A 56,657-nucleotide genomic window follows, 5' to 3' on the forward strand; every position below is an offset into this window, starting at 1 on the left:
AGCAAGGCATACGCCGTTACATCCACTACTACAATCACGATCGCATCAAGCTCAAACTAAAAGGCCTGAGTCCGGTTCAGTACCGAACCCAGGCCTCGGGTGCCTAGCGCCTAAACTGTCCAACTTCTTGGGGTCAGTTCATGCGCGGCCCATGTATCTATTTGGCCTACGGCCGCTCCACTTGTGCGGAACTCGCCTCGAGGGTGGGCACCGAAGACTCTCCCGAACCTTGAGGCTCTCGTGGTCGAGCCAAAGCCGCCACGGCATCGCCGGCAAGCACGCCGACACAAGCGCGACGAAGGTGTTGGGCAACCGGATACCAGCAACCGCGTCCGCTTCGCACGGGTGTTCCGGGCGCGGCCGGGGCCGACCACGCATCCCGCATCGGCTCTCCTTGCACTCAACCGTATCGTCGTGAGAGACCTTGGCGTCCACCCTCGAGGCGAGTTCCGCACAAGTGGAGCGGCCGTAGGCCAATAGGAACATGGGCCGCGGTAGCGGCCTTTCCTTGTCGAACGCGGAGGACCTGTCTGAGCAGCGAGGGTGGGCGCCAAGGTCTCCCCGCGAGACGCCCAAGTGTACAAAGCGATGGCGAAGCCGAGCCCCGCGATGCCGAAGGCGAGCCCTAGACGAGGTGCAAGGTGCGAACGAATGCCCGGCCTGAAAGCCGAACGCCCGGACCCCGGTCATTCACGATGGACCTTTTTTATACTCGTTCCCCAGACTTCCGCGAAGAACCTTTTTTTGAGCCGCTTTTCGACAAGCCGGCGCGGCCTTTCCGTTGGAAAGTACACGGCTAACCGACTGAGGATGGAAACCATGCACGAGACAATTACGATCAAGACGGACGACGGCGATTTTGCCGCGTACGTGTCCTACCCCGAAGTAGCCAAGGCACCCTCCGTCGTCGTATTGCACGAAGTATTTGGCGTGAACGCCGACATTCGCCAGACCTGCGATGCCCTCGCCGCCCAGGGCTTTATCGCCGTGGCGCCGGACCTCTTCTGGCGTCAGCAGCCAGGCGTCGATCTCAGTGTCACGTCCGAGGCGCACTGGAAGGCCGGTCTGGCACTTTACATGGCCTACGACCGCGACCTCGGCGTTGCCGATGTACTCGCCACCATCGCCGCGGCCGGTAAACTCGAGCGCGCCACCGGCAAGGTAGCGGTCATGGGCTACTGCCTCGGCGGACTGATGACCTTCCTGACCGCGGCACGCGGCACCGTCGACGCCGCCGTGGCGTTTCACGGCGGCGACACCGAGAGCTACCTCGGCGAGTCCGACGCGATCACGGCGCCCTTCCTCATGCATCTTGCCGAGGAAGACGAGTACATACCGAAGACCGCACAGGCGGAAATCACGAAGTCCCTGGCCGGGAAGCCGAACGTCACGATCTACAGCTACCCCGGCTGCAATCACGCATTCTCGCGGCACGGTGGTGCGCACTACGATGCCGCCGCGGCGAAGACGGCCAACGAGCGCACCTGGGCCTTCCTCAAGGAACATCTGGCCTGATTCAAGGTGCGCGTTCTCGCCCGCGCGAGGCCGGCTTCAGCCCGGCCTCGATGGCCCAGCTGCGCCGAGGCGTCAGGCCAGCGTCGTCAGCTCGACCGGCAGCACCGTGTCGCCGCTGATGATCTGGGCCTGTCCGTCCTGCACCATGAACTGGATCTGCATCGTCCGCTGGGTGAGCGCGGCCAAGGCGTCGACGGTGGCCGGTGCGATGTCGATCACCGAAACGTTCTTGGTGCGGGCCACGGCGGCCGCGGTCTTCTTCCACCAGACTTCGGCGCTGCGTCCGCTGTACGTGTAGACGATGACGCGATTGGCGCGGCCCGCCGCCCGCCGAATGCGCTGCTCGTCCGGCTGGCCGACCTCGATCCATAGATCGACCTCGCCGGTCAGTTCCTTGCGCCATAGATCGGGCTCGTCTTCGGAGCTGATGCCTTTGCCGAAGAGCAGCGAATCGTCAGCGTTGAGGGCGAAGGCGAGCACGCGCACCATCATCCGCTCGTCGGTCTCCGACGGATGCTGGGCGATAGTGAGGGCGTGACCCTGGTAATAGTGCCGGTCCATGTCGGAGACCTGCAGGTCGGCCTTGAAGACCGTGGATTTGAGTGCCATGGCGCGATTCTACAGGAGAGCTCAGCCCTGACCGCGGATCGCCGCCAACAAGGCGTCGCGACCGAACGGCTTCTGCAGTTGCACGGCGATCCCCGCGGCGACCGCGGGCACCTCCGCGTAACCGCTGGCCAGGACCACACGCAGGCCAGGGCGAAGGGTGGCGAGCTCGCTCGCGAGCTCCGAGCCGGTCATGCCTGGCATGGCGTGGTCGGTGACCACGGCGATGAGCTCGTCGATCGTCTCCAGGCGCCGGAGCGCCTCGTTGGCCGACGCCGCACCACGGGCGTCGTAGCCCGCGTACGCGAGCATCTCCACCGCCGTGGACAGCACCAGCGGATCGTCGTCGACGACCAGCACGACCGGCAACGGTCCGTCGCTCACCGGTGTGTGATAGAGCGTCCGGCCATGCACGACAGGCGCGGTTTCAGGCACGACATCCGTGTGGGAGGGCGCGATGGGAAGATAGATCGAGACGGTCGTGCCGCCTGCCTTGCTGCTTTCCAGCTGCAGCGCGCCACCGGATTGTTGGGCGATGCCGTGCACCATGGAGAGGCCCAGCCCGGTACCCTTGCCCACGCCCTTGGTCGTGAAGAACGGTTCCGTCGCCCGCGTGAGCGTCGCCGCGTCCATGCCCGGGCCGGTATCGCTGATCGAAAGCCTGACATACCTGCCCGGTGGCAGCTGCAAGGTATGCCTTGCGCCGATCTCTTCCGCTGCGGCCTGGATAGTAATGAGACCGCCCTCCTCCATCGCATCGCGTGCGTTGACGCACAAGTTGAGGACGCAAAGCTCGAGCTGGTTGATGTCGCCCATCACATCGGGAAGAGCCAACGGAAAACGCACCTCGATGGCAATGGCCGGCCCCAGCGACGTGCGCAGCAGGTCCGACATGCCCGAGACCAGGGCGACGACGTTGACCGGCTCCAGATGCAACTGCTGGCGGCGCGCGAAGGCCAGCATGCGCTGCGTCAGGCTCACGCCCCGCCGCACGCCGGACAATGCATTGGACACCAACCGGTTCAGGCGCTCGGGCAATTCGGCATGGTCGCGCATCAGCTCGAGATTGCCCTGAACCGCCATCAGCAGGTTGTTGAAATCGTGGGCGACACCGCCAGTCAACTGGCCGACCGCTTCGAGCTTCTGCGACTGGAACAAAGCCTCGCGGGTTTCCTCCAGCGCGAGCGCGGACGCGCGACGCTCGGTAACGTCACGGGTCACCTTGGCAAAGCCGATGAGCGTGCCGGCATCGTCGGTAATGCGGTCGATCACCACGTGCGCCCAGAAACGGCTGCCGTCCTTGCGCACGCGCCAGCCTTCGGTCTCGATGCGGCCTTCGCGTGCCACCGCCTGGAGGTTGGTGGTCGGCTCGTTGCGGGCGACGTCGTCCTCGGTGAAAAAAGCCGAATAGTGGCGCCCGATGACTTCTTCGGGTGCATAGCCCTTGATACGCTCGGCGCCGGCGTTCCAGCTCGATACGTGTCCCTTGGGGTCGAGCATATAGATGGCGTAGTCGGCAACGCCCTGGACGAGCACGCGGAACTGTTCCTGGCTGCGCCTGAGTTCTTCATCGAGCCGCTTGCGCTCCGTGCGGTCGCGCATGACGACGCCGAAGCCCAGCGGCTTTTCGCCATCGCGCACGGGATCGATCAGGATCTGCGCCCAGAACCTGGAGCCATCCTTACGCACCAGCCAGCCGTCCAGCTCGCTGCGTCCTTCGCGTAGCGCAACATCGAGCAGCGAACCGGGCGCCCCGGCGTTGTTGTCTTCGCCGGAGAACAGCAGCGAGAACGGCGCCCCGATGGCGTCGCCAGCGGTGTAACCGGTGGCGTGAATGGCCCCGGCATTCCATGTGGCGACGGTCCCGTCGGCCTGGAGCCAGAAAATGGCGTAGTCGGAAATGCCTTCGACAAGCCGGCGGTAAGCGGAATCGTCCATGTAGGCGGGGTCGGTCGGGTTGTACATGCCGCCAAGGTACCGCCTACAGCCCGGCACCTCGTGAAGGCCTCTTCACACCCAGCCGGAACTCCCCCGATAGTCAGCTCCCCCAATAGCCCGAGCCCCCTGTATAGCCTGAGCCCCCTGTGTATGGCCTAAAGCCCCCTGCATAGCCTGAGCCCCCTATGTATGGCCTGAGCCCCCTGTATAGCCTAAGCCTCCTATGTATGGCCCGAGCCCCCTGTATAGCCTAAGCCCCCTGTGGGAGCCGCTTCAGCGGCGAAACCCCGGTTCCGCCACCCCCGCAGAGCGCTGCAAAACCGTGGAGGCTGCTGCAATCCCTAGGCGAACGGCAGCGCTATCGTCGATCTCCAAGCCGCAGGAGACACCGCGATGCCGGATGAACTGGATCAGGGAAGGCGGAGATTCATGGGTGCAACCGCGCTCGGGATCGCCCTTGCTCCGCTCGGCCTCGCGAACATCGCGGGTGCCGAACCAGTGAGTGCGCCAGCAGCCACCGACACCGCAGCCACCGACGCCGATGCGATAGCCGCGGGAGCGACGTCGTTTCGTTCGCTCAAGCAGATCAAGGCCGGAGTCCTCGACGTGGGCTACGCCGAAGACGGTCATCGCAAGGGACCGGTGGTGATCCTGCTGCATGGCTGGCCCTACGACATCTACAGTTTCGTGGACGTTGCGCCGATCCTCGCCGCGGCGGGGTACCGAGTGATCGTGCCTTATCTTCGCGGCTATGGCAGCACCCAGTTCCTCTCCGCTGAGACGCCACGTAATGGCCAGCAGGCAGCGATAGCCGCCGACATCCTCGCCTTGATGGATGCCCTCAAGATAAAGAAAGCCACCGTGGCCGGCTTCGACTGGGGCGCGCGCACGGCAAACATCATGGCCGCACTCTGGGCCGATCGCGTCAAGGCAATGGTCTCGGTGAGCGGCTACCTCATCGGCAGCCAGGCGGCCAACAAGAAACCCTTGCCACCGAAAGGCGAATGGCAATGGTGGTACCAGTTCTACTTCGCTACCGATCGGGGTCGCGACGGCTACGCCCAGCACACGCATGATTTCGCGCGCCTGATCTGGGAGCAGGCATCGCCACAATGGCACTTCGACGACGACACCTTCGAGCGCTCCGCGCCCGCGTTCAATAACGTCGACCATGTCGCGATAACCATCCACAACTATCGGTGGCGTCTCGGCCTTGTCCCTGGCGAGCCGAAATACGATGCCCAGGAAGCGACGCTGGCGACCTTCCCGACCATCGGCGTGCCCACGATAACCATGGAAGGCGACGCCAACGGCGCCCCGCATCCCGACCCCGCCAATTACGCGAAGATGTTCACCGGCAAGTACGAGCACCGGCTGATCACCGGCGGCATCGGCCACAACCTTCCGCAGGAAGCGCCACAGGCCTTCGCCAAGGCGATCATCGACGTCGACAAGCTCGGCTCAACGTAGATCGACTTCGTCGTCCAGCCGTTCGACGACGACTGCAAGCTTGTGGTCGCGTAGCGCGAACGCCGAGTGTCCCTGTTCCAGATCGCCGACCGCCACGCGATCGCGTGTGGCGGCCGCGTTTGCGTCGGCCTTGCGGACGGACAGATCGAAAACCACCGGTGCCAGGCCGGTGACGGTCACGTCCAGGCGGTCGTCGCTCTCGTCGTCTCGCCCATGGGAGCCGCCCTGCTGGGAGGTCGAGTAGACCAGACCCTGCGAGTCGACGACGACGACCTCGACCCGGTAAGGCCTGCCCGCGTAGGTTGCCGTGACCACGAACGTCTTGACGAAGGCCACGGTCTGCGCCGTGTACGGGACCGGGGGAATGAGTTCGTCGGCGATCGGCCTGGCAGCCGGCGTCGGTGCCGGGAGGTTGAGCGTCAGGCTCGCGGGCACGCCGGCATGGACCGACGCGACGGCCGCCGCCACATCGGGTGGACCACCGGCCCATGCCTCCACCGGCAGGAGCAAGACCACTATCGTGAGCATCGCGGCGCGCATGCCCGACCATTCCCGAGTCGACGTCACCACCATTAGGCGCCGCGATCCTCGCGCTTTCCATTCGTTCTTGTACGCACAACCGGCTAAAACCCTAGAATGGCGACCCGTTTCGCATTCTGCCGTACCCCGGTGTCAGGAGTTACCTTGTCGCACTATGCCGGTCCCCTGCTGACGTTGCCGTCCGCCCAGGCCTTGCTGGCCGCACGCGACGCTGGCGCCACGGTGTGGGTGGGATCGCTGGATCTGGGGCGCACCGAAGCGTCGGTCGCCTTGCAGGTCGACAACTGGCAGCACCAGGGGCGGACCTATCCCTATCCGGGCAAGCTCAAGGACCGCACGATCTACTACTGGGATGGCGACGATTTTTCGCCGGTGTCGCGCTTCTCGGGCTCCCTGATCAAACTCGTTCCCACCGAGTGGGGTGCGCCAACCTTCGAGATAGACGGCATCAAGATGCTGCCCACATCGAAGGAGTCGCCCGTCGACGACGCACGGCGCAAGGTCGCGCTCGTCGAACCCCGCGGCAAGGTCGTGCTCGACACCTGCGGCGGCCTGGGCTATTTCGCGGCGTGCTGCCTGGAGGCCGGCGTGGCACGCATCCTGTCGTTCGAGAAGAACGACGACGTGCTCTGGTTGCGCACGCTCAATCCGTGGTCGCCCGATCCCGCTGCGCCCTCGGGCGAGGGGCGTCTGCAGCTCGCCCATGGCGATGTATCGCAGGCGATCACGCAGATGGCCGACGCGTCGGTCGACGCGCTGCTCCACGATCCGCCGCGTTTCGGCATCGCCGGCGAACTCTACTCGCAGGCGTTCTACCACGAACTCGCGCGCGTTCTTCGCCGTGGCGGACGTCTGTTCCACTACACCGGCAGCCCGAACAAGCTCACCAGCGGTCGCGACGTACCACGCGAGGTGGCCAAACGGTTGGAGAAAGCAGGTTTCAAGGCCGAGCTCGCGTTGGACGGTGTACTGGCAACGCGCCGGTAGTACCACGAAGGCATTGGGTCAGGGCCGCAGGATCGCCTGGCGGGCCTCGACGAGCGTCGCGACGCGCTCCTTGTCGACCGTCGTGGCGGGCGTGAAGATGATCAATCCCAGCTCGGGTCGGCCGTCGACGGAAAACGCCGAATAGTCCAGCGTCACCTCACCCACCAGGGGATGGGCGAACTGCTTGCGGCCTTCGCCATAGCTCTGCAGGTCGTAGTCGTTCCAGATAGCCTCGAACTGGGGACTGAGGGCGATCAGCTCGTCGACGAAGCCCCTGACACGGTCGGTCGCGCCGAGGCGGGCGATGTCCGCGCGAAACGCCGCCACGGCGAAACGTGCGTGGTCCTCCCAATGACGCGTCTTGTCGCGTGCGCGGTCGCTGGCAAAAAGGAGCTTGAGCACGTTGCGCTGATCGGGCGGGAGCATTCCGTACTCGGTGAGCACGGCCGCCGCCGCGGCATTCCAGCCGATGATGTCCCACTGGGCGGTTTTCACGATCGCCGGGCTGGTCTCGAGGGAATCGAGCAGGTGCTGCAACTGTGGCGTGATCGTCTCGCCGGCCTTGTAGCTGACCTCGGGCGGCCGGTTCTGTGCCAGCAGGAACAGGTGTTCGCGTTCGACGGCGGTCAGCGCCAGGGCCGTGGCAAGACGATCGAGCACTTCGCTCGACGGCGCCCCACCGCGCCCCTGTTCGAGCCACGTATACCAGGTGGCGCTCACATTGGCGCGCAGGGCGACCTCTTCACGGCGCAGGCCGGGCGTGCGCCTGCGCGTGGTCGGCATGCCGAAGGCGGCCGGATCGAGCTTGGCCCGCCGATCCTTCAGGTAGTTGCCGAGCGGATTGCCTGCCGAAGTGCTCATGCCGGGATTATGGCACTCGCCCCGATCGACCGCCTCTCGCCTCAAAGCAGCATGCCGCCGGACACCTCGATGCGCTGTCCGTTGATCCAGCGGTTATCGTCCGACAGGAGCGACGCGATCATCGCGCCGAGATCGTCCGGCTGGCCCACCCGGCCCAAGGCCGTCATGCCGGCGATGCGCTGGGCAAGCTCGGGCGTGTCGCGCACCATGCCACCGCTGAAATCGGTGGCCACCGCGCCAGGGGCCACGGTATTCACGGCGATGCCGCGAGAACCGAGTTCAGCCGCCATGTAGCGGGTGAGCACCTCCACGGCGCCTTTCATCGCGCCATACGCCGAACTACCGGGCATGGAAACGCGCGCGAGGCCGGACGAGATATTGACGATGCGTCCGCCATCCGCGATCAGTGGCAGCAGCTTTTGCGTCAACAGGTACACGCCCTTGAAGTGAACGTTGTAGATGGCATCCAGCTCTTCCTCGGTGGTCTGGTCGAAGGGCTTGTGCAGGGACGTGCCGGCGTTGTTTACCAGGTAGTCGAAGCGATCGGCGCCCAGTTCGGCGACAGCGGCTCGCGCGCGCTCGACGAACGCGGCGAAGGATCCGGAGGCGCCGGTATCCAGGGGTAACGCGATCGCCCGGCGCCCCTGGGCCTGCACCGCGGCGATCACCTTGGCCGCTTCTGCCTGATTCTCGCGATAGGTGAAGATGCTATCGACGCCGCGTGCGGCCAGGTGGAGCACGGTGCTGCGACCGAGACCACGGCTGCCGCCGGTGACGAGGGCGATCTTCGCTACGGTTTTCGTTGCGTTTCCGTTACTCATGGGGTTGTCCTTCGGGAGTTGGGCCTGGACGAACGATAGGCCCGTCGCCGTCGGGACGGAATGCGCGAACCGGGCATGTTCTTGCCTGATCCTGCTTGCAGGCCTAGCATGTCGGCATGGCCGACGAACTGACGAAGACCCTGCTCCGCCACACCGACGGCCAGGCGTCGTACGGACCCTACCTGACCGACGTGCCGGGCCTCGTGCTGCTGCGCTCCGATCACGAAAGGCCGCCCTCCCACCTGATCTTCAAGCCCGCGCTGTGCATCGTCGTGCAGGGTGCCAAGTGGGCGGTGTTCGGCGATCGCCACATGGACTATCGCGCCGGCCAGGCACTCATCGTGAGCGTGGAGACCCCCGCTCTCGGCCGCGTGGCCGAAGCCAGTCCGACGGAGCCTTTCCTGGGCATCATCGTCGAGTTCGACCTCGCCATCATGCGTGAGGTCGCCGACGCGCTGCGCACGCCGGCACCGCGAGGCGAAGGCCCGGGCTTCGGCGTCTTCGTGACGGATTTCGATGGACCGCTGGCCGATTGCGCGTTGCGCCTCGTCCGTCTGCTGGATACGCCGAAGGCCATTCCCCTGCTGCATCCTTCGATCATGCGCGAGATCGCCTATTGGCTGCTCAGCGGACCCCACGGTGCCGACGTGGCGCGCATGGTGCTGGCCAATACGCATGTGCATCGCGTCATCGGCGCCATCCACCGCCTACGCGATCGCTTCGCCGAACCCATGCGCATCGACGATCTCGCCGCTTCCGCGCAGATGAGCGCCTCCGCCTTCCACCGGCAGTTCCGCCGCCTCACCGCGATGACGCCACTGCAATACCAGAAGCAGTTGCGTCTGCTCGAAGCCCGCCGGCTCATGGTCGGTGAAGCCGCCAGCGCCGAAACAGCCGCGTTCGCTGTGGGTTACGAGAGCGCCTCGCAATTCAGCCGCGAGTACTCCCGGATGTTCGGGTTACCCCCGCGGCGCGATGCGAAGTTGCTGCAGCAGGCCTGATCCTGGGCGGCTTCATAAGCACTCTCACGCCTGGGGCGCGGGCGCATGTACACGCTTCAGCGGAACGTCCTTGAGCCACCAGGCCAGCAGGAACCCGACGGCAATGACACTGGCAGCCACGTGGTAGACCGTGTGCAACGAAGTGCTGAAGGCATGCAAGTACCGGGCGTGGATCTCCGGCGGCAGCTTGGCCACCGCGTCCGGCCCGAACGATCGCGGCGACGCCGGCCCCGCCGCCATGAAGCTTGCCGTGCGTGACTGCAAGCCGCTGGTGAAGATCGTGCCGAACACGGAGACGCCGACCGAACCGCCAATCGAGCGGAACATGGTCACGCCCGAGGTCGCCACGCCCATCATTTTCGTGTCGACACTGTTCTGGGTGGCCAGGATCAGCACCTGCAACACCATGCCAAGGCCCAGGCCAAGCAGGCCAGCATAGGTGTAGATCAGGGCGATCGGACTGTCGTCGTCGACCGTGCCGAGCAACAGCAGTGCGATCGCGGCGATGAAGGTGCCCACGATCGGGAAGACGCGGTAGCGCCCGATCCGGCTGATCAGGCGTCCGCTGACGACGGAGCTGACGATCACGCCGCCCATGAGCGGCAGCAGCTGCATGCCCGCACCCGTCGGCGAAACACCTTTCACCACCTGCAGGTAGAGCGGGAGGAAGGTGGTCGAGCCGAACAGCGCCGCGCCGACGAAGAAGCCGATCAGGCAGCTGAGCAGGAAGGTGCGATGGCGAAACAGGCCCAGCGGAATGATCGGCTCGCTGGCCACGGTTTCCTCGTAGATGAAACCGGCAAGGCCGACCACGGCGAAGGCCAGGATGAACCACAGTTCGGCGGCGTCCCAAGGCAGCAGGGTGCCGCCTTCGGTGGTGAACAGGATGAGGCAGCTCAGTGACAGGGCGAGCCAGCCGGCACCCCAGTAATCGATCTTGTGCTTTACGTGGCGCACGTGCGGATGGAACACGGCGGCGATCACCAGCAGCGAGAGGATGCCCAGCGGCAGGTTGACGTAGAAGATCCAGCGCCAGGACAGATGATCGACCATGAAGCCGCCAATCAGCGGACCGATGACGGTCGCGAGGCCGTAGACACCGCCGAACAGTCCCTGGTACTTGCCGCGATCCGCCGGCGGAATCACATCGCCGATGGCGGCCATGGTGATCACGAGCAGCCCGCCACCGCCCAGACCCTGCAACGCGCGCATCAGGATCAGCTGGGTCATGTCCTGCGCCAGGCCGCAGAGTACCGAGCCGATGAGGAAGATCACGATGGCCGTCTGCAAGACGATCTTGCGGCCGAACAGGTCGCCGAACTTGCCATATAGCGGCACCACGACGGTCGAGGTGAGCAGGTACGAGGTCACCACCCAGGAGAGCTGGTTGAGCCCGCCGAGGTCGCCGACGATGGTTGGCAGGGCCGTCGAGACAATGGTCTGGTCGAGCGCCGCAAGCAGCATCACCAACATCAGGGCGGGAAACAGCAGGCGCAGCGAAGGCGGTGCGGGCGCTGTGACGGGCGGATGCGGCGTCGACGGGTGTACGGCATCGGGCGCGGTCGCCGATTGCTCAAGCGTTTCGGTGCTCACGAGGCTCGTACCTGCAAATTAATTAACTGGTGATTTAATATATGCCGGCAGGCAACCAGCGTCAATCCACCCGTCGCCGTGGTATCCATGCGCCATAGAGTCGAAGGTAAAGAATCGTGGTCGAATCAACTGTCCGCCGCGGCCGCCGCCCCGGCCGCCCTCCCGCCCAGCCCGACAGCCCGGACCAACGCCAGCGCCTGGTCGGCATTGCACTGGAGCTGTTCGCGCGCCAGGGCTACGCCGAGACGACCCTCGCCGCCATCGCCCGCGCCGCGGGCATGACGCCCGCCGCCGTGCATTACTACTTCAAGACCCGCGACGAACTGTTCGATGTGCTCTTCGACGAGCGCATCGCACCGATGCGCAAACACATCGAGGGCATCTTCCTGGAGAACGCGCACGATCCCGTCGCCGCCTTCACCACGCTGGCCCAGCGCTTCGTCGAACTGGCCGCGGAAAGTCCCTGGATCGGGCCGGTCTTCTTCGGCGAGATGCTGCGTGAGGACGACCTGTTCAAGCAGCACATCCACAAGCGTTTCAACGAGAGCCGGCAAGTCACCGTGCTGGATACGATGCGTCGTTGGCAGGCCGAGGGTTTGCTGGGCGCGGATCTGGATCCCGCTCTGATCATCGGATCCGTGCTGAGTCTCACGGTGCTGCCGATGACCGCCTCGCGCAAATGGCGCGGCGACCCCTTGCGCGAACACATCGGTCCCGAGCAGATCACCCGGCACGCGCTCGCCCTGCTCCGCCACGGCGTCGGGCCGGCCAAGGCGTAGAATGTGGGGTTTCCGTGCGGAGCGACCCTCTTGGCCTTTCCCTTTTCCCTGGTCGTTTTCGACCTCGACGGCACCCTGGTGGACAGCGCTGCCGATATCGCCGAATCGGTCAACCGCACGCTTCGCGACTGGAAGCTGCCGACGTACGACCTGGCGCAGATCACCGAATGGATCGGCGAAGGCTCGCGCAAGCTCATCACGTACGCGTTCCGTCATGCCGGCAGCGACGCGGACATCGACGAGGTCATGCCCGGTTTCCTCGAGCACTATGCCGAGACGGCACTCGATGCGGTTGCCTACGACGGTGTGGTCGAGACGTTGGCGGCCCTGCACGCGCAGGGCGTGAAGCTCGCCGTATGTACCAACAAGAACGAAGAGTTCGTTCGTCCGCTGCTCGAGGTGCGTGGCATGCTGCCGTACATCGACGGCATCGTCGGCGGCAACACCTTGCCGGAGCGCAAGCCCAGCGGCGTGCCGCTGCTGCACCTGGCCAACGCGGCCGGCGTGCCGCCGACGCAGACGCTCATGGTCGGCGATTCCGAGAGCGACGTGCTCGCCGCACGCGATGCCGGTCTCCCCTTCGTGATGGTCAGCTATGGGTACCGCAAGTCGCTGGACCTCGATGCCATCGGCGCGTTGGCGGTGATCGATCGCATGCCCGACCTGCTCGCTATTGGTAGCTCTCGATAGCCGCTTTGATCAGCGCGACATCGTCCTCGATGCCGTAGTCCGGCGGCGCGGAATAGCCGAAGCGCGTGATCACCAGTTGCGCCGACGGCACGATGTAGATGCGCTGGCCCATCGTGCCGCTGGCGAAGAAGCCGTCCTTGGGAAAGCCCCCATCGACGCGCCACCTCGCCGGCCGGCTCGGTCCGTCGTTGGTCCAGAATCCCGCTCCGTACGGCGCGCCGAGTGTCGAGGCACGCGACCAGCTCACCCAGCCGGGCGGTAGCAACCGCTGTCCATCTGGCGCGACACCGTCGTTGAGGTACAACAGGCCGAACCTGGCGTAGTCACGCGCGCTGGCGTAGACATAGGTCGAGCCGATGAAGCTGCCCTTGCCGTCGAATTCCATCGTGACCTCGTGCATGCCCAGGTGATCGAACAACCGACGCCGGGCGAAAGCGCGCATGCCGGCCGGACCACCGCCGACCAGTTCACCGACCTTGCGGTCCAGCAGGAGCGTGTCGGCCGAGGTGTACTCGAAGGTTTTTCCAGCGGCTTCCTTGGCCGGCTGCGCGGCGGCATAGCCGGCCATGTCGCCGTGCAGGAACTCCATCTGCGCGACAGGACTGAACGCCGACTCCGCCTCCTCCGCCGCCAGTCCGCTACGCATGCGCATCAGGTCTTCCACGGTGATGGACGCGCGCGGATCATCCGGCTGGCGCCACTCCGGTGGATCGAGGGGTCGCTCCACACGTAGCTTGCCATCGCTCACCAGCACGCCGAGCAAGGCATTGGTGACGGACTTGGCGACCGAGAAACTGATCAGCGGCGTGCGCACGCCGAACCCTTGGGCATACCGCTCCGCCACGACCTGGCCGTTCTTGACCACGACCACGGCCTTGACGTTCTTCGGCGCTTCGCCGGCGTGTTCGGCGAACACACGATCGAGCGCCGACGCCATCCCCGGCTTGTCCGTCGCGACAGGCTGCTCCGGCGCGGTCGAGCCAAAGGCACGCGACGAGTCGGCCAAGGTTGGCGGATCCGCCACCAGCGGCAGGTTGCCCGGCAGGTCGAGCCGGCAACCATAGCCGCGGGTGAAGGTCGCACTGGCCAGCGTTCTGAGCGAACTGGACACTTCCACGCGCTGCGCATCCTGCGCCACATGCACGTGGAGCAGATGACCGGCCACGTTGCCGATCATCGGCAGCACCAGCTCGTCGTAGGTGCGCGTGGGATCCTGGCCAGCGACGAAGGTCATCGAGCAAACGTGGTGCGCCGCCACCCCGGCGGCGACGCGAAGTGCCCGATCCGGGCGGCATACCACCCATGCGGAGGCCACGGCCACCACGACGATGCCTCCGGCGATCAATGTTTTCGTGCCCATGGTCGTCCCCTCTGCGTTTTACCCAGTCTGGGACTCGCCAGGGCGATCCGGGCCGGGGTTTGGGACGAACGTCGCCGGGCCGGGGACGAGCGGCGCACCCGCACCCGGGCGGTCGGCGTCCGCTACAGCTCCAGCGCGAGACCCGGCGGCAGCTGACCGAGGTAGCGCCGCGTCCAGGTCACCCGGGAGCCGTCGCGCAACAGCAGCCGTCGTTCGCCATCGGGCCACGCCTTCACCTCCCGGATCGCGTCGAGGCTGACCACGGTCGAGCGGTTGATGCGTACGAAGTGCGCAGGCGAGAGGCGCGCCTGCATCGCGTCGAGCGTACCGCGCAACCGGCGAGGCGTGCCGCCCACGTAGACGTCGATGTAATTGCGGTCCGACTCGATACGATCGATGCGGTCGACATGCACGAGTTCCGCGCTGTCGCCCGATGGCAAAAGGAGCCGTTCGACGTAATGCGCGGGCGGCGGCAACGCATCGAGCAGGCCATCCACCCGTACCGCCAGGGCCGACGAGGGCACCAGCGATTTGCGTAAACGCGTCGCCAGGCGATCGAAGCGTTGCGGCCCCACGGGCTTGAGCAGGTAGTCGAATGCATGCACTTCGAAGGCCCGCACCGCGTGGGCGTCATGCGCCGTCACGAATACGATCTCCGCCGGCAAGGGTTCGCCCAGGGCCTGCAGCACGCCGAAACCATCCATCCCCGGCATGTTGATATCGAGGAAGATGACGTCCGGGCGGAGCCGCTGGACCAGGCCGATGGCATCGATACCGTTCCCGGCTTCGCCGATCCACTCCAGACCATCGGCCGTAGCGAGATAACGGCGCAGCTTGGCGCGTGCGGGCGCCTCGTCATCGACGACGACCACACGCAGGCTCATGCCGCTGCCCAACGTCGCGCGGGGAGCCACACCGTGACGACGGAGCCGCCGCCCAGGGCGGCATCGCGACTCACACCCGCAGCCTCGCCATACAGGTGACGCAGGCGCGCATCCACGTTGCTGAAACCGATGCCGTGGCCGGGACGCGCCGTGCCACCGCCGAAATCGCGCACGCGCAGCATCAGCCTTCCCGCCTCGCGCCGTGCGGCGACGCAGACGCGCCTGTCGTCGCCGCTGCCACCATGGTCGATGGCGTTTTCCACCAGCGGCTGCAGGATCAGGAACGGCACGTGCAGATCGTCGAGGGTCGCATCGCCATCCAGCTGCACGTCGAGCCCGCTGCCGAAGCGTGCCCTCTGGATGTCCAGGTACAGGGAAAGCAGCTGCCACTCGTCGGCCAGCCGATGCTCCTGCGCGGTCGCCGAGAGCGTCGCACGTAACAGTTCCCCGATGCGCGAGAGCATCTCGTCGGCTACCTGCGGCCGCTCGTACATGAGTTCCGAAACGGCATTGAGCGTATTGAAGAGGAAGTGCGGGTTCAGCTGCAGGCGCAGGGCTTCCAGGCGCGCATCGGACAGTGCCGATTCCAGCTGTGCGGCGCGTAGTTCCCTGGCCTGCCCCTCACGGTAACGATCGAACAGCCACAGGCCCAGCGCGATCACCGCGTAGAAAAACAGCTGCGTGGGCATTTCCATGAGGTAACGCCAGCCCGTGGGAAGCGCCGCGAAACGCGCCAGGCCCGCGAGGGGAAACACCCACAGGCGCAGGCCCAGCATCAGACTGGTCTGGGCCAGGGAAAGCGCGAGGAAGAGCCCAAGATGCGCCAGAACACGCACCGGCGACGACGCGATCCGCGCGATACGGCGCAGGAGGAAGAAGAGCACGGGCAGGAAAACGCCGAAGCTCAAGGAACCGGTGAGTTCGTCGATCAGCTTCGGCGCAAACAACGATGGTTCGTGGTTGGCGATATCGATGAGATACCGGTTGGACGCCCTGAGCAAACCGATGGCCACCAGCAACGCGACCCATAGGATCGCGGCGTAGCCTTTCTTCCCTGTCTTCATGTCGAGGCCCCCGCCCCAGCCTTGCGTGCCGGCCCTTATACCAGAGCCGGCACGGCCGCAGGGATCAGGCGGTGCGCCGGGGGAGCACCCAGTCCGGACGGATGAAATGGCACGTGTACCCGTTCGGATACTTTTCCAGGTAGTCCTGGTGCTCGGGTTCGGCCTCCCAGAACGGGCCTGCCGGCGAGAGTTCGGTGACCGCCTTGCCCGGCCACAGGCCCGACGCGTCGACGTCCGCGATGGTGTCTTCGGCGATCGCCTTCTGCTCGTCGTCTAGGTAGAAGATGGCCGAGCGGTAACTCTCGCCGCGGTCGTTTCCTTGCCGATTCAGCGTAGTCGGATCGTGGATCTGGAAGAAGAACTCGAGAATCTTCCGGTAGCTGATCCTGGCCGGATCGAACTCGATCTCGATCGCCTCGGCATGGCTGCCGTGGTTGCGATAGGTGGCATTGGGCACGTCGCCGCCGGAATAACCCACGCGTGTGGCGATCACCCCGGGCTGCTTGCGGATCAGGTCCTGCATGCCCCAGAAACAACCGCCGGCGAGAATGGCGCGCGAGGTCATAGGACACCTCCGGTTTCGCTGTCGAACATGTGGATGTACTGGCCGTAGCCTTCCTTCTCGAGATCGGCAACCGGGACGAAACGCAGCGACGCCGAGTTGATGCAATAGCGCAAACCGCCCTGGTCGCGCGGACCGTCGGGAAACACGTGGCCCAGATGGCTATCGGCGTTCGCCGAGCGGACCTCGGTGCGGATCATGCCGTGGCTGATATCGCGCTTCTCCTCGACATGATCGGCCTCCAGAGGGCGCGTGAAGCTGGGCCAGCCGCAGCCGCTGTCGAACTTGTCGAAGGACGAGAACAGCGGTTCGCCCGAGACGATATCGACATAGATACCGGGCTCGTGGTTGTCGTTGAATGCGTTCTCGAACGGGCGCTCGGTGCCGCTCTGCTGGGTCACCCTGAACTGTTCGGGGGTCAGCTTGGCGAGGGCTTCGGGAGTCTTGCGGTAGTCGGACATGGGACCTCCAGAGGGATGAAGATCGGGGGCTGCACGGCCGGTGAAAGGCCTGCTCCACCGCTCGTCCCATAATGCGGTCGAACCCCGTGGAAACAATAGTAAGGATTTGCTCCCCTAGGGAATCCGCACCGAGAACCGCGCCCCGCCCCCCGGCGCGTCGAGCACCGCGATACTGCCCCCGTGACGGGCCACGATCTCCTGCACCAGGTGCAACCCCAGGCCCGTTCCCACGCTGCTCGGCCGCAGCCGATAAAACGGCGTGAATATCTTCGCCCGCTCCGCCTCGGGGATGCCGGGACCCTCGTCGCTGATTTCGAACACGCCATCGGGCATCACGGCGACATGAATGAGTCCCTTGCCACCGGCATGGGCGATGGCGTTCTGGATCAGGTTGGTCACCGCACGGGACAGCGAAAGCCGGTCGCCGATGACCACCACCGCGTGGTCGGGGGCATCCATGGCCAGCTCGTAGCCCGCGTCCAGCACCAGGGGTGCGACGTCGGCACTGACCTCGCGAACCAGGGTCACCAGGTCGAGCGGTTCGAAGGCGGTGACCTGCTTGCCCAGCCGCTGCAGATCGAGCAGCTGTTCGGCGATATTGGCCAGGCGAGCCAGGTCGGTGAGCAGGCGTGTCCGCGCTTCGCCGTGCGGCAAGGTATCGAGACGTGCTTCGAGGATGGCGATCGGCGCACGCAGTTCGTGCGCCGCATCCACCAGGAAGCGGTCGCGTGCGTCGTACCCTTCGCCGAGCCGCTCCAGCGCGAGATTGAACGCGCGCACCAGCGGCTGCAATTCGCGCGGCACCGCGCCGTCCTCCAGCTGGGCGCCGCGCTCGTCGATATTGATCCGCTGGGCCTGGTCGGCCACCTTGCCAACGCCGGCCATCGAGCGATGGATCAACCAGGGAACCGCGACGAGAGTCACCAGCACCAGAGGCAAGCCGATACGCGTGCCGACGTAGATCAGGATCTTGAGGAAGACCATACCGAGCCCGAGAACAGGGGCACCCCCGACGATGACGTGGATCCGGCCCTGCGGCGTCTTCTCGACGACGACGCGCATGGCGAGGTCGTACGGGGCGCTCGTGGTGTGTACTTCCGAGGATTCGAGCGTGGACAGCGAATCCACCAGTGTGCGATAGGCCGCCGGTACGTCGCCATGGATCAGGCGGTGCCCCTGCTCGTCCTCGACGCCGAACCAGATGTGCGGTGCTTCGTCGAGCACGGCGCGCATGTCGCCGTCCGTGTGCAGGCGCATGGCGCCATCGTCGACCGTCACCGCACGTGCGATGCCACGCGCCATATTCTCGTCGATGTAGGCGGTCTGCGTATTGAGGATGCTCCAGGTCAGGGCAGCGATGGTCGCGACGAGGATCACAACCTGCAGGGCGCTGAGCCGCACACCCAACTGAACGGTGAGCGATTTAGCGTGCCTGCCCATCGCGCACCTCCCGCAGCAGGTAACCGATGCCACGAATCACGTGGATCTCGACGCTCGCGTTCGCTTCGACCAGCGCGCGACGCAGCTTCGACACGTGGGCGTCCAGCGCGTTCGACTGGATGGCATCGTCGAAACCGTAGACCGCTTCCTGCAACACCTCGCGCTGCACCGTGCGCCCGTGCCGGTACGCCAGGGCTTCGAGCAACAGGAGTTGACGCCGCTGCAGGCGCAGGGGTTGCCCATCGACAATGGCCTCGCGGGCGGTGAAGTCGAAGCAGAGATTGCCCAAGGTGGCGACCGGCAGTGCGATCTGTGCCGGTCGCCGCGAAATGGCGCGGATCCGCGCTAGCAGCTCTTCGATCGCGAACGGTTTGACCAGGTAATCGTCCGCGCCCAGATCGAGGCCTTCGATGCGGTCGGAAAGCGAGCCCCGGGCGGTCAGCATGATCACCGGGAGGTCGGCATGCGTTGCCCGCGCGGTGGCCAGCAAGGTCGCGCCATCGCCATCGGGCAATTGCCTGTCGAGCAGGAGAAGATCGTGCAGCTTGCACTGCAAGGCCTCGGCGGCATGCGCGATGGTCGGCGAGACATCCACCAGCATGCCGTGGCGATGCAGCCCGGCCTGGAGCACGGCCGCCATCTCCGGCTCGTCTTCAACCAGCAGTATGCGCATGCGAACCCTCCCGAAGGGGCGCGATCCTAACACGTGCTAAACGCCTGTCCGGCGGGGCAATGTTGGGGCAATGTCCACTCCCCAGCATCCGGAGCCTATCGTCCCCACGAGTCTTCCCGCATGTCGGTATTCCGTTCGCGCTCCGCCCCTCTGCTCGCCCTGATCGCCGGCATCGGCCTGTCTGGCGCCGCTTCGGCGCAATCCGCGGAGCGCCCCGCGCCCGGCTGGAGCCTGGGTATCGGCGCCGCCTGGGCTCCCAGTCCCTATCGCAGCTACGACAACAAGGCCCTGCCCCTGCCCCTGGTGAACTACGAGGGCAAGTCGTTCTACTTCCGCGGCGCCTCGGCTGGCTACAAGCTGCTTTCCGGCCGGGCCGACGAGCTGTCGATCCTGGTTTCGCCATTCGCCAACCGGTTCCGCCACCAGGACACCGACGACGCCCGGCTGCGCCGGCTGTCCAACCGCGACATCTCCGGCATGGCCGGTGTGGCGTGGCGGCACACGGCCGAATGGGGCGTGCTGTCCGCCAGCGCGCAGAAGGAGTTCACCGGCCACGGCGGCGGCACCCTGCTCGATGCCGGTTATAGCTACCCATTGAAGAAAGGCGCCGTCACCTTCGTCCCGACGGTCGGTGTCGCACGCAGCAACGGCGCGCTCAACGACTACTACTACGGCATCAGCGGCCGCGAGGCAGCGCGCAGCGGCCTGGCGGCCTACCACGCCGACGGCGGCACCGCACCGTACGTGAACCTCATGGCGACCTATCGCCTGTCGCCGTCCTGGGTCACCTCCGGTGGCATGCGCTACACCATCCTGCCCGATGCCGTGAAGGACAGCCCGATGGTCGATACCGACCACACTCGCAGTTTCTTCGTCTCACTCAGTCACGTGTTCTGAACGATGAGCAAGCGGATCATGCGTCGGATAGCGGACCTGGCCTACGGGATCGAGCCCGACCGCCAGGCGGTCTGGGATTGGCTCCTGCTTACACCTATCCAGGAACTGGGTGGACGGACGCCGGTGGAAATCGCGCTCGCCGGGGAAGGCGAGCACGTGGTATCGCTGCTGGAATCGGTGGCGGCCGGCCAGCGCAACCTCTGATACGACGAACGTGCGGCTACTCGTGCATCATCGCCTGATGCACGGACATGGGCATCGGCATCATGTTGACGTTGGCGTTATGCATCACCCACAGCGAACCGGCGACCACCACGGCGATCAGGAAGGTCGTGCAGGCGAAGATCGCCGTGTTCGCGCGCTGGCTGCGCGCCGAGCCCAGGTGCAGGAAGTACACCAGTTGCACGAACAACTGGGCCACGCATAGCGCGACGATGAGCGTCAGGCGCGCTCCGGCCGGCACGACATTCGACATGACCGCGCCGAACGAAGCCAGGGTCAAGGCGACGGAAAGGATGAAGCCGGACACGTAGCTCCGCATGCTGCCGTGGGCCTGGGTAGCGTGACTCATGGGGTGAACTCGCGCAGGTAGACAAAGGTGAAAACGCAGATCCAGATCAGGTCGAGGAAGTGCCAGAACAGGCTCAGACAGGCGAGACGGCGACGGACGATGCCGTCCAGGCCGAAGCGCACTACCTGGTGAACCATGACGCCGAGCCAGACCAATCCGCAAAACACGTGCAGGCCATGCGTACCGACCAGTCCGAAGTACGCGGAGAGGAAGGCGCTGCGCGACGGACCCGCGCCGTCGCGGACCAGCTCGACGAACTCGTGCACTTCCATGACGACGAAGCCCAGACCGAGCAGGAACGTCACGGCGAGCCAGCCGACCAGCACACGACGGCGACCCGACGCGGCACCGAGCATGCCGGCGCCGAAGGTGAAGCTGCTCAGTAGCAGCAACAGGGTCTCGGTCAACACGAACGGCAGGCTGAAAAGCTCGCGCCCACCGGGTCCACCGGCCGTCGCACCGGCCAGCACCCCGAACGTCGCGAACAGCGTCGCGAAGATCAGGCAGTCGCTCATCAGGTAGATCCAGAAACCGAGCGTGGTCGTCGACTCGTCGTCGTGCTCGGCATCGCCGTCACCGGCGGTGGCAAGGGTGGTGCTCATGCTCAGGCGGCCTCTTCGTAGCGTGTGGCGGCGGTCGAATGGGTCTTGGGCAGCCGCGCGAAGCGTGCCCGCTCGATAGCGGCGACCTCGGCGGCCGGGACGTAGTAGTCGACATCGCGATCGTAGGTACGGACGATGAACGTCGCGACGATGCCGAGCAGCGAGACGATCGCCAGCCCCCAGATATGCCAGACCAGGGCGAAGCAGAGCGCAAGCGAGATCGCCGCGATAATGAACCCGGCACCCGTGTTCCGCGGCATGTGGATGGCCTCGTAGGTCTTCGGTTCGACGTACGCCGTACCGGCCTTCTTCGCGTCCCAGTGCGGCTCGAGCGAGGTGATCGTAGGAACATGGGCGAAGTTGTAGAACGGCGCCGGCGATGCCGTGGACCATTCGAGGCTGCGGCCGTCCCAGGGATCGCCGCTCAGATCGAGGTTGGCGTTGCGGTTACGGATGCTGACGACGAGCTGGATGCCGAGCGCGGCGATACCGCAGGCGATCACCAGGGCACCGACCAGAGCCACGACCAGCCACGGCTGCCAGGTGGGATCGTCATAGTGGTTCATGCGCCGCGTCATGCCGTCCAGGCCGAGCACGTACAGCGGCATGAAGGCCAGGTAGAAACCCACCAGCCAGCACCAGAACGACACCTTGCCCCAGAACTCGTCGAGCGTGAAACCGAACACCTTGGGAAACCAGAAGCCGATCGCGGCCAGGCAGCCGAACAGCACGCCACCGATGATCACGTTATGGAAATGCGCGACCAGGAAAAGACTGTTATGCAGTACGAAGTCGGCACCCGGAACGGCAAGCAACACGCCGGTCATGCCCCCGATGGCGAAGGTGACCATGAAGCCGATCGTCCACCAGACCGTCGAGTGGTAGCGGATACGGCCACGGAACATGGTGAACAGCCAGTTGAAAAGTTTCACGCCCGTGGGAATGGAGATGATCGAGGTCATGATGCCGAAGAAGGCGTTGACGTTCGCGCCCGACCCCATGGTGAAGAAGTGGTGCAGCCAGACGAAGAACGAGAGCACGCCGATGGACGAGGTGGCATAAACCATCGACTTGTAGCCGAACAGCGGCTTGCCGGAGAACGTCGATATGATCTCCGAGAACGCACCGAAGCACGGCAGGATGAGGATGTAGACCTCCGGATGACCCCACACCCAGATCAGGTTGATGTACATCATCGCGTTCCCACCAAGCTCGTTGGTGAAGAAGTGCATGTCCAGGTAGCGGTCGGCGGTGAGCAGCGCGAGCGTCGCGGTCAGGATGGGAAACACGGCGATGATGAGGATGTTGGTGATCAAGGCCGTCCATGTGAACACCGGCATGCGCATGAGTGTCATGCCCGGCGCGCGCATGCGCAGGATGGTCACCACCAGGTTGATACCGGTCAGCAAGGTACCCAGCCCTGATACCTGTAACGACCATATGTAGTAATCGACGCCCACCGTGGGGCTGTAGCCCAACTCGGACAGCGGCGGATACGCGACCCAACCGGTCGCGGCGAAGTCGCCGACGAACATGGACATCATCACCAGTACCGCGCCAACGGCCGACAGCCAGAAGCTCAGCGAGTTGACGAAGGGAAACGCCACGTCGCGTGCGCCGATCTGCAACGGCACCACGACGTTCATCAGCCCGAGGATCAGCGGCGTGGCGACGAAGAAGATCATGATCACGCCGTGGGCGGTGAAGATCTGGTCGTAATGATGCGGCGGAAGATAGCCCGTGGACCCGTTCGCGGCGATGGCCTGTTGTGCGCGCATCATCAGCGCATCGGCGAAGCCGCGCAGGAGCATGACCAGCGCCAGGACGATGTACATGACACCGATGCGCTTGTGGTCGACCGAGGTCAGCCATTCCCGCCAGAGGTAGGTCCACTTGCGATGATAGGTGATGGCCGCGAGCAGGGCCGCGCCACCGAGCAGGACGACGACCAGCGTCCCCATGATGATCGGCTCTTGGAGCGGGATCGCGGATAGATCGAGTTTACCGAACATGGGCTTCAGTCCTTCGCCGACGGCATGAGGGAAAACGCTTGACCACAGACATCGCCGCGCGGTGGCGCGGGCATGTATTGGTCGACCACGCGTTCGAACAACCCGGCGTCGACGCTGCCGAACTTGCGCGGCGGCTCGTGCTCGCTGGGCGCGGTCAGCGCGTGGTAGCCATCCATGGTCAGCGCTGGCGACGAACGGCGCGTGCGCCCGATCCAGTCGGCGAAATCCGCGTCGCTTACGGCGAACGTGTCGAAGCGCATGCCTGAGAACCCAGGGCCGCTGTACGCCGAGGATCGCCCTGCGAAGGTCCCCACATCATCGGCAACCAGGTGGAGTCGCGTTTCCATGCCGGCCATCGCATAGACCTGGCTGCCGAGGCGAGGAATGAAGAACGAGTTCATCAACGAGTCCGCCGTGAGATGGAACTCGATCGGCGTGCGCGCAGGAACGACGAGTTCGTTGACCGTGGCCACGCCGTAGTCGGGGTAGATGAACAGCCACTTCCAGTTCAGCGCCACCACGTCCACCTTCAGCGGTGGGCGCTGGGCGGCGAGCGCCTTGTAGGGGTCGAGGGCATGCGTGCTTTTCCAGATGAGCACGGCCAGCACGGCGACGATGACGCAGGGAATGGTCCATACGACGATCTCGATCCCGGTCGAATGCGACCACTCGGGCGCATACCTCGCCTTGGTGTTCGTCGCGCGGTAGCGCCAGAAGAAGTACAGGGTGAGCCCGATCACCGGGACGACCACGAGCAGCATCAGGCCGAGCGAAACCAGGATCAGGCGGCGCTCCTGGACGCCGATGTCACCCTTTGGGTCGAACAAGGCCAGACGACAGCCCTGCAGCAGGACGACGCCGCACAGGGCGGCGATGCGCCACGCGGGCCGGTGGAAGCGGTGGAACAGCGACGCAAACATGTATGCATCCATATAGGGATACGGCGCATACTATGCGTCGACAATATCCATACATCGGTGGCATTGTGACGCGGACAAGCTCCATACAAGGGCTCGACCGGGCGGGCGCGCTGGAGGAAGACGGGCCGCGCTACCTGCAGGTGGTCCGTTTCATGGAGCGGGCGATCACGGATGGACGGCTGCGACCGGGGGATCGCCTGCCCCCGCAAAGGCAACTGGCTCGAGCGCTCGGCGTCGACCTGACCACGGTGACCCGCGCCTACGCGGAGGCCCGCGAACGCAAGCTCCTGCACGCCAACGGGGCCATGGGCACCTTCGTCTCCGCGCCCCGCTTCGACACGGCGCAAGTGGTCGACCTGGGCATGAATATCCCACCGCCGCCGCTCGGCATCGACTTCACCGCCCTGCTCAAGCGTGGCGTGGATCAGGTACTGACCCACACCGACCCGCACCTGTTGATGAGTTATCACCCGGGAGGCGGCAGCGACGCCGATCGCGCCGCGGGCGCCGCGTGGCTCATGCCGATGCTTGGACGAGTGGACGGTGCGCGCATCGTGATCTGTCCGGGCGCACAGGCGGCGCTCGCCGCGCTGGTCCTCGCCCTCAGCCACGCCGGCGATACCGTGCTGTCCGAACCGGTGCTGTATCCCGGCATGATCGGTGCCGCCGCGCAACTCGACCGCCGGCTCGTCGCCGTGGCGAGTGACGACGATGGGATGCTTCCCGATGCCCTGGCCAGGGCAGCCGTGGAATACGGGGCGCGCGTGGTCTATCTCAACCCTACCCTGCGCAACCCGACCGCGACGAGCATGCCGACAGCGCGTCGCGAAGAGATTGTCGCGATAGCGCGCAAGCACGATCTTCGCATCGTCGAAGACGACCCCTACTGGGCCTTGTGCGACACGGCGCCGCCGCCTTTCGCCCGCCTCGCCCCGGAGCGCACCTACTACATCGCGACGCTGTCCAAAGCGCTCACCCCCGGCTTGCGCACGGCATACGTCGTGATGCCCGACACCGCCCTGCGCTCCGCCTTCGTTGGCAGCCTGCGCGCGGTGACGCTGCTGTCGATGCCAGTGATGACCTCACTGGCGACACAATGGATCCATGACGGCACCGCGGCGCGACTGCTCGATGGCGTGCGTATGGAGGCCCGCGAACGGCAAGCGATGGCGGCGCGGATTCTTCGTCCGGTCGACCTCGCCGCGCAGGCGGAACCCGTGGCGGCCGAAGGCATTCACCTCTGGCTTGGCTTGCCCGCACGCTGGACCGCACGCTCGCTGACGATGACCGCACGCATGGAAGGGCTCGCGGTCACGCCTTCGGATGCCTTCTCCACCGGTACGCCGAACGAACAGGCCATCCGCATTTCGCTGGGCGGTGTGAAGGATCGGGTGCGCTTGAAACAGGGGCTCGATCGGCTTGTGCAGTTGATGGAGGGCAGCGACCCTGCGGTGGATGCTGTCGTTATCTAGGCGCGAGCATCGCCGATGAATCGGCTCCCACACGGGGCCTGCACCATTGGCTGGACCGGCTCCCATACGGGGGCTGCACCATTGGCTGGACCGGCTCCCACACGGGGGCTGCATCATTGGCTGGATCGGCTCCCACACGGGGGCTGCACCATTGGCGCTGGCTTAGCCGGTTCAGGCGGCGATGTCTTCCACCCACGCATGCCCTGCTTGTTGCAACAGCTCGCGCGCGGAATCCGGACCCCAGGTACCCGCCTCGTAGCTGTCCGGGCCGTTGTCGTCCTCGCTCCAGCCCTCGAGGATCGGCGTCACCCACTGCCATGCGGCTTCGGTTTCGTCCTTGCGCACGAACAGCGCCGGACTGCCCTTGACGGCATCGAGCATCAGGCCTTCATACGAATCGCGGTAACGGATGCGTTCGGGCTGGCCCAGCTTCGACAGCGCGTCGACCTCGTCCAGACCAAAACTGTTGCCTGGATGCTTGACGAACAACGGCAGCGTGACGCTCTCGTTCGGCTGCACGCGAATCACCAGACGGCTGCCCGGTCGCGCTTCGCCGAACAGACCCGGCTCGCCTGCGCGGAACTGCACCACGACCTCGGTCACTTTTTCCGGCATGCGCTTGCCCGAGCGCAGATAGAACGGCACGCCCTGCCAGCGCTCGTTGTCGATCTCGGCCTTCAGGGCGACGAAGGTCTCCGTGTTGCTTTCGGTCTCGCCCGGCAGCTCGTCGCGATAAGCGGGAACGGCCTTGCCACCCGCGGTGCCCTGCACGTACTGGCCGCGGGCGACATGGGCGCGCAGGTTGTTGCGGTCGAGCGGCTTGAGCGACTTCAGCACACGCACCTTCTCGTCGCGCAGGGCGTCGGCGTCGAGCGAGCCCGGGCGCTCCATGGCGACCACGGTCAGCACCTGCAGCAGGTGGTTCTGGATCATGTCGCGCAGCGCGCCCGAGCCATCGTAGTAGCCGCCACGGCCTTCGAGACCGACCGTCTCCGCAGCGGTGATCTGCACGTAGTCGATGGACTCGCGGTCCCACATGCGCTCGAGCATCGGGTTGGCGAAGCGCAGCGCGATGATGTTCTGTACCGCTTCCTTGCCCAGGTAATGGTCGATACGGAAGATGCTGTTTTCCGGGAAGTAGCGACCGACGTCCTCGTTGACCTTGCGTGCCGTATCCAGATTGGTGCCGATCGGCTTTTCGAGCACGATGCGCGACGTCTCGCTACGCAGCCCCTTCTCCGAGACGTTACGGGCGATCTCGCCGTAGAGATCCGGTGCGGTAGCCAGATAGAACACGCGGACCCTGTCTTTCGCGGCGTTCGTCTCGAGAAGGCCCTTCAGGCCCTCCCAGTTACCGGACGACTCGGCACCGTTGAGGCTCACATAGTGAACCAGGCGAAGGAACCGGTTTACCGTCGCGTCGATCAGCTCGTCAGGGCGGACATGCTCGCCCAGCGCCTTGCGGGCGCGCTCCCGGTAGGTCTCATCGTCCAGCGGCGAACGTGCCGTGCCGACGATGCGCGAATCGGCGGTGATTTGTCCTTCGGCGAAACGCCGATACAGCGCGGGCAAGAGTTTGCGCATGGTCAGATCGCCGGTGGCGCCGAAGATCACGTAATCGAAGGATTCGACGGGTTCGAGCTGGATGGAAGCGGTCATGGCGAAAGATTTCCGGAGTAGCGGGAGGTGGGGCGGCGCGCTCGCCGTCACGGGACGGAAGAATGATGCGGTGCCGCAGCGCCCTTTCAAGTGCCTCGATCCAAATCAATCTTGCGCGAGCGGCATAAGTGTTATGACCGGCCGCGTATGACAGGTGGTGCCGGGCCGTCCCCATGCATGGGCGGAGCCATTCCATCAAACCACCAAGGAACATCGAACCATGAGCAAGCTGAAAGAGAAAGTCGCGGTCGTCACGGGCGCTTCCAAGGGCATCGGCGCGGCGATCGCCAAGTCGCTCGCCGCGGAAGGCGCCGCCGTCGTCGTCAACTACGCCTCCAGCAAGGCCGGTGCCGACAAGGTCGTCGCCGAGATCCAGGCGGCCGGCGGCAAGGCCGTCGCCGTGGGCGGCGACGTGTCGAAGCAGAAGGACGCCGAGGGTATCGTCAATGCCGCCATCGAGCACTTTGGCCGTCTGGACATCCTCGTGAACAACTCGGGCGTGTACGAGTTCGCCTCCATCGACACCACCACCGAGGAACTGTTCCACCGCACCTTCGGTGTCAATGTGCTCGGTCTCATCCAGGTGACCCAGGCTGCCTCCAAGCACCTCGGGGCCGGTGGCAGCATCATCAACATCGGTTCGGCCGTGACCCGTATCACGCCTGCCGAGAGCGCCGTCTATACGGGTACCAAGGGCGCCGTGGACGCCATCACCGGCGTGCTCGCCCGCGAGCTGGGCCCGCGTGGCATCCGCGTGAACTCGGTCAACCCGGGCATGGTGCAGACCGAGGGCACCGAAACCGCCGGCTTCATCGGCTCGGACTTCGAGACCTGGGCCGCCGGTCAGACGCCGCTCGGCCGCATCGGCCAGGTGGGCGACATCGCCCCGATCGTGACCTTCCTCGCCTCCGACGATGCCGGATGGGTGACCGGCGAGTTGATCCTCGCCTCCGGTGGCATGCGCTAAGAGGTATCGGGCTTTCAGTCCGCCGCATCCTGCAGCCCGTAGAGCTCAGGATGCAGGAACGGCGCCATCGCCAGCACCATCGCCTGCGTATACGCGCTCTCGCGCGTCGCGTGCCCGTTGGTGACCAGGCCGATGGCGCCACCCTGTTGCTTGATGTTGACCGTGCCGAACAGACGGTCCATCACGGGACCGAGTTCTTCGCCATCCAGCAGGGACTCGTACACCGCCGGCGGCAGCGGCAACCATGCGCTGCAGCCGACCGATACATAGCCCTGGCTGGCAATGGCCACATAACCGAACGTCCCCGGACCATCTTCGGTCACATCCACGCCGCCCTCGAGCGCGACGTAGAAGTCGGCATCGGCGTGCTGCCGGCAGAAGTTCATCCGGTTGATGGCGCCTTCGCGGGTCTGCGCCGCCGTCATCGGCTGCTCGGGCACGCCCGATGGCGCGTGCACCCCCTCGCATTCCACGAGCCTTCCGGGAAACAGCGGCGCCAGTGCGTTACGCACGGCGCCGATCTTGACGGGGTTGCGCGAGCCGACGAGTACGCGGATCGCTGCCGTGTCGTGAGCGGCCATCGGAGGAAACCTGGGGAGAACGGTAGCGATAATAGCAGCCGTTCCTTCCTGTTCAGAGCCGGAAGCCGCCGACGACCTCTTCCAGCCGATGCGTCTGCTCTTCCATCGCCTTGGCCGCCGCGGCAGCCTCTTCGACGAGTGCCGCGTTCTGCTGGGTCATGTCGTCCAGTTGGGTCACCGTGCGGCTGACCTGATCGATGCCGAGGCTCTGCTCCTGGCTGGCGGCCATGATCTCTTCCATGAAAGCGGCGACCCTGGCGACGTTACCGGTCAGCTCGCTCATGCTCGTCCCCGTACGCTTTACCAACTCCGCGCCGAGCGAGACATCCTCTGCCGATTCAGCGATCAGTGCCTTGATATCGCGTGCGGCCGACGCCGAGCTTTGCGCAAGGCTGCGCACTTCACCCGCCACGACCGCGAAGCCACGCCCCTGCTCGCCCGCACGCGCCGCTTCCACGGCGGCGTTCAGGGCGAGCAGGTTGGTCTGGAAGGCAATGCCGTCGATGACGCCGACGATGTCCGCGATCTTCGCCGAGGATTCGCTGATCGCACCCATGGTCGTGACCACCTGGGCCACCACGTCGCTACCGCGATGCGCCGCGGCAGCGGCATCGCGTGCCAGCGTGTTGGCCTGCTTGGCGTTCTCGGCATTCTGGCGAACGGTCGCGGTCAGCTCTTCCATCGAGGCCGCGGTCTCTTCCAGCGAGCTCGCCTGCTCTTCGGTACGCTGCGAAAGGTCCATGTTGCCGCTGGCGATCTGGGTCGCCGCGGACGAGATCGCGTTGGAGCTGGATTGCACACGGCGCATCATGTCCTGCAGGCGTGCGATGAACCGGTTGAAGCTCTCGACCACGGCGTTGTATTCGCTGCCACTACCCGGCGGCAGGCGACGCGCAAGATCGGCTTCGCCCGAATTGAGCTCCTCGATGTTTGCCTGCAACGTGCCCAGCTGCTTCATCAGCAGGCGGATACCGAACACCAGCGCGGCAAGCAGCAGGAACGCGAGTGGCAGCTGCACTTCGGCAAGCTTGCTCATGATCCGGCTGCTGTTCTGTGTGAGCAGGCGCGTCGGCAGGCTGGTGGCGAGCACCCAGGGCGTGCCGACGATCGGCCGCAGGAACAGCGACTGCGATTCGCCGTCCGCGTAGTCGCGCTCCACCTGCCCGGACTTGCCCAGTTCGGGCAGCGTGTCCTTCACCTGCGCGATCATCGGCGATGACGCCGCGAGATCGGCGACCTTCTTCAGCACGATGTCGTCCTTGATGTACGTGCTGTTGCTGACGATGGTTCCGTTCGGCTCGACGATCAGGATCTGGCCGTGCACCTTGCCTTCCATGTCGGCGACAAGGCGGTTGAAGAAGCCCAGCGTCACGTCCACCGTGGAAACGCCGAAGATCTCGTCACCCTTGTAGATGGCCATGGCGCAGTTCGTGCGGGGCTGCGCGCTGGCGGCGTCCTTGTATGCGTCCGCCCAGAGGCAATGGCCGCGTGGCGCGCTCAGGCCATTCTTGTACCAGCTCTGCTCCCAGTACTTGAGCGCATCCGGCTGGTTCCAATGCGTGTTGACGACGAGCTTGCCGGTGGCGGCATCGCGTGCGAAGAACGTGCTGTCGCGCTCTTTCGCCGCATCGCGCTTGAACGGCAGCGGCCAGATGCCGCCGCCGAATACATCCTGGTCGCCGTACTGATCGACCAGGCCCGGCTGCAGCCGGTCGATCGATGGGCTGTCCATCAGCGCCACCGTCTGCGTGATGCTGCGCTGCTGAGCTTCCACCTGATGCAGCTTGTTGGTAATCGCCAGACCGATCTCGTCCACCTCGCGACCGATCAGTTCGGCCTCGCTACGCCGGAGGTCGGGCGCGACATACAGCTGGATGACGACGAACGTCAGGACGACGAGCGCAAGAAAATACGCCAGGACGAAGGCGGTGTATCTGGTCTGGGTAGAGCGGAAAAGATTCACGAAGGCGACCGGATCGGGTATGTGGAAACCCCGTTACGGCGCGGTCCGCCATTTCTTTAGGACGCCGTGCACAGCTAAGGCAATAGCAAGGTTTAAGTAAGGTTGTGGAAAGGTCGCGGCAACGTTTCCACAAACCGGCTATCGCCATCCAGGCGGGTTACGCCCCGGCCAACACTCAGGCCAGCGCCTGGTCGACCATCGCCTGGGCCTCCTCGAGCACCTTGGCCAGGTGGTCCTTGCCACGGAAGCTCTCGCCGTAGACCTTGTAGATGTCCTCGGTGCCGGAGGGTCGCGCAGCGAACCAGGCCTGTTCGGACATGACCTTGATCCCGCCGATAGCCTGGCCGTTGGCCTGGTTCGCCACGCCGACGATCGGATCGCCCGCCAACGTCTTCGAGGTCACCTGCTCCGGCGCCAGCTTGGAGAGGCGCCCCTTCTGCGCGGGCGTGGCCGGCGCGTCGATGCGTGCGTTCGCGGGGTCGCCCAGCTTGTCGGTGACTTCGCGGTAGATCTGGCCCGGATCGCGACCGAGCTTTGCCGTCATCTCGCCGGCCAGCAAGGCGGCGGCCATGCCGTCCTTGTCCGTGGACCAGGCGGCGCCGTTGCGGGTCAGGAAGGACGCACCGGCGCTTTCTTCGCAGCCGAAGCCGAGGCTGCCGTCGAAGAGGCCCGACACGAAGTACTTGAAGCCGACGGGCACCTCGAGCAGCGGACGGCCGAGGTGCTTTGCGATGCGGTCGAGCAGCCCCGTGCTGACGGCGGTCTTGCCCACGGCGGCGTCATCGCGCCAACCCGGACGATGCTGGAACAGGTACCAGGCCGCGGTGGCGAGATAATGGTTGGCCGGCATGAGCCCGGCGCTGGGCGCGACCACGCCGTGGCGGTCATGGTCCGTGTCGCACGCGAACGCGACATCGAACTTGTCCTTCAGGCCGATCAGCCGTTGCATGGCGTACGAGGACGACGGATCCATGCGCACGCGGCCGTCCCAGTCCAGCGACATGAAGGAGAACGTCGGGTCGACGATGTCGCTGACGACGGTGAGGTTCAACCGGTACCGCTCGGCGATGGCGGCCCAGTAGTGCACACCGGCGCCGCCGAGCGGATCCACACCCATGCGCACCCCGCTCGAACGAATCACGTCGAGATCGAGGACATCGCCAAGGTCGTCCACGTAGCGCTGCAGGAAGTCGTATTCGCTGGTGGTCGCGGCCTTCAGCGCCTGCGCGAAGGTCAGACGCTTCACGTCGCGCAAGCCTCCTTCGATCAGCGCATTCGCACGGGCCGCGATCCACGACGTCGCATCGGTGTCGGCCGGGCCCCCATGCGGGGGGTTGTACTTGATCCCGCCGCTCTCCGGCGGATTGTGCGACGGCGTGATCACGATGCCGTCGGCCTTGCCACGATCGCGGTCCTGGTTGAACGCCAGGATGGCGTGCGACACGGCAGGCGTCGGCGTGAACTCGCCGCCCTTGGACACATGGGTCGTCACGCCGTTGGCGGCGAGCACTTCCAGGGTGCTCTCGAAGGCGGGCCCGGACAGCGCGTGGGTATCGATGCCGACGAAGAGCGGGCCGTCGACACCGGCCTGGGCACGGTACTCGCAGATGGCCTGCACCACGGCCCAGACATGCCACTCGTTGAACGAGCGATCGAACGACGAACCGCGGTGGCCGGAGGTACCGAACGCCACGCGTTGTTCGGGCACGGAAGGATCGGGTCGCAGGTCACGGTAAGCGGCCAGGAGCGCAGCGATATCGACTGGCTTGATTTCTGTCGCGGGCTTTCCCGCGAGCGGACTGATCTTGGCACTCACCGATGCTATCTCCTTGGGCGGTGCACGCGCGGCACCTCGACCCCACATTGTAGGCCCCGCCGACCGCCGGGGTTGTCAAGCGGGCGTGCAGGTCGCGGCGCCTCGCGGGCGGCAAGGATACGACGTGTTTTCAGAATTCTTCCATGTCCGGCACGGCTTCGAGCCGCTATCGTGACGGCGGTCCCGCGCCTGCGCGGCCTAGAGCCGCAGGCGGTCGATGTACTCGAAAATCTCCGCGTCGGTCTCGAGCCCGAGCTTTCGCATCGCGTTGGTTTTCTGCTGGCTGATGGTGGAAAGGCCCCGTCCGGTTTCCCGGGCGATGTCCGTGACGCTGTTTCCCGCAGCGAACAGGCGAAGGATCGTCAATTCGCGCGGCGACAGGTCCGCCAGGGTGCCCGACTTTCCCATCCGGGTACCCGGCGGCGCCCCGAGCAGCGCCCGTACCGAGGATCCGAGGTAGACATGATTCGACACGATTTCCACCAATGCCTCCGGAATCTCGCGCGCATCGCCGGACTTGCCGATCAACCCACGCGCGCCCCCTGCGAGGATCTCGCGGTAAAGCGCCGGATTCGCCAACGTCGTGATCACCATCACCGGCATGGCCGGAAAGCGCGCACGCACTTCGGCCAGCATGGCCAGGCCGTCGCGCCCGGGCGCGGGCATGCTGAAGTCGGTGATCAACGCGTCGCAGGCGACCTTGTCCAACAGCGCGAGCAGTTCGTCGGGCGATTGCGCTTCGCCCACGATCGTTGCGAGGCCGTCTTTGGCCAGCGCAAGGCTGAGGCCTTTCAGGACGACGGGATGATCGTCGGCCAGGATGACGCGGTAAACCATGAGTAATCCTTTCCCGATCTGCAGTCCACCCCGCGACACGCCGAGTCGGGACGACGCCAACGGGGCGCGAAGTTGAGCACATCGCGCCAGCCCACGCCAATCTGGCGACAACCATGCATACGTGCCTCGCGCCTGCTTTGCGCACTCTCGCGCCGGTTCCGCAGACACCGTCCGATCGACGACCTGCCGACGCTGCTCGTCCAGTTGGGCCGTCGTTACGTACCCCTGGCTCGCGCCTGCGAAACCGCGCTGGAGCTGGACGTGGACCCCGCCGTGGCAGCGGATCTCACGGGTGCCATGGATGAGCTGGGCGGGGTTCTCGGTTGCCTTCTCGAGCGCGCTATCGATGCGGCCGCGGGTGGTTATGCCGCCTTGCAGGTCGACCTCGTCGGCGAAACCCGCATTAGCCAGACGGTGCACCTCACAGTTGCCGATGACGGCGATGTCACGACGGCCGACGACCCGAAATTTCTCATTCCTGCCGCCACGATCGAGCGTCTCGGCGGTGGCTTCGAGGTGGAGTCCGACCCGGAAACAGGTACCCGGGTCATTGTCGAAATGACCTTCGCCATGCCGCGACGACTACCCAACGCCGACATCGACGCGCTGAGATCGACGCTTGGCGGCCGGGCTGCCCTGGCCGAAGTGATCGCTGCCCTCGACCTCGCGCTCAGTCGCGACCTCGCCGATCTCGACGAGCTTCTCGCGGGTAGCGACAGCCATCCTCTCCAGGCGTGGTTGCACCGCGTTGCCGGCGTGCTCGGCATGGCGGAAGCCAGCGGCCTGGCTCATGTCGGGCTGACGCTGGAACGGGAGCTCGCCCAAGGCCGCGGCGAGACCATCGACCGCGCGGTCCGTGAGTTCGGTGACGATGCGGCCGCCGTGCTGCGCTTGCTTCGCGACCACCACGACGACGATCGGCTATAGTTTCGGGGCCGTGAATACCCTGCCCGCCCTCGATGCCGACGACCCGCTTCGCGCGTTCATCCAGACGCATCCGCGCCTGTTCGTCATCACCGGCGCGGGCATCAGCACGGACTCGGGTATTCCCGACTATCGGGATGTCCAGGGAGCGTGGAAGCGTAGTCCGCCGATGACCCTGCAGGTGTTCATGAGCGGACCGCCTGCGCGCGCACGCTACTGGGCGCGTGGCATGATCGGCTGGCGGCACTTCGGCAGCGTGCAACCGAACGTGGCCCATCGCGCGCTCGCCGCCCTGGAACACGCGGGGCGCGTCGAGCTCTTGCTCACGCAGAACGTGGACGGCCTGCACGAAGCCGCTGGCAGCATCAACGTGGTCGACCTGCACGGTCGACTCGACCGCGTCCGCTGCATGCAATGCGGGGATATCACCCGGCGCGACGCCATGCAGGCACGCCTCGAAGCGGCGAATCCGGATTGGCTGAACCTTCATGCCGCGATCGCGCCCGATGGCGACGCCGATCTCGACGGCGTGGACTTTTCGCGTTTCGATATTCCGCCGTGCACGGTCTGCGGTGGCATTCTCAAGCCCGACGTCGTGTACTTCGGCGAGAACGTACCCCGCGCGAGGGTCGACACCGCCTGGGCTCATCTGGGCCGAGCGGACGCCATGCTCGTCGTCGGCTCGTCGTTGATGGTGTACTCGGGTTACCGATTCGTGCTCGAGGCATCCCGTCGCGGCCTGCCGATCGCGTCGGTCAATCTTGGCGTGACGCGTGCCGATGCCTTGCTGACGCTGAAGATCGAGCAATCCTGCGCCGAGGCGCTGGCACCCTACGCCTAACGCCGCGCGCGGAAGAACTGGCGCAGCATCGCGCTTGCGGCTTCCGCTTCCAGCCCGCCCCGCACCTCGACCCGGTGGTTGTGACGATCCGACACCAGCGTGTCGAACACACTGCCTGCCGCACCGGTTTTCGGATCCGCGGCGCCGTAGACCACCCGACCGACGCGTGCATGCACCATGGCCATCGCGCACATCGCACACGGCTCGAGCGTCACGTACAGCGTGGAGCCCGGAAACCGGTAGTTCGACACTGCCTGGCCGGCTGCCCGCAAGGCCTGGATTTCCGCGTGCGCCGTCGGGTCGTTGAGCGTGATGTTGCGGTTCCAGCCCTCGCCCACGACGACGCCGTCCATGACCAGCACCGCACCCACCGGGACTTCGCCTTCGGCATCGCGAGCGTGCTCGGCCAGCGCCAGTGCCCGTGCCATCCACGCACGGTCGGCGTCGGAAAAAGGCTCGGCCGGGACCGGCGGGATGTCGGGAATCGTGGACAAGGGAAGGATCCTGCTAAAGCGCGATTATCTCACGCCGAAAACAGCCGAGGGCATGGTCGTCGACGATACCGACCGCCTGCATCCACGCATAGGTGATGGTCGGGCCGACGAACTTGAAGCCGCGCTTTTTCAGGTCCTTCGAAATCGTGACCGAAAGCGGTGTCTGCGCGTGTACCGTACGCCCATCGCCACGCAGGACCTTGCCGTCCGTGAACGACCAGCAATACGCGTCGAAGGTCTCGCCACGTGCCTTCATCTCCTCATAGACGCGCGCGCCGTTGATCGTCGCCTCGATCTTCGCGCGCGAGCGGATGATGCCGGGGTCGTCGAGCAGGCGCAGGATGTCCTTCTCGCCGAACCGCGCGACCTTGGCCGGATCGAAGCCCTTGAAGGCCTTGCGGAACGTTTCGCGCTTGCGAAGAACGGTGATCCAGGCCAGGCCAGCCTGGAATCCTTCCAGCATCAACTGCTCCCACAGCATGCGCGAGTCGTGCAGCGGCACACCCCATTCGCTGTCGTGGTACTCGGTGTAAAGCGGGTCACTGCCTGCCCAGGCGCAGCGCTTCGGTTGCTTGCTCATCAAAGCCCCAGGTCCGAGAGTCCCGGATGATCGTCCGGGCGACGCCCCTGCGGCCAATGGAACTTGCGATCGGTTTCGGCGATGGGAAGGTCGTTGATGCACGCGTAGCGGTGGTGCATCTCGCCCTCGGCATTGAATTCCCAGTTCTCGTTACCGTAGGAACGAAACCAGTTGCCGCTGTCGTCGTGCCACTCATAAGCGAAGCGCACGGCGATGCGATCCCCGGTAAACGCCCACAGCTCCTTGATCAGGCGGTATTCCTGCTCCTTCTGCCATTTGCGGGTCAGGAAGGCGACGATGTCCTCGCGGCCGTCGACGAACTCGGCGCGGTTGCGCCAGCGGCTGTCGACCGTATAAGCGAGCGCCACCTTGGCGGGATTGCGACTGTTCCAGCCGTCCTCGGCCAGACGGACTTTCTGCACGGCGGATTCGTGGGTGAACGGGGGGACGGGCGCGGCCATGGGCAGACACTCCAGATCGAGGGAGCCGCCAGTGTACCCATCGGATACACCGGCGCCCTTGCCACTTCTTGCCGCGGCGAGTCCGATCGGACGCTTAGGAGAAATGTCCTTCGTCGTCCCGGACCCAACCCGCTTCCGCCCGGACGTGCTCGGGCACGGCGAACAGGTGCCGATAACGCGAAGGCTGCGACCGCAGGTACTGCTTGGGCGGATGGTGGATCTGGCCGCCCAGCTGGGCTGCCGCATGCCACGGCCAGTGCGGATCGAACAGGATGGTACGTGCCAGGGCGATCATGTCGGCATCGCCCGTGGCAACGATGGCTTCGGCCTGCTCGGCGTCGGTAATCAGGCCGACCGCGACCACCGGCATGTTCACCGCCGCTTTCACCGCACGCGCGAACGGCACCTGATAGCTCGGCCCCACCGGGATCTTCTGGGCGGCATCCAGGCCACCGGTGGATACGTGGATCGCGTCGCAGCCGTGGTCTTCGAGCGCGCGGGCGAACGCGATCGTCTGCTCGAGGTCCCAGCCACCCTCGACCCAATCCGTCGCCGACACACGCATGGTCACGGCGCGATGTGCCGGGAAGGCGGCGCGAACGGCGTCGAACACTTCAAGGGGGAAACGCATGCGGTTTTCCAGCGAGCCGCCGTATTCGTCCGTGCGCTGGTTGGAGATCGGCGAGAGGAACTGGTGCAGCAGATAACCATGCGCGCCGTGCAACTGGACGACGTCGATATCCAGCCGTGCCGCGCGCACCGCAGCCGCAGCGAAGGCGTCACGGATGCGGGCCAGGCCTTCGCGATCCAGTGCGGTCGGCGCGACGTATTCGTCGAGGAAGGCCAGCGCGGAAGGTGCCTCGGTCTGCCAGCCGCGTGCGTTGTCCGGGGCCAGCTGTGCGCCGCCGGCCCACGGCGTTTCCGTGGAGGCCTTGCGGCCGGCATGGTTCAGCTGGATGGCGATGGGCACGTTGGACCACTGGCGAACGCCGTCCAGCGTCCGCTTCATCGCGGCTTCGGTGGCGTCGTCGTACAAGCCGACATCGGCCCAGGTGATCCGCGCCTCGGGCAGCACGGCCGTGGCTTCGATTGTCACCAGGGCCGCACCCGAGTTGGCCAGCTGGCCCAGGTGCATCAGGTGCCAGTCGTTCATCTGGCCATCGACGGCCGAGTACTGGCACATCGGCGCGATCACGATCCGGTTGCTCAGGTCGAGATTGCGTACGCGGATCGGTTTGAACAGCGCGGGTTGCGCCATGGGGGTGTCTCCTGGGATACGACGAGAAGGGATACAGCTAGATACCTGTGGTGGGGTGTCCGTTGCTTGAAGAAAAGCTCGCTCAGGCGTTGCCAGGCAGCGGCGCGTCCGGCGACGGATCGAAGCGGCTGCCGTGGCGGGATTCGTTCCCTGCCATCACGAATGTGAGCCGGAACGTCTCCGCCTTCGCGTGCGCCAGCTGGCGCCGCCGTGGCTTACGACGAGTAATATGAAACCACCGAGGGCGAGCGGCAAGACCGGCTCCGCTATCGACACTCATGCCTTCAATTCACGAATAGGTGGCCGCATGGATAATCGGGCAGGCGAAATGGAAGCTTTCATGCGCGTCGTGCAGGCGGGGAGTTTTGCCGGTGCGGCGCGCAGCTTCGGGCTGTCGCCTTCGGCCATCAGCAAGCTGGTGGCGCGGCTGGAAAGCCGCCTGGGGACGCGCCTGATCGTCCGCACCACGCGCACCTTGCAGCTTACGCCAGAGGGCGAGACGTATTACGCGCGCGCCTTGCGCGTGTTGGCGGACATCGACGAGACCGAGCGTCTCGTCGCGCACGGCGGCGCCGCGGCGCCTTCGGGCAAGCTACGGGTGAACGCCTCGGTATCCTTCGGAGTGCGCAAGATCGTCCCGCTGATTCCGGAATTCCTCGCCGCGTATCCACTGGTCGAGATCGACCTCTCGCTCAACGACAGCATCGTGGATCTGGTGGAGGATCGCGCCGACGTGGCGATTCGCGTGGGCGTCTTGCCGGATTCTGGCCTGAAGGCGCGCAAGATCAGCGAGGCAGGCAACGTGGTGTTCGCGTCGCCCGCGTATCTGGCGCGCCGCGGCACACCGACCCACCCGGACGACCTGGCATCGCACAACTGCCTGGTCTTCAACCTGGGCCGGTTGTTCAATGCCTGGCCGTTCCTGGATCCCATCACCGGAAAAACCCGATCCGTACCGGTTGGCGGGAACTTCCAGGCCAATAACGGCGAGACGCTTCGTCGCATGGCCGTCGACGGGCTGGGCATCGCCCGCCTGTCGTCGTACCACGTGGAGGGGGACATTGCCGCGGGACGGCTGGTGCCCGTCCTCGAGGACTTCAACGCCGGCATCCGCCAGGTGACGCATGCCGTGTTCGTCGGTCACGAGCATCTGGCGACGCGCGTGCGGGCGTTCGTGGATTTCCTCGCCGAGCGCGTACCGGCTTCGGAGGATTGGTATCGGCAGGACTGACCTCACGTAGGTTCTGCGAGCCTTCCGTGTACGGTCTTTAACAAGACCGAAGCAGGCCCGATGCCATAAGGTCGTCGCTGTATCCGGTATCTCATGCCGCAATAAGGAAGGCTAACGTGTCCGAAGCATCGTCACACTCCGCCGCCGACGGCCGCGCCGATTCGGTCATCGTCGCCTGCCCTGTCGACGCGGCACTCAACCGCGTACCGAGGGAGAGATTGGCACAAGACCCGAAGTGCGGCACATGTCATAACGCCCTCTTTCCGGGCAAGGCCGTCGAGATGACCGCGTCGAATTTCGAACGCCACACCGCCAGGAGCGATCTCCCCGTCGTGATCGACTTCTGGGCCGCCTGGTGCGGTCCTTGTCGCACGATGAGCCCGAATGTCGAAGCGGCGGCCAGGCTGCTCGAACCGCGCGTCCGCATGGCCAAACTCGATACCGAGGCCATGCCGGACATCTCCGCCCGCTATGCCATCCGTAGCATCCCCACCCTGATCATGGTCCACAAAGGCCGCGAGATCGCCCGCACATCCGGCGCCATGCCGACCCAGGCGATCGTGCAGTGGGTGGGCAATACGCTCGCACAGGCACGTTTATGACCCGGCAACGTATTCTCCTGCAAACCACCATCGAACCGACCGCGGACGACTGGAGCATCGCGCGCTTCTCGCTGCTGAGGGAGGTGCTCGGGCGGACGCGCGCCGAGGATGGCGAGCCGCTCTACGAGGTCGAGGCGCGCGACCGCGGGGCGCCTCCGGGCACCTCCGACCCCGTGCTGACCGGACTCGACGACAGCGATTTCGACCAGCTGTGGCTGTTTGCGGTGGATGTCGGCAACGGCCTGAATGACGAGGAGCGCGCGGCGATCGACCGGTTCCGCCAACGCGGCGGCGGCTTGCTGGTCGCGCGCGATCACATGGATCTCGGCTGCTCGGTATGCGATCTGAAGGAAGTCGGCCAAGCGCATCACTTTCATACGCACAATCTGGACCCGGACACCGCGCGCCGCGTGGTCGACGACCCCTACACCACCGCTATCCTGTGGCCCAACTTTCATTCGGGCGCGAATGGAGATTTTCAGGAGATCGCGGCTGTCGGTGAGGTCCATCCGATCCTGGCCGATCCCGATTCGCCGGGAAGCGCGCTGCGCTACCTGCCATCGCATCCGCACGAGGGCGATGTCACGGCGCCGCCCGGCGACGCCAGCGCCCGCGTGATCGCGACGGGGAAGAGCGCGGTGACCGGCGCGTCGTTCGCGATCGCGGTCGCCTTCGAGCCGCAGGCAAACGGCACCGGCCCCGCCGTGGCGCAATCGACCTTTCACCACTTCGCCGATTACAACTGGGATCCGGATCACGGGAAGCCGAGCTTTGTCAGCGAGGCGCCGGGTGGAACCTTACGTACGACGCCCGAAGCGAAGCGGTCGGTCGAGCTTTACGTGCGGAATCTGGCGCGGTGGCTGGGGCAAACGGCCTAGGGCGAGATAGGCCCGCTGTCTCACTCCCACTCAATGGTTGCCGGCGGCTTCCCCGAGATGTCATAAACAACGCGAGAAATGCCTCGCAACTCATTGATAATACGCGTGGAACACGTATCGAGAAAGTCGTAAGGCAAGTGCGCCCAGTGCGCCGTCATGAAGTCGATCGTCTCGACCGCGCGCAGCGCGATGACCCACTCGTAAGCCCGGCCATCACCTACGACGCCCACCGACTTCACCGGCAGGAACACGGCAAATGCCTGGCTCACCCGGTCGTACAGCCCGTGCTTGCGCAGCTCTTCGATGAAGATCGCATCCGCCCGCTGCAGCAGGTCGACGTACTCTTCCTTCACCTCGCCGAGCACGCGCACACCCAGGCCCGGACCGGGGAACGGATGGCGATAGACCATTTCACGCGGCAGGCCGAGCTCGACGCCAATACGGCGGACTTCGTCCTTGAACAGCTCGCGCAGCGGCTCGACCAGCTTGAGCTTCATGTGCTCGGGCAGGCCACCGACGTTGTGGTGGCTCTTGATGACGTGGGCCTTGCCCGTCTTGCTGCCGGCGGACTCGATGACGTCCGGGTAGATGGTGCCCTGGGCCAGCCACTTCACGCCTTCGAGCTTGGCCGATTCCTCGTCGAAGATCTCCACGAACAGGCGGCCGATGACCTTGCGCTTGGCTTCCGGGTCTTCCACGCCGGCGAGTTCGTCGAAGTAGCGCTGGCGCGCGTCGACGCGAATGACGTGGACGCCCATGTGCTCGGCCATGGTGGCCATGACCTGGTCGCCTTCCTGGTAGCGCAGCAGGCCGGTGTCGACGAAGACGCAGGTGAGCTGGTCGCCGATGGCCTTCTCGAGCAATGCCGCCACGACCGACGAATCGACGCCGCCGCTGAGGCCCAGGAGCACGCGATCGCTGCCGACCTGCTCGCGCACGCGGGCAACGGCGTCTTCGATGATGTGGGCGGCGTCCCACAGCGTGGCCGAGCCGCAGATATCGACGACGAAGCGGCGGAGCAGCTCCATGCCGCGCTTGGTGTGGGTCACTTCCGGGTGGAACTGCACACCGTAGAAGTGGCGCGCGTCGTCGGCCATGGCGGCCAACGGCAGGCTGGACGTCGAGGCGGTGGCGGTGAAGCCATCCGGCATCGCGGTGACGCGGTCGCCGTGGGACATCCACACGCCGAGCGATTCGCCGTTTTCGACGACGGTATCGAACAGTGCGCAGCTGGCGAAGGTGATCGTTGCCGGACCGAACTCGCGATGATGACCGGCCTCGACCTTGCCACCGAGCTGCTCGGCCATGGTCTGCATGCCGTAGCAGATTCCCAGCACCGGCACGCCCAGCTCGAAGACCAGCTGCGGCGCGCGCGGGGATTCGTCTTCCGTGACGGACTCGGGGCCACCGGAGAGGATGACGCCGCGCGGGTTGAAGCCGCGGATCTCGTCCGGCGCGTGGTCCCATGCCCAGACTTCGCAGTAGACGCCGATCTCGCGGATGCGGCGGGCGATCAGCTGCGTGTACTGCGAACCGAAATCGAGGATGAGGATCTTGTCGCTATGGATATCGGTCATCGTGGCAGCCTGCGGTTCGAATGTCTGAAAAAGCAGAACGCCCACTTGAGGCGGGCGTCCTGGGTCACCTGGAGCGAGCGTCTCAGGCGTCGGTCAGGCGGTAGTTCGGCGCTTCCTTCGTGATCTGGATGTCGTGCGGATGCGCTTCGCGCACGCCGGCACCGGTCACCTTCACGAATTGGGCCTTTTCGTGGATCTCGTCGATGTTGGCCGCGCCCATGTAACCCATGGAGGCACGCAGGCCGCCCATCATCTGGTGGATGATGTTGTGCAGCGGACCGCGGTACGGCACGCGACCTTCGATGCCTTCGGGTACCAGCTTGTCGGCGTCGGCTTCGTCCTGGAAGTAGCGGTCCTTCGAGCCGAGCTGCATGGCGCCGATGGAGCCCATGCCACGGTAGCTCTTGTACGAACGGCCCTGGAACAGCTCGACCTCACCCGGCGCCTCTTCGGTACCGGCGAACATCGAGCCGAGCATGACCGAGGACGCGCCGGCGGCGAGCGCCTTGGGAATGTCGCCCGAATAGCGGATGCCGCCATCGGCGATCAGCGGGATCTCGCCCTTGAGCGCCGTGGCCACCAGGTCGATCGAGGTGATCTGCGGCACGCCGATACCGGTGACGATACGGGTGGTGCAGATGGAGCCCGGGCCCACGCCGACCTTGACCGCGTCGACACCGGCACCGAGCAGCGCGCGCGCCGCCTCGCCCGTGACGATGTTGCCGGCGATGACCTGGACCTGCGGGTAATGCTTCTTAACCCAGCCCGCGCGGTCGATGACCGCCTGCGAGTGGCCGTGGGCGGTGTCGACCACGATCACGTCCACACCGGCATCGACCAGTGCTTCGATACGCTGCTCGGTATCGCCGCCGACGCCGACCGCGGCGCCGACCACCAGGCGCTCGTGGGAGTCCTTGGCGGCGTTCGGATTGTCGCGGGCTTTCTGGATGTCCTTGACCGTGATCAGGCCGCGGAGCTGGAAGCCGTCGTTGACGACGAGCACCTTCTCGATACGGTTACGGTGCAGCAGTTCCAGCACTTCGTCGTGCGAAGCGCCTTCCTTCACCGTGATCAGACGATCTTCCCGGGTCATGATGTTGCGGACCGGGTCGTCGTGCTTGCGTTCGAAGCGAAGATCGCGACTGGTGACGATGCCGACGAGCTTCTCGCCGTCGACCACCGGCACGCCGGAGATGTTGTGTGCGCGGGTCAGCGCCATGACTTCGCCGATCGACGTATCCGGGCGCACCGTGATCGGGCTGCGGATGACGCCGGCTTCGAACTTCTTCACCAGGCGAACTTCGGCGGCCTGGAGCAGCGGGGTCATGTTCTTGTGGATGATGCCGATGCCGCCGTTCTGCGCCATCGTGATCGCGAGGCGAGCCTCGGTGACGGTGTCCATGGCGGCGGACACGATGGGGATATTCAGGCGAAGACCGCGCGTGAAGCGCGTCGAGGTATCCACGTCGCGAGGCATGACCGTGGAGTGGCCGGGTACCAGAAACACGTCGTCGTAAGTGAGTGCCTCAGCAAGGATGCGCATGAGCATTAGTCCCGCGAGTAAATCGCGGCATTATACCGTGCATTGCAACATATAGGTACATGTGCGAGCCAGGTACATGTGGGAGCCACCACGGTAATTGTGGGAACCGCTTCTGTGGGAGCCGCTTCAGCGGCGAAAAGCCAACAAAGCGGCTTAGCCGCCACACCCAGCGAGAGCATCGCCGGCATAGCCGGCTCCCACACAGCCCATGGTCTCTCCCACACAGCCCATGGCCTCTCCCACACAGTCCATGGCCTCTCCCACACAGTCCATGGCCTCCCCCACACAGCCCATGTCCTCTCTCACACAGAATCCTGGCGGAACGACACGTCGATCGCCTCGGCGGCCTCGAGGGTGTTTTCCATCAGCGTCGCCACCGTCATCGGTCCCACGCCGCCCGGCACCGGGGTAATCCACGAGGCCCGTTCGGCTGCCGGCGCAAACTCCACGTCGCCGACGAGGCGCCCGTCTTCGAGCCGATTGATGCCGACGTCGATAACGACGGCACCCGGCTTCACCCACTCGCCCTTGACCAGGCCCGGCTTGCCGGCTGCCACCACGAGGATGTCGGCCTGGCCGACGAATCCTTCTAGATTCTGAGTGAACTTATGGCAGCAAGTGACTGTACAACCAGCAATAAGTAACTCAAGCGCGAGGGGCCGCCCGACGTGATTGGACACGCCGACGATCACCGCGTGGCGGCCGCGTACGGGGGTGTCCGTATGCCCGAGCAGGGTCATCACCCCCTTGGGCGTACACGGGCGCAGGCCGAAGCGGCGCAGCGCGAGGCGACCCACGTTCACCGCCTGGAAGCCGTCGACGTCCTTGCCCGGATCGATGCGATCGACCAGCGCATCCTCGTCGATGTGCTCAGGCAAGGGCGACTGCACGAGGATGCCGTGGACGGCGGGATCCGCATTGAGGTTGTCGATGAGGGCGAACAACTCTTCCTGGGTCGTGGTCGCCGGCAGGTCGTAGGCAAACGATTCGAATCCCACCTGCTGGCAGGCCTTGCGCTTGTTCCTCACGTAGACCGCGGATGCCGGATCCTCGCCCACCAGGACGACGGCAAGACCGGGCTTGCGCCGGCCCTCGGCGACGCGCTTGGCGACACATCGCCCGATGTGCTCGAGCAACTCGTGGGCGATACGCTTGCCGTCGAGGATACGTGCGGTCATGGAGTGTTTGCCCTGCGAAAACACCACATTATCGCTGCAAAGCACCATGCGCGCATACTCCCCGGATGACTCTCGATACGGTTCCCTACCCGCACGACCTCACCGACGGCGTCCTCGGCCTTCGCGCCCACCGCATGACCGACGCGCCCCTGCTGGCCGAAGCGGTGCGCGAATCGGTGGCCACCGTGGGGCGCTGGCAGGACTGGTGCACCGCCGCCTACGACGACGCCACGGCCGAGCGCTGGATCGGGCTGTGCCGGCAGACCTGGCTGCTCGGTGACGGCTTCGAGATGCTGATCGTCGACGCGAGCACGAACGCGATCCTCGGCGGCATGGGTGTGAACCATGTGAACCGCGAACAGCGATTCGCCAACCTCGGGTATTGGGTGAGAGAGTCTGCGCAAGGTACTGGTATAGCAGGGCATTGCGGAAAAATGGCGGCGCGATTTGCCTTCGAAACGGTCGGCGTTTCGCGCCTGGAGATCGTAGCGGCCCACGACAACGTCGCGAGCCGAAAAACCGCTGAACGAATCGGAGGTAAGTTCGAAGGAATATTACGTAACCGATTGGTTGTAAACGGAACATCGGTCGACGCCGCCATGTACGCCCTCATCCCCGACGACCTGGACTGAGCCCGTCAACCGGCGGCAGCGCACATCCGCTCGAGATCGACATACCCGGCGAAACGAGCACCCTGCCCGCACCCCGGACACAGCGGATCCCGCCTCAATGTCAGCTCGCGAAAACGCATGCCGAGCGCGTCGTAGGTCAGGAGGCGCCCCACCAGGGGCCGACCGATGCCCAGGATGAGCTTCATCGCCTCGGTGGCCTGCACCAGCCCGACCAGGCCGGGTAACACACCCAGCACACCGGCCTCGCTACAGTTCGGCGCATCGGCGGCCGCCGGCGGCTCGGGAAACAGGCAGCGATAGCACGGCGAATCGTCACGGCGAGGATCGAAGACGCTGGCCTGGCCAGTGAAACGCTCGATGGCCGCGTAGACCATCGGTATCCCCAACTGCCGTGTCGCGGCAGCCAGCAGGTAGCGAGTGGCGAAGTTGTCCGCCCCGTCGATCACCACGTCGTGGCCGCGGATCAGGGATTCGACGTTGTCCGCGCGAAGGCGCTCGACCAGGGCGTGCACATGGACACGGGGATTCAGGGCGGAGAGGGTCATCCTTGCGGATTCGGCCTTGCTCATGCCCACGCGCGCGTCCGCATGGACCACCTGGCGATGCAGATTGGACCGCTCGACGCGATCGTCGTCGACGACCGTCAGATGCCCGATGCCCGCGGCGGCCAGGTACAGCAAGGCCGGAGCGCCAAGGCCGCCGGCGCCGACCACGAGCACGCGCGATGCCGCCAGGGTCGCCTGACCGGCCTCGCCCACCTGGGGCAGCAGCAGCTGGCGCGCGTAGCGTTCGGCAGCGTCGGCGTCGAGCGACCCGGTCACGACCGGAAGCCCGGCGACTTTCCATGCGCCCATGCCACCGGCGACGGAGGAGACCTGCCGATAACCCATGCGCTGCAGCGCCTCGGCGGCCAACAGCGAGCGCTGGCCGCTGCCACAAAGAACGAGGATGTCACGGTCGCGGTCCGGCTCCGCCTGCTCGATCCGCAGCTCGAGGAACCCGCGGGAAAGTCCCAACGCCGCCGCAGGCATGCCTCCGGCGCGTTCGCTGTCCTCGCGGACATCGACGAGCAAGGCACCGCCGGCCTGGCGAACGAAGGCATCGGCGGCAGCGACTTCGGGAACGCGCAGGCGCAAGTCGGCCAGCCAACGTTCCCGATCCAGACCTTCAGACATGCGAGGCTCCTCGACGAGGGCGACGCTTACTTTTCGCGTCGCTTCGCGTTACGAATCATGCGCTGACGTTTCTGCTGCTGGCTGTCCGTCAGAACGTTCTTCTTGCCCGCGTACGGATTTTCACCGTCACGGAAATCGATGCGGATCGGCGTACCTTCGAGCTTGTAGCGCTTGCGGAAGAAACCTTCGAGGTAACGACGATACGCCGGCGCGATGTGCTTTGTGCGGCTGCCATGGATGATGATCGTCGGCGGGTTGTTGCCACCGGGATGCGCGTAGCGCAGCTTCGGTGCATGCCCGCGAACCAGCGGCGGCTGATAGGCCTCGTAGGCTTTCTCTAGCGTGCGAGTCAGGTCGCTCGAGGTGATGACCTTCGTCGCCGCCGCATGCGCGCGGACGACAGCCTTCATCAGCTCGCTGAGGCCGGAGCCGTGCAGCGCGGAAATGAAGACGGTCTTCGCCCACTCGACGAAGGCCAGACGGCGGCCGAGGGCGGCCATGCACTGGTCGCGAGCGTACTTGTCCATGCCGTCCCACTTGTTGACGGCAATGACCAGCGCCCGCCCCTCTTCCATGGCGCCACCGATGAGCGTCAGGTCCTGATCGGCCAGGTTCTCCCGCGCATCGATCATCACCACCGTAACCTGGGACGCCGCAATGGACTGCAGCGTTTTGATAACACTGAATTTTTCGACTGCTTCCTCGACTCGGGCACGGCGACGGACGCCGGCGGTGTCGATCAGGGTGAAGCGCTTGCCGTCCCGCTCGAGCGGCACCCGGATCGGATCGCGGGTCGTGCCCGCCACGTCCGACACGATGAGACGGTCTTCGCCGAGCAGGCGGTTGATCAGGGTGGACTTGCCCGCGTTCGGGCGGCCGACGATGGCCACGCGGATACCCTGGTCGGCAAGACCGGGATCATCGTCGCGGTCGTCCGGCAGATGCGTGAGCGCGTGCTCGACCAGGACGTCGACGCCGCGGTTGTGCGCGGCGGACATCGGCAGGGTTTCGGCCATGCCGAACGAGGCGAATTCGCCGAGCGCCACGGCCTCGTCGACACCGTCGGTCTTGTTGACCACGACGATGACCGGCTTGCCGCTGCGACGCAGCTCGTTGAGGATGCTGGCGTCCTGCGGCAGCACGCCGTCACGCGCATCGACGACGAAGACCAGCAGGTTCGCTTCCTCGATGGCCAGGCGAACCTGGTTCGCCGTGAGACCTTCGATACCCTCGTCGCTGCCCGACAGGCCACCCGTGTCCACGACCACGAAGGGCCGCGGACCGAGACGGCAGACACCGTAGTGTCTGTCGCGAGTGACACCGGGCATATCGGCGACGAGGGCGTCCCTGCTACGCGTCAGCGCGTTATAGAGGGTCGACTTACCGACATTGGGACGGCCGACCAGGGCGACGACGGGCAACATGGGAGGGGCAGTATTCCTGTGGATCAGTTCGTCGGGATGCGGTAGGCGCCGATATGGCCCTCGACATCTTCGACGTATACGGTGTCACCCACCACGACGGGCTGGGCACGAATGGCTTTCTTGGACAGACGCTCGCGGGCGACGATCTTGCCGTTGCTGCCGTCGATCCAGTGGATGTGGCCGTCGAGGTCGCCGACCACGGCGTACTTGCCCTGTGCGGCCGGGCCGGTGAGCCAGCGGTACTTCAGGTCGCCGAGCTTCCAGATGCTGGCACCGGTCGATTTGTCGAAGGCGAATACCTGGGACTCGTCGTCCACGCCGTAGATGGCGTTGTCGTGCACGTCCAGCGAGGTGAAGGTCGAGAAGCCGTGGTTCCACAGCGGACGACCGCTGGGACCGTCGATCGCGGTCAGCTGGCCGTGATACGCCGCACCGTAGAGGGTCGCACCGTCGAGGACCAGCGCGCCGTCGGCATCGCTCAGGCGATCGATCTCGGTACGGCCTTCGCCGGTGGCGAGCGTCTGCTCCCAGAGCTTCTCGCCGTTGTCCAGGCGGATGGCCGTGAGCTTGCCGGCATCGGTGCCCATGAACACGACGCCGTTGGCGACGAGCAGGCGGCCATTGCCACGCAGGCTGAGCAGTGGCACGACGGCCTGGTCGTAGGCCCAGCGGCGCTCGCCGTTGGTGGCGTCGATGCCGTAGACGCGACCGTCGTTGCAGCGGACCACGACGAGGTCGCCGACGATGACCGGCGCGGTGATGACTTCCGAGGAAACCTCGGCGGCCCAGCGACGCTCGCCGTCCTTCGCATTGATGCCGTACAGATGGCCGTCGAGCGTGCCAATGGCGACGAGGTCACCCGAGGCGCCCGGACCGCCGGAGAAACGGGCGTCTTCGCGCTTGGCGTCGCCCCAGCCGAACCAGCCGTGCTGGCGGATGCTCTTGGCCCACAGCTTCTTGCCGCTGTTGGCCTCGAACGCCGCGATCTTTCCGTCGGTGCTGGCGGCGTAGAGCACGCCGTCGGCGACCACCGGACGCATACGGACGCCGGACTCGGCCGCACCGTCACCGATGCTGGATTTCCACAAGCGCTCGACCTTGACAGTCGGCTCGAACTTTTTGTCGAGCGGGGTCGGCGGTTCGACGTTTTCCTTCTTGAACGAATGGCAGCCGGCCAGAACGACCAGCGACGAAGTCAACGCGATTGCCCAAAAAAGTTTCATGCACCCTGCTTCCCGGCCACTGCCAGATCATCGAGCTTCGTTTGAACCACACCGCGCTGCGGTGCGCTGTCGCCCATCGCGGCGATCGCCGCCTGATAGGCCTTGCGTGCGTCGTCGTGGCGTCCAAGCTTGACCAGCGCATCGCCACGGAGTTCCTGTGCGATCGCGGCGAACGACTTGCCTTGCATGGCGTCGACCGTCGCGATGGCTTCGTCTGCCTTGCCCTGGGCGAGCTTCAGCTGCGCGATACGCAGCTCGACCAGGGATTTGAGCGTTTCGTCCTTGGCATGGGCCTTGGCCCAGTCCAGATCGCCGGCGACCTTGTCCAGCTGGCCTGCGAGCAGGTTGCGCTGGGCACGCTCGCCGGCGGCGAACACCGACCATGCGGTATCCGAATAGTCCTTCATCAGGTTCTCGGTGCGCACGTCGATTTCGTTGGCCTTGTTCTGGGCAACGGCAAGCTGCAACGCCGAGTACTCGCCGGCGGCGGCCTGCTCGTGGCCGGCGCGGTGGGATTTCCACTGCTGCCAGCCAAAGATCAGGACCAGGCCGAGCACGATGCCCACGAGGATGGACACGCCGTTCTTGCGAAGCCATTGCTGGACTCGCTCACCCTGCTCGTAATCGTCGTATACGTCGAAAGACATGCAATCACCCACTGCGCTCCGCGCAGCCAAACTTTGGAGGGAACGAGCCCACACCGGCCATCGGCGATGGAGTGGTATGGATCAATAGGTAAGGATAACCGAAAAGCGCGGGCCGGCGGGCCCGCGCTTACACGCGACGATCGCGAAAGCCGGTCAGTAGGAGACCGGTGCCGCCTTGCCGTCGTGGATATCGACGCGGAAGCGCGCCACGTTGGCACGACGGAAGGTGTCGATCTCCACCGGCTGGCCGTCGATCGTGGCCTGGGCGCCAGCGGCATTGCCGATACGGACGTCGAGGGTCTTGTCGCTGCGATAGGACTTCTGCGTGCCGGCCGGCAGGATGCCGTATTCCAGGCGCGATCCGTCCGACGCGGTGACCTCGACCCAGCTCGCCGACGGCAGGCTGAGCGTGAGGCCATGAGCCCCTGCACCGTCGACGGCCGCCACGTCGGGCGACGCCGTGGCGGGCGCCACGGACGTGGCCAGCGGCGACTTGGCGGCACTGTGGTCCAGCGGCGGGAACATCGCCATCGAGGCGAGCAGCGGCTGCTGGTCCTCGGTGCGTGACGCCGCGACCGGAGCCGGCTTGCTTTCGCTGGCGGCGGCGACCAGGGCACTCGCGGACGAGGCCGGCGCCGGCGCATCCTGCTGGGCGACAGGGGTCGCATCCAGCGGGGCGAGTCGGGCCATGTCGCGGTCGAGCGTACCGCGCACACCCAGCCACACCATCGGCACCACGATCACCGCGGTCAGCACGACATACGTCGCCGCGGTCACGTAACGCTCGAGCAGATAGCGCGAGTGCGAGACGCCGCCGGTGACCACCAGATCAGGCTGGCGCGGGGTCATGCGGGCGAGCTCGGCCTGGATAGCGTCTTCGTCGACGCCTACGTAGCGACCGTACTTGGTCAGGTAGCCGGCCAGGTACACCTGGTAATCGATACCACCGTACTCGCCGGCCTCGAGCTGGCGAATCAGGCGCGTCGGCAGGCGCAGCGCCTGGCCGCAGGCCTCGACGGTATAGCCCCGCGCCTCGCGAGCCGCACGCAGGCGAGCCCCGAAAACAGGGTCTGCGACATGATTGATGAGCACGCGACCAGCCGTGTCGGCGTTTGCCTCGGTCTGCGGGTCCATGGCTTCCTCCCTGGGTGCATGTGGCTCGATGCCTGCGAACAAGTCCTGCTCGCGACCGTCCCGACCGGATGAATTCGAAGATACAGGAGTCATTGACGTGCGGTGGCTTCGAGTGCGCGCGCGGGTTCCGAATCCGGGAACTGTTCGCGCAGGCGTTTGGCGTAATCCCGGGCGGCCTCCCCGTCGCCCAGACGGAGCTCGATATCGTGACCGAGCTTCAAAGCAGTCGGACTCGGCTGACCCTGCGCCTCTAAGCGCTGCAGGAAAGCACGGGCCCTGAAAGCATCGTTCTTAAGGTACAACACGTTCGCCATCTGATACAGCGCATCGGGGTTGTTGGAATTACGGTCTAGCGCCTTACGGAAGTAAACCTCGGCAGCGTCGTAGTCCTTCGACCCCAGCAGGCAGGTGCCCGCATTGGTCATGGCAAGGTCGGGCGTCTCGTAGAACGGGTCCGCGAGGGCCCGATCGAAGTAGGCCCTGGACTCGGCCGCCCGGCCCTGCTTGCACAGAAAAACCGCCAGGTTGTTGTTGTTCGAACCCTTTTTCGGATCCAGCTCCACTGCCTTCCGATAATTCAGTTCGGCATTCACCGGATCGTTGATCTTTTCGTACAACACGCCCAGCACGGTGTGGGCCGGGGCGTAATTCGGGTCGAACGTCAGGGCCTGCTGCAGTTTTTCCATGGCGCCCTTGAGGTCGCCCTGCTGCATGTAACGTTGCCCGAGCTCGGTGTGGACCTCGGCACCCCTGGTCTTTTCATCGGCGGCGCTCGTCGGTTTCAGCCCCGACTGCCCGCCAACGCAGCCCGCGCACGCCAACGCGAGCGCAGCCAGCAACCCCCACCGCTCAAGCCGCATTCACCACTCCCTCTTCGAGTTTCTTGCGGAATTCAGCCTGACGACGGGTGCGATCCACCACCTGCCCCTTCAGCTGGCCACACGCGGCGTCGATGTCGTCACCACGCGTGCGGCGTAGCATGGTGAGAACGCCTGCGTTGAGCAACTGGGTCTGGAAGTTGCGGATCTCATCCGGACCCGAACGCTCGAAACGCGTCCCCGGGAACGGATTGAACGGGATAAGGTTGACCTTGTTCGCGCCCGGCAGGCGACGCATGAACTTGATCAGCTGGCGCGCATGCTCGGGCTTGTCGTTCACACCCTTCATGAGCGTGTACTCAAACGTGATCGTCGTACGGGGCGCGCGGTTGATGTAGCGCTCGCACGCCGCCGCCAGTTCGACCAGCGGGTAGCGCTTGTTGAGCGGCACCAGCTCGGTGCGCAGCTCATCGTTGGCCGCGTGCAGCGACACCGCGAGCGATACGTCGCTTTCGACGGACAGCTTGTCGATCATCGGCACGAGACCGGCGGTGGACAAGGTGACGCGCTTACCGGCCAGGCCGAAGCCGAGGTCGTCGCGCATCAGGCTCATGGCCTTGACCACGTTGTCGAAGTTGAGCAGCGGCTCGCCCATGCCCATCATCACCACGTTGGTGATGCGACGCTGCTGGTGCGGCACGTTGCCGAGATGTTTGGCCGCGACCCAGACCTGGCCGATGATCTCGGCGGTGGACAGGTTGCGGGAAAAGCCCTGGGTTGCCGTGGAGCAGAACTGGCAATTCAGGGCGCAGCCGACCTGCGAAGACACGCAGAGCGTGCCCCGGGTCGGCTCCGGGATATAGACGGTTTCGATGGCGTTGCCGCCATCCATGCCGAGCAGCCACTTCTGCGTACCGTCGACCGCGGTCTTCTCGAACGCGGTCTTCGGCGGGCCGACGTAGCAGCTGGCACTGAGCTTCTCACGCAGTGCCTTGCCGACATCGGTCATGTTCTCGAAATCGCTTTCGAGACGGTGGTAGATCCACTTCATGACCTGCTCGGCACGATAAGGCTTCTCGCCGAGCTCCGCGAAGAAATCGCGTAACCCTTTGCGATCGAAATCGAGCAGGTTGACCTTGTCGGCAGGCGTGTTCACGGCGTCACTCAGTGCGAAACGACGTCCGAGTCGTTGAAGAAATACGTGATCTCGATGGCGGCGTTCTCGACCGAGTCCGAGCCATGGACGGCGTTGGCGTCGATCGAATCGGCGAAGTCGGCGCGGATCGTGCCCGGCGCGGCTTCCTTCGGATTGGTCGCACCCATCAGGTCGCGGTTCTTGAGAACGGCGCCTTCGCCTTCGAGCGCCTGGATCATCACCGGGCCGGAGATCATGAAGGCGACGAGGTCGTTGAAGAACCCGCGCTCCTTGTGGACGGCGTAGAAGCCCTCGGCCTCTTCCTTGGTCAGCTGCTTCATCTTGGCGGCGACGATCTTGAGACCGGCCTTCTCGAAGCGGGTGAGGATTTCGCCGATGACGTTCTTCTTGACCGCGTCGGGCTTGATGATCGAAAGGGTGCGCTCCAGCGCCATACGGATGCTCCGGGAAATGGGAAAAGACGAATTAGGTTGCCAGCGCCTCTGGGGACGCCTGGTGAAAGTCTGGAACCAAAGCCGTCACGAATGACGGACTTAGCTCACGAAATCTTGACAGATTCTAGCTCAATCGCAAGCCGTTTGCAGGGTTGTGCGCCTGCAGATTGACCCGCCTGCAACGCCGGGCGTATTCTCAAACGATCGTTTGATTCAAACCACCCCGCCTCCGGAGTCCGCCGCCATGACGAGCGCACCCTACGCATCCCGCGAACGCAGCACCAAGGAGCGGATCCTGGGCGCTGCCGAGGCCCTTTTCGCCACGCACGGCTTCGCCGGGGCCTCGCTCCGCCAGGTCACCGCGGCGGCCCGGGTCAACCTGGCGGCGGTGAACTATCACTTCGGCTCCAAGGACAAGCTCATCGAAGAGGTGTTCCGGCGCCGCCTGGACGAGCTGAACACCCGCCGCCTCGCCGCCCTGGCCAAGGTCGCCGGCCAGGATACGACCTCGCTGGAGGACGTCCTCGACGCCTACATCCGCCCGGCGCTGGACCTTTCCCGCAATGACGGTGGCGCCGCCGCCTTCGTCCGCGTCCTGGCCCGGGCCTACGCCGAGCACAACGAGACCCTGCGCCGCTTCCTGTCTGAGAACTACGGACACGTGTTGCGCCAGTTCGCCGGCGAATTCGCCCGCTTGCTGCCCGGGCTGGCCAAGGAAGAGATCTACTGGCGCCTGGATATCGTGACCGGCGCCCTGACCTACGCGATGGCCGACTTCGGCATCATCCAGCGCAAGAGCGATGTCGCCGAACGCGACCATCGCGAGACCGCCGCCGAGCACCTGATCCGCTTCGCCGCCGCCGGCCTGCGCAACCCTTCCGTTTCGAACTCCACGGCCACGCGCTGACCGGGGACGATCCTCAGCACCATCGGAGAACACCATGACCGCAACACCGTTACGCATTCGCAAGGCCGCGGTACTCGGCGCCGGCGTCATGGGCGCGCAGATTGCCGCGCACCTGACGAACGCCAACGTGGAAACCGTGCTTTTCGACCTTCCCTCCAAGGAAGGCCCGAAGAGCGGCATCGCACTGAAGGCGATCGCCAACCTGGCGAAACTGTCGCCGGCGCCGCTCGCCGAAAAGGGCCTGGCCGCCGCGATCATCCCGGCCAACTACGAGGACGACCTCGCCCTGCTGGCCGACGTCGACCTGGTGATCGAAGCGATCGCCGAGCGCATGGACTGGAAGCTCGATCTCTACCAGAAGATCGCGCCGCACGTGTCGGCGACGGCCGTGCTGGCGAGCAATACCTCGGGCCTGTCCATCAATGGCCTGGCCGAAGCGCTGCCGGAAGAAATGCGCCACCGCTTCACCGGCGTGCATTTCTTCAATCCGCCGCGTTACATGCACCTGGTCGAGCTGATTCCGACCCGGCTGACCGAAAAGAGCGTCCTGGAAGGCCTCGAAGCCTTCCTGACGACCACCCTCGGCAAGGGCGTCGTGTACGCCAAGGACACCCCGAACTTCATCGGCAACCGCATCGGCGTGTTCTCGATGCTGTCGACGATGCACCACACCGAGCAGTTCGGTCTGGGCTTCGACACCGTCGACGCGCTGACCGGCCCGGCTATCGGCCGGCCGAAGAGTGCCACCTTCCGCACGGCCGATGTCGTCGGCCTGGACACCCTCGCCCACGTGGTCAAGACCATGGGCGACACCCTGCCGGACGATCCCTGGCACAGCTACTTCCAGCCGCCGATCTGGCTGAAGGGTCTGATCGACAAGGGCGCGCTGGGCCAGAAGACCGGCGCCGGCTTCTATCGCAAGGCCGGCAAGGACATCGTGGTGCTCGACCTGCAGAAGCAGGATTACCGCGCGTCGGAGCAGAAAGCATCGGACGAGGTCTCCGCGATCCTCGCGATCAAGGACCCCGCCGAGAAGTTCGCCAAGCTGCGCGCTTCCTCGGACCCGCAGGCGCAGTTCCTCTGGGCCGTGTTCCGCGACCTGTTTCATTACACCGCCTTTCACCTGGCCGACATCGCCGAGACGGCGCGCGACGTCGATTTCGCCATTCGCTGGGGATACGGCTGGAAGCTCGGTCCGTTCGAGCTCTGGCAGGCGGCCGGCTGGCAGCAGATCGCCGGCTGGATCGCCGAGGACATCGCCGCAGGCAAGACCATGAGCAGTGCGCCCCTGCCCGCCTGGGTCACCGACGGCCGCAACGGCGTGCACGGCAAGGCGGGTTCGTACTCCGCCAGCGCCAAGGCCGAGAAGCCGCGTTCGACGCACCCGGTCTACCAGCGTCAGGCCTTCCCCGATCCGATCCTGGGCGAGAAGTTCGACCAGGGCACCACCGTCTGGGAGAACGACGGCGTGCGCCTGTGGACCAGCGGCGACGACATCGGTGTGATCTCGTTCAAGACCAAGATGCACACGGTCAACGACCACGTGCTCGACGGCATCCAGCACGCGATCGGCCTGGCAGAGCAGCAGTTCCGCGGCGTCGTGCTCTGGCAGCCGTCCGAGCCGTTCTCGGCCGGCGCGGACCTGAAGGGTGCGCTGGGCCTGATCCAGGCCGGCAAACTGGCCGAATTCGAAGCCATGGTGGCGAACTTCCAGGCCACCAGCATGCGCATCAAGTATTCGCTGGTGCCGGTGGTGGCCGCGGTGCGCGGTCTGGCGCTCGGCGGCGGCTGCGAGTTCCAGATGCACTCGGCCCGCACCGTCGCCGCGCTGGAAAGCTACATCGGCCTTGTCGAGGCCGGCGTCGGCCTGCTGCCCGCCGGCGGCGGCCTGAAGGAGTTCGCCGTGCGCGCCTGGCAGGCGAATCCGGAAGACCCGTTCGAGTACCTGAAAAAGATCTTCGAGACCGTCGCCATGGCGAAGGTCTCGACCAGCGCGAT

General features: G+C 65.5%; 56 protein-coding genes (1 of these 56 running past the window's edge). 19 read left to right on the forward strand and 37 right to left on the reverse strand.

Translation table 11 applies throughout. The annotated features are described in order from the left end of the window. Positions 1–107, forward strand: a 107-nt coding sequence (locus VM621_RS06245) for an IS3 family transposase (RefSeq protein WP_325467336.1), incomplete at its 5' end; no start/stop codon positions are given. Between the two features lie 712 nt (positions 108–819). Beyond that, the gene (locus VM621_RS06250) at positions 820–1,515 is read left to right on the forward strand and encodes a dienelactone hydrolase family protein (RefSeq protein WP_325468106.1); all 696 of its coding nucleotides are present in this window, start codon (positions 820–822) and stop codon (positions 1,513–1,515) included. A 72-nt stretch (positions 1,516–1,587) separates the two neighbouring features. Here the strand turns inward: VM621_RS06250 and VM621_RS06255 are convergent, their stop codons facing one another. Further along, positions 1,588–2,124, reverse strand: coding sequence for a YaeQ family protein (locus VM621_RS06255; RefSeq protein WP_325468107.1), 537 nt, complete (start codon positions 2,122–2,124; stop codon positions 1,588–1,590). Between the two features lie 21 nt (positions 2,125–2,145). Beyond that, positions 2,146–4,086, reverse strand: coding sequence for a PAS domain S-box protein (locus VM621_RS06260; RefSeq protein ID WP_325468108.1), 1,941 nt, complete (start codon positions 4,084–4,086; stop codon positions 2,146–2,148). 402 nt (positions 4,087–4,488) lie between these two features. Between VM621_RS06260 and VM621_RS06265 the strand changes: the two genes are divergently transcribed. Further along, entirely contained in the window at positions 4,489–5,529 is a 1,041-nt protein-coding gene (locus tag VM621_RS06265; protein ID WP_325468109.1) for an alpha/beta hydrolase, read from the forward strand. Here the strand turns inward: VM621_RS06265 and VM621_RS06270 are convergent. Further along, entirely contained in the window at positions 5,521–6,069 is a 549-nt protein-coding gene (locus tag VM621_RS06270; protein WP_325468110.1) for a hypothetical protein, read from the reverse strand. The two genes, VM621_RS06265 and VM621_RS06270, sit on opposite strands and share 9 nt — an antisense overlap. Positions 6,070–6,213: 144 nt before the next feature. Between VM621_RS06270 and VM621_RS06275 the strand changes: the two genes are divergently transcribed. Beyond that, positions 6,214–7,056 (forward strand): class I SAM-dependent methyltransferase, encoded by an 843-nt coding sequence (locus VM621_RS06275; RefSeq protein ID WP_325468111.1) that lies wholly within the window; start codon positions 6,214–6,216, stop codon positions 7,054–7,056. 18 nt (positions 7,057–7,074) lie between these two features. Here the strand turns inward: VM621_RS06275 and VM621_RS06280 are convergent, their stop codons facing one another. Together VM621_RS06280 and VM621_RS06285 are read right to left on the reverse strand one after the other, a co-directional pair. After that, positions 7,075–7,917, reverse strand: coding sequence for a helix-turn-helix transcriptional regulator (locus VM621_RS06280; RefSeq protein ID WP_325468112.1), 843 nt, complete (start codon positions 7,915–7,917; stop codon positions 7,075–7,077). A 41-nt stretch (positions 7,918–7,958) separates the two neighbouring features. Further along, positions 7,959–8,738: an SDR family NAD(P)-dependent oxidoreductase gene (locus VM621_RS06285; RefSeq protein WP_325468113.1), complete on the reverse strand. Its 780-nt coding sequence runs from the start codon at positions 8,736–8,738 to the stop codon at positions 7,959–7,961. A 116-nt stretch (positions 8,739–8,854) separates the two neighbouring features. On the opposite strand from VM621_RS06285, the gene VM621_RS06290 reads away from it, so the two are divergent. Further along, a complete protein-coding gene (locus VM621_RS06290) occupies positions 8,855–9,739 on the forward strand; it encodes an AraC family transcriptional regulator (RefSeq protein WP_325468114.1) in 885 nt (294 codons plus the stop codon). Between the two features lie 24 nt (positions 9,740–9,763). On the opposite strand, the gene VM621_RS06295 is transcribed toward VM621_RS06290, so the two are convergent. Then, the gene (locus tag VM621_RS06295; RefSeq protein ID WP_325468115.1) at positions 9,764–11,332 is read right to left on the reverse strand and encodes an MDR family MFS transporter; all 1,569 of its coding nucleotides are present in this window, start codon (positions 11,330–11,332) and stop codon (positions 9,764–9,766) included. 116 nt (positions 11,333–11,448) lie between these two features. Here VM621_RS06295 and VM621_RS06300 point away from each other — a divergent pair, with 116 nt between their 5' ends. Then, positions 11,449–12,111, forward strand: a complete 663-nt coding sequence (locus tag VM621_RS06300; protein WP_325468116.1) for a TetR/AcrR family transcriptional regulator — start codon at positions 11,449–11,451, stop codon at positions 12,109–12,111. 30 nt (positions 12,112–12,141) lie between these two features. Then, positions 12,142–12,801, forward strand: a complete 660-nt coding sequence (gph, locus tag VM621_RS06305) for a phosphoglycolate phosphatase (RefSeq protein ID WP_325468117.1) — start codon at positions 12,142–12,144, stop codon at positions 12,799–12,801. Here the strand turns inward: gph and VM621_RS06310 are convergent. The 7 genes from VM621_RS06310 to VM621_RS06340 all read right to left on the reverse strand — a co-directional run bounded on the left by VM621_RS06310 (position 12,782) and on the right by VM621_RS06340 (position 19,245). After that, the gene (locus tag VM621_RS06310) at positions 12,782–14,161 is read right to left on the reverse strand and encodes a serine hydrolase (protein ID WP_325468118.1); all 1,380 of its coding nucleotides are present in this window, start codon (positions 14,159–14,161) and stop codon (positions 12,782–12,784) included. The genes gph and VM621_RS06310 overlap by 20 nt on opposite strands. 122 nt (positions 14,162–14,283) lie before the next feature. Beyond that, positions 14,284–15,045 carry a LytTR family DNA-binding domain-containing protein gene (locus tag VM621_RS06315; protein WP_325468119.1) on the reverse strand — a complete coding sequence of 254 codons (762 nt, stop codon included), beginning with the start codon at positions 15,043–15,045 and terminating at the stop codon, positions 14,284–14,286. After that, positions 15,042–16,109, reverse strand: coding sequence for a sensor histidine kinase (locus tag VM621_RS06320; protein ID WP_325468120.1), 1,068 nt, complete (start codon positions 16,107–16,109; stop codon positions 15,042–15,044). Before VM621_RS06320 ends, VM621_RS06315 begins: the two co-directional genes overlap by 4 nt. Before the next feature lie 64 nt (positions 16,110–16,173). Continuing rightward, positions 16,174–16,674, reverse strand: coding sequence for a peptide-methionine (S)-S-oxide reductase MsrA (msrA, locus tag VM621_RS06325; RefSeq protein WP_325468121.1), 501 nt, complete (start codon positions 16,672–16,674; stop codon positions 16,174–16,176). Continuing rightward, the gene (gene msrB, locus VM621_RS06330) at positions 16,671–17,132 is read right to left on the reverse strand and encodes a peptide-methionine (R)-S-oxide reductase MsrB (protein WP_325468122.1); all 462 of its coding nucleotides are present in this window, start codon (positions 17,130–17,132) and stop codon (positions 16,671–16,673) included. Before msrB ends, msrA begins: the two co-directional genes overlap by 4 nt. Positions 17,133–17,246: 114 nt before the next feature. Beyond that, positions 17,247–18,572, reverse strand: coding sequence for a HAMP domain-containing sensor histidine kinase (locus VM621_RS06335; protein ID WP_325468123.1), 1,326 nt, complete (start codon positions 18,570–18,572; stop codon positions 17,247–17,249). Then, complete coding sequence (locus tag VM621_RS06340) at positions 18,556–19,245, reverse strand: response regulator transcription factor (protein ID WP_325468124.1); 690 nt, start codon at positions 19,243–19,245, stop codon at positions 18,556–18,558. Before VM621_RS06340 ends, VM621_RS06335 begins: the two co-directional genes overlap by 17 nt. Positions 19,246–19,365: 120 nt before the next feature. Between VM621_RS06340 and VM621_RS06345 the strand changes: the two genes are divergently transcribed. Beyond that, on the forward strand, positions 19,366–20,142 hold the full coding sequence (locus tag VM621_RS06345; RefSeq protein WP_325468125.1) for a MipA/OmpV family protein: 777 nt from the start codon (positions 19,366–19,368) through the stop codon (positions 20,140–20,142). Positions 20,143–20,145: 3 nt separating this feature from the next. Next, positions 20,146–20,346 (forward strand): hypothetical protein, encoded by a 201-nt coding sequence (locus VM621_RS06350; protein ID WP_325468126.1) that lies wholly within the window; start codon positions 20,146–20,148, stop codon positions 20,344–20,346. Between the two features lie 16 nt (positions 20,347–20,362). Here the strand turns inward: VM621_RS06350 and cyoD are convergent, their stop codons facing one another. The 4 genes from cyoD to cyoA are packed head-to-tail and all read right to left on the reverse strand — an operon-like array spanning position 20,363 to position 24,247. Then, positions 20,363–20,713 carry a cytochrome o ubiquinol oxidase subunit IV gene (cyoD, locus tag VM621_RS06355; protein ID WP_325468127.1) on the reverse strand — a complete coding sequence of 117 codons (351 nt, stop codon included), beginning with the start codon at positions 20,711–20,713 and terminating at the stop codon, positions 20,363–20,365. Continuing rightward, entirely contained in the window at positions 20,710–21,315 is a 606-nt protein-coding gene (cyoC, locus tag VM621_RS06360) for a cytochrome o ubiquinol oxidase subunit III (protein WP_325468128.1), read from the reverse strand. Before cyoC ends, cyoD begins: the two co-directional genes overlap by 4 nt. Before the next feature lie 2 nt (positions 21,316–21,317). After that, on the reverse strand, positions 21,318–23,327 hold the full coding sequence (gene cyoB, locus VM621_RS06365; RefSeq protein ID WP_325468129.1) for a cytochrome o ubiquinol oxidase subunit I: 2,010 nt from the start codon (positions 23,325–23,327) through the stop codon (positions 21,318–21,320). 5 nt (positions 23,328–23,332) lie between these two features. Continuing rightward, complete coding sequence (gene cyoA / locus VM621_RS06370; RefSeq protein WP_325468130.1) at positions 23,333–24,247, reverse strand: ubiquinol oxidase subunit II; 915 nt, start codon at positions 24,245–24,247, stop codon at positions 23,333–23,335. A 32-nt stretch (positions 24,248–24,279) separates the two neighbouring features. On the opposite strand from cyoA, the gene VM621_RS06375 reads away from it, so the two are divergent. Continuing rightward, entirely contained in the window at positions 24,280–25,719 is a 1,440-nt protein-coding gene (locus tag VM621_RS06375; protein WP_325468131.1) for a PLP-dependent aminotransferase family protein, read from the forward strand. Between the two features lie 171 nt (positions 25,720–25,890). Here the strand turns inward: VM621_RS06375 and zwf are convergent, their stop codons facing one another. Then, positions 25,891–27,378, reverse strand: a complete 1,488-nt coding sequence (gene zwf, locus VM621_RS06380; RefSeq protein ID WP_325468132.1) for a glucose-6-phosphate dehydrogenase — start codon at positions 27,376–27,378, stop codon at positions 25,891–25,893. Positions 27,379–27,598: 220 nt separating this feature from the next. On the opposite strand from zwf, the gene VM621_RS06385 reads away from it, so the two are divergent. Next, positions 27,599–28,345, forward strand: a complete 747-nt coding sequence (locus VM621_RS06385) for a glucose 1-dehydrogenase (RefSeq protein ID WP_325468133.1) — start codon at positions 27,599–27,601, stop codon at positions 28,343–28,345. A 14-nt stretch (positions 28,346–28,359) separates the two neighbouring features. Here the strand turns inward: VM621_RS06385 and yjjX are convergent, their stop codons facing one another. The 4 genes from yjjX to VM621_RS06405 all read right to left on the reverse strand — a co-directional run bounded on the left by yjjX (position 28,360) and on the right by VM621_RS06405 (position 33,542). After that, on the reverse strand, positions 28,360–28,926 hold the full coding sequence (gene yjjX, locus VM621_RS06390) for an inosine/xanthosine triphosphatase (RefSeq protein WP_325468134.1): 567 nt from the start codon (positions 28,924–28,926) through the stop codon (positions 28,360–28,362). A gap of 52 nt (positions 28,927–28,978) precedes the next feature. Next, on the reverse strand, positions 28,979–30,889 hold the full coding sequence (locus VM621_RS06395; protein ID WP_325468135.1) for a methyl-accepting chemotaxis protein: 1,911 nt from the start codon (positions 30,887–30,889) through the stop codon (positions 28,979–28,981). 175 nt (positions 30,890–31,064) lie between these two features. After that, complete coding sequence (gene pgm, locus VM621_RS06400; RefSeq protein ID WP_325468136.1) at positions 31,065–32,705, reverse strand: phosphoglucomutase (alpha-D-glucose-1,6-bisphosphate-dependent); 1,641 nt, start codon at positions 32,703–32,705, stop codon at positions 31,065–31,067. Positions 32,706–32,903: 198 nt separating this feature from the next. Next, positions 32,904–33,542: a response regulator transcription factor gene (locus VM621_RS06405; RefSeq protein ID WP_325468137.1), complete on the reverse strand. Its 639-nt coding sequence runs from the start codon at positions 33,540–33,542 to the stop codon at positions 32,904–32,906. A 72-nt stretch (positions 33,543–33,614) separates the two neighbouring features. Here VM621_RS06405 and VM621_RS06410 point away from each other — a divergent pair, with 72 nt between their 5' ends. Further along, complete coding sequence (locus VM621_RS06410) at positions 33,615–34,469, forward strand: Hpt domain-containing protein (RefSeq protein ID WP_325468138.1); 855 nt, start codon at positions 33,615–33,617, stop codon at positions 34,467–34,469. 19 nt (positions 34,470–34,488) lie between these two features. Next, a complete protein-coding gene (locus tag VM621_RS06415; protein ID WP_325468165.1) occupies positions 34,489–35,307 on the forward strand; it encodes an NAD-dependent protein deacetylase in 819 nt (272 codons plus the stop codon). Here VM621_RS06415 and tadA read toward each other — a convergent pair. From tadA to VM621_RS06435, 4 genes are all read right to left on the reverse strand, one after another. Further along, positions 35,304–35,792 carry a tRNA adenosine(34) deaminase TadA gene (gene tadA, locus VM621_RS06420; RefSeq protein ID WP_325468166.1) on the reverse strand — a complete coding sequence of 163 codons (489 nt, stop codon included), beginning with the start codon at positions 35,790–35,792 and terminating at the stop codon, positions 35,304–35,306. The genes VM621_RS06415 and tadA overlap by 4 nt on opposite strands. Positions 35,793–35,814: 22 nt before the next feature. Beyond that, positions 35,815–36,381, reverse strand: coding sequence for a DNA-3-methyladenine glycosylase I (locus VM621_RS06425; RefSeq protein WP_325468139.1), 567 nt, complete (start codon positions 36,379–36,381; stop codon positions 35,815–35,817). Next, a complete protein-coding gene (locus tag VM621_RS06430) occupies positions 36,381–36,842 on the reverse strand; it encodes a nuclear transport factor 2 family protein (protein ID WP_325468140.1) in 462 nt (153 codons plus the stop codon). The genes VM621_RS06425 and VM621_RS06430 overlap by 1 nt, the downstream gene beginning before the upstream one ends. A 94-nt stretch (positions 36,843–36,936) precedes the next feature. After that, entirely contained in the window at positions 36,937–38,100 is a 1,164-nt protein-coding gene (locus VM621_RS06435) for an NADH:flavin oxidoreductase/NADH oxidase (RefSeq protein ID WP_325468141.1), read from the reverse strand. A gap of 340 nt (positions 38,101–38,440) precedes the next feature. Between VM621_RS06435 and VM621_RS06440 the strand changes: the two genes are divergently transcribed. The 3 genes from VM621_RS06440 to VM621_RS06450 all read left to right on the forward strand — a co-directional run bounded on the left by VM621_RS06440 (position 38,441) and on the right by VM621_RS06450 (position 40,811). Beyond that, entirely contained in the window at positions 38,441–39,331 is an 891-nt protein-coding gene (locus tag VM621_RS06440) for a LysR family transcriptional regulator (protein ID WP_325468142.1), read from the forward strand. A gap of 116 nt (positions 39,332–39,447) precedes the next feature. Then, a complete protein-coding gene (gene trxC, locus VM621_RS06445; protein ID WP_345786045.1) occupies positions 39,448–39,933 on the forward strand; it encodes a thioredoxin TrxC in 486 nt (161 codons plus the stop codon). Further along, a complete protein-coding gene (locus tag VM621_RS06450; protein ID WP_325468143.1) occupies positions 39,930–40,811 on the forward strand; it encodes a hypothetical protein in 882 nt (293 codons plus the stop codon). The genes trxC and VM621_RS06450 overlap by 4 nt, the downstream gene beginning before the upstream one ends. A 20-nt stretch (positions 40,812–40,831) precedes the next feature. Here VM621_RS06450 and guaA read toward each other — a convergent pair whose 3' ends face one another. The 3 genes from guaA to folD form a co-directional block, all read right to left on the reverse strand. Then, on the reverse strand, positions 40,832–42,388 hold the full coding sequence (guaA, locus tag VM621_RS06455; protein ID WP_325468144.1) for a glutamine-hydrolyzing GMP synthase: 1,557 nt from the start codon (positions 42,386–42,388) through the stop codon (positions 40,832–40,834). An 82-nt stretch (positions 42,389–42,470) separates the two neighbouring features. Next, complete coding sequence (gene guaB / locus VM621_RS06460; RefSeq protein WP_107912617.1) at positions 42,471–43,931, reverse strand: IMP dehydrogenase; 1,461 nt, start codon at positions 43,929–43,931, stop codon at positions 42,471–42,473. A gap of 302 nt (positions 43,932–44,233) precedes the next feature. Beyond that, entirely contained in the window at positions 44,234–45,109 is an 876-nt protein-coding gene (folD, locus tag VM621_RS06465) for a bifunctional methylenetetrahydrofolate dehydrogenase/methenyltetrahydrofolate cyclohydrolase FolD (protein ID WP_325468145.1), read from the reverse strand. A gap of 65 nt (positions 45,110–45,174) precedes the next feature. Here folD and VM621_RS06470 point away from each other — a divergent pair, with 65 nt between their 5' ends. Beyond that, a complete protein-coding gene (locus VM621_RS06470; RefSeq protein ID WP_325468146.1) occupies positions 45,175–45,741 on the forward strand; it encodes a GNAT family N-acetyltransferase in 567 nt (188 codons plus the stop codon). Between the two features lie 5 nt (positions 45,742–45,746). Here the strand turns inward: VM621_RS06470 and moeB are convergent, their stop codons facing one another. The 8 genes from moeB to ndk all read right to left on the reverse strand — a co-directional run bounded on the left by moeB (position 45,747) and on the right by ndk (position 53,752). Beyond that, positions 45,747–46,916, reverse strand: coding sequence for a molybdopterin-synthase adenylyltransferase MoeB (moeB, locus tag VM621_RS06475; protein WP_325468147.1), 1,170 nt, complete (start codon positions 46,914–46,916; stop codon positions 45,747–45,749). 26 nt (positions 46,917–46,942) lie between these two features. Next, positions 46,943–48,340, reverse strand: a complete 1,398-nt coding sequence (gene der / locus VM621_RS06480) for a ribosome biogenesis GTPase Der (RefSeq protein WP_325468148.1) — start codon at positions 48,338–48,340, stop codon at positions 46,943–46,945. Between the two features lie 23 nt (positions 48,341–48,363). Further along, positions 48,364–49,563, reverse strand: coding sequence for an outer membrane protein assembly factor BamB (gene bamB, locus VM621_RS06485; RefSeq protein ID WP_325468149.1), 1,200 nt, complete (start codon positions 49,561–49,563; stop codon positions 48,364–48,366). Further along, positions 49,560–50,210: a YfgM family protein gene (locus VM621_RS06490; RefSeq protein ID WP_325468150.1), complete on the reverse strand. Its 651-nt coding sequence runs from the start codon at positions 50,208–50,210 to the stop codon at positions 49,560–49,562. Before VM621_RS06490 ends, bamB begins: the two co-directional genes overlap by 4 nt. 153 nt (positions 50,211–50,363) lie before the next feature. Continuing rightward, on the reverse strand, positions 50,364–51,344 hold the full coding sequence (locus VM621_RS06495; protein ID WP_325468151.1) for a helix-turn-helix domain-containing protein: 981 nt from the start codon (positions 51,342–51,344) through the stop codon (positions 50,364–50,366). Positions 51,345–51,433: 89 nt separating this feature from the next. Continuing rightward, positions 51,434–52,204: a type IV pilus biogenesis/stability protein PilW gene (gene pilW / locus VM621_RS06500; RefSeq protein ID WP_325468152.1), complete on the reverse strand. Its 771-nt coding sequence runs from the start codon at positions 52,202–52,204 to the stop codon at positions 51,434–51,436. Continuing rightward, positions 52,194–53,318 carry a 23S rRNA (adenine(2503)-C(2))-methyltransferase RlmN gene (gene rlmN / locus VM621_RS06505; protein ID WP_325468153.1) on the reverse strand — a complete coding sequence of 375 codons (1,125 nt, stop codon included), beginning with the start codon at positions 53,316–53,318 and terminating at the stop codon, positions 52,194–52,196. Before rlmN ends, pilW begins: the two co-directional genes overlap by 11 nt. A gap of 8 nt (positions 53,319–53,326) precedes the next feature. Next, positions 53,327–53,752, reverse strand: a complete 426-nt coding sequence (gene ndk / locus VM621_RS06510) for a nucleoside-diphosphate kinase (protein WP_325468154.1) — start codon at positions 53,750–53,752, stop codon at positions 53,327–53,329. Positions 53,753–53,996: 244 nt separating this feature from the next. Between ndk and VM621_RS06515 the strand changes: the two genes are divergently transcribed. Together VM621_RS06515 and VM621_RS06520 are read left to right on the forward strand one after the other, a co-directional pair. Continuing rightward, positions 53,997–54,659, forward strand: a complete 663-nt coding sequence (locus VM621_RS06515) for a TetR/AcrR family transcriptional regulator (RefSeq protein WP_325468155.1) — start codon at positions 53,997–53,999, stop codon at positions 54,657–54,659. Positions 54,660–54,693: 34 nt separating this feature from the next. After that, positions 54,694–56,657 carry the 5' portion of a 3-hydroxyacyl-CoA dehydrogenase/enoyl-CoA hydratase family protein gene (locus tag VM621_RS06520; RefSeq protein ID WP_325468156.1) on the forward strand. The gene runs 406 nt beyond the window's last position, so 1,964 of the gene's 2,370 nt are visible here — the first part of the coding sequence; its start codon is at positions 54,694–54,696; its stop codon lies off the right edge, out of view.

The organism is Luteibacter sp., from assembly GCF_035539195.1.
Lineage (GTDB): Bacteria > Pseudomonadota > Gammaproteobacteria > Xanthomonadales > Rhodanobacteraceae > Luteibacter.

Bases quoted from the DNA above. Each gene is read 5' to 3' on its own strand.
- VM621_RS06250 (WP_325468106.1), top strand. From the start codon at position 820: ATGCACGAGACAATTACGATCAAGACGGACGACGGCGATTTTGCCGCG.
- VM621_RS06255 (WP_325468107.1), bottom strand. From the start codon at position 2,124: ATGGCACTCAAATCCACGGTCTTCAAGGCCGACCTGCAGGTCTCCGAC.
- VM621_RS06260 (WP_325468108.1), bottom strand. From the start codon at position 4,086: ATGTACAACCCGACCGACCCCGCCTACATGGACGATTCCGCTTACCGC.
- VM621_RS06265 (WP_325468109.1), top strand. From the start codon at position 4,489: ATGGGTGCAACCGCGCTCGGGATCGCCCTTGCTCCGCTCGGCCTCGCG.
- VM621_RS06270 (WP_325468110.1), bottom strand. From the start codon at position 6,069: ATGCGCGCCGCGATGCTCACGATAGTGGTCTTGCTCCTGCCGGTGGAG.
- VM621_RS06280 (WP_325468112.1), bottom strand. From the start codon at position 7,917: ATGAGCACTTCGGCAGGCAATCCGCTCGGCAACTACCTGAAGGATCGG.
- VM621_RS06285 (WP_325468113.1), bottom strand. From the start codon at position 8,738: ATGAGTAACGGAAACGCAACGAAAACCGTAGCGAAGATCGCCCTCGTC.
- VM621_RS06290 (WP_325468114.1), top strand. From the start codon at position 8,855: ATGGCCGACGAACTGACGAAGACCCTGCTCCGCCACACCGACGGCCAG.
- VM621_RS06310 (WP_325468118.1), bottom strand. From the start codon at position 14,161: ATGGGCACGAAAACATTGATCGCCGGAGGCATCGTCGTGGTGGCCGTG.
- VM621_RS06315 (WP_325468119.1), bottom strand. From the start codon at position 15,045: ATGAGCCTGCGTGTGGTCGTCGTCGATGACGAGGCGCCCGCACGCGCC.
- VM621_RS06320 (WP_325468120.1), bottom strand. From the start codon at position 16,109: ATGAAGACAGGGAAGAAAGGCTACGCCGCGATCCTATGGGTCGCGTTG.
- msrA (WP_325468121.1), bottom strand. From the start codon at position 16,674: ATGACCTCGCGCGCCATTCTCGCCGGCGGTTGTTTCTGGGGCATGCAG.
- msrB (WP_325468122.1), bottom strand. From the start codon at position 17,132: ATGTCCGACTACCGCAAGACTCCCGAAGCCCTCGCCAAGCTGACCCCC.
- VM621_RS06335 (WP_325468123.1), bottom strand. From the start codon at position 18,572: ATGGGCAGGCACGCTAAATCGCTCACCGTTCAGTTGGGTGTGCGGCTC.
- VM621_RS06340 (WP_325468124.1), bottom strand. From the start codon at position 19,245: ATGCGCATACTGCTGGTTGAAGACGAGCCGGAGATGGCGGCCGTGCTC.
- VM621_RS06345 (WP_325468125.1), top strand. From the start codon at position 19,366: ATGTCGGTATTCCGTTCGCGCTCCGCCCCTCTGCTCGCCCTGATCGCC.
- VM621_RS06350 (WP_325468126.1), top strand. From the start codon at position 20,146: ATGAGCAAGCGGATCATGCGTCGGATAGCGGACCTGGCCTACGGGATC.
- cyoD (WP_325468127.1), bottom strand. From the start codon at position 20,713: ATGAGTCACGCTACCCAGGCCCACGGCAGCATGCGGAGCTACGTGTCC.
- cyoC (WP_325468128.1), bottom strand. From the start codon at position 21,315: ATGAGCACCACCCTTGCCACCGCCGGTGACGGCGATGCCGAGCACGAC.
- cyoB (WP_325468129.1), bottom strand. From the start codon at position 23,327: ATGTTCGGTAAACTCGATCTATCCGCGATCCCGCTCCAAGAGCCGATC.
- cyoA (WP_325468130.1), bottom strand. From the start codon at position 24,247: ATGTTTGCGTCGCTGTTCCACCGCTTCCACCGGCCCGCGTGGCGCATC.
- VM621_RS06375 (WP_325468131.1), top strand. From the start codon at position 24,280: ATGCGTCGACAATATCCATACATCGGTGGCATTGTGACGCGGACAAGC.
- zwf (WP_325468132.1), bottom strand. From the start codon at position 27,378: ATGACCGCTTCCATCCAGCTCGAACCCGTCGAATCCTTCGATTACGTG.
- VM621_RS06385 (WP_325468133.1), top strand. From the start codon at position 27,599: ATGAGCAAGCTGAAAGAGAAAGTCGCGGTCGTCACGGGCGCTTCCAAG.
- yjjX (WP_325468134.1), bottom strand. From the start codon at position 28,926: ATGGCCGCTCACGACACGGCAGCGATCCGCGTACTCGTCGGCTCGCGC.
- VM621_RS06405 (WP_325468137.1), bottom strand. From the start codon at position 33,542: ATGGTTTACCGCGTCATCCTGGCCGACGATCATCCCGTCGTCCTGAAA.
- VM621_RS06425 (WP_325468139.1), bottom strand. From the start codon at position 36,381: ATGAGCAAGCAACCGAAGCGCTGCGCCTGGGCAGGCAGTGACCCGCTT.
- VM621_RS06430 (WP_325468140.1), bottom strand. From the start codon at position 36,842: ATGGCCGCGCCCGTCCCCCCGTTCACCCACGAATCCGCCGTGCAGAAA.
- VM621_RS06435 (WP_325468141.1), bottom strand. From the start codon at position 38,100: ATGGCGCAACCCGCGCTGTTCAAACCGATCCGCGTACGCAATCTCGAC.
- VM621_RS06440 (WP_325468142.1), top strand. From the start codon at position 38,441: ATGCGCGTCGTGCAGGCGGGGAGTTTTGCCGGTGCGGCGCGCAGCTTC.
- VM621_RS06450 (WP_325468143.1), top strand. From the start codon at position 39,930: ATGACCCGGCAACGTATTCTCCTGCAAACCACCATCGAACCGACCGCG.
- guaA (WP_325468144.1), bottom strand. From the start codon at position 42,388: ATGACCGATATCCATAGCGACAAGATCCTCATCCTCGATTTCGGTTCG.
- guaB (WP_107912617.1), bottom strand. From the start codon at position 43,931: ATGCGCATCCTTGCTGAGGCACTCACTTACGACGACGTGTTTCTGGTA.
- folD (WP_325468145.1), bottom strand. From the start codon at position 45,109: ATGACCGCACGTATCCTCGACGGCAAGCGTATCGCCCACGAGTTGCTC.
- VM621_RS06470 (WP_325468146.1), top strand. From the start codon at position 45,175: ATGACTCTCGATACGGTTCCCTACCCGCACGACCTCACCGACGGCGTC.
- moeB (WP_325468147.1), bottom strand. From the start codon at position 46,916: ATGTCTGAAGGTCTGGATCGGGAACGTTGGCTGGCCGACTTGCGCCTG.
- der (WP_325468148.1), bottom strand. From the start codon at position 48,340: ATGTTGCCCGTCGTCGCCCTGGTCGGCCGTCCCAATGTCGGTAAGTCG.
- bamB (WP_325468149.1), bottom strand. From the start codon at position 49,563: ATGAAACTTTTTTGGGCAATCGCGTTGACTTCGTCGCTGGTCGTTCTG.
- VM621_RS06490 (WP_325468150.1), bottom strand. From the start codon at position 50,210: ATGTCTTTCGACGTATACGACGATTACGAGCAGGGTGAGCGAGTCCAG.
- VM621_RS06495 (WP_325468151.1), bottom strand. From the start codon at position 51,344: ATGGACCCGCAGACCGAGGCAAACGCCGACACGGCTGGTCGCGTGCTC.
- pilW (WP_325468152.1), bottom strand. From the start codon at position 52,204: ATGCGGCTTGAGCGGTGGGGGTTGCTGGCTGCGCTCGCGTTGGCGTGC.
- ndk (WP_325468154.1), bottom strand. From the start codon at position 53,752: ATGGCGCTGGAGCGCACCCTTTCGATCATCAAGCCCGACGCGGTCAAG.
- VM621_RS06515 (WP_325468155.1), top strand. From the start codon at position 53,997: ATGACGAGCGCACCCTACGCATCCCGCGAACGCAGCACCAAGGAGCGG.